50 protein-coding genes and 6 pseudogenes (2 of these 56 cut by a window edge) are annotated in these 57,671 nt (G+C 40.1%); 24 read left to right on the top strand and 32 right to left on the bottom strand.

The features are described from left to right. The 6 genes and pseudogenes from V7K48_RS31335 to V7K48_RS31310 form a co-directional block, all read right to left on the bottom strand. Window positions 1-504, bottom strand: partial view of a histidine phosphatase family protein gene (locus V7K48_RS31335; protein ID WP_335078675.1) — the 5' portion only. 135 nt of this gene lie to the left of the window's left edge; 504 of the gene's 639 nt are visible here — the first part of the coding sequence; the start codon lies at window positions 502-504; the stop codon falls past the left edge of the window. A 60-nt stretch (window positions 505-564) separates the two neighbouring features. Beyond that, complete coding sequence (locus V7K48_RS31330) at window positions 565-747, bottom strand: hypothetical protein (protein ID WP_335078673.1); 183 nt, start codon at window positions 745-747, stop codon at window positions 565-567. 20 nt (window positions 748-767) lie between these two features. After that, window positions 768-1,293: pseudogene (locus V7K48_RS31325) on the bottom strand (hypothetical protein). Window positions 1,294-1,406: 113 nt separating this feature from the next. Beyond that, a pseudogene (locus tag V7K48_RS31320) lies at window positions 1,407-1,847 on the bottom strand (hypothetical protein). A 313-nt stretch (window positions 1,848-2,160) separates the two neighbouring features. Then, entirely contained in the window at window positions 2,161-2,343 is a 183-nt protein-coding gene (locus V7K48_RS31315; protein WP_334871846.1) for a CsbD family protein, read from the bottom strand. 327 nt (window positions 2,344-2,670) lie between these two features. Beyond that, on the bottom strand, window positions 2,671-3,138 hold the full coding sequence (locus V7K48_RS31310) for a hypothetical protein (RefSeq protein WP_335078671.1): 468 nt from the start codon (window positions 3,136-3,138) through the stop codon (window positions 2,671-2,673). Window positions 3,139-3,396: 258 nt separating this feature from the next. On the opposite strand from V7K48_RS31310, the gene uvrB reads away from it, so the two are divergent. Then, window positions 3,397-5,394, top strand: a complete 1,998-nt coding sequence (uvrB, locus tag V7K48_RS31305; protein WP_335078669.1) for an excinuclease ABC subunit UvrB — start codon at window positions 3,397-3,399, stop codon at window positions 5,392-5,394. A gap of 680 nt (window positions 5,395-6,074) precedes the next feature. Here the strand turns inward: uvrB and V7K48_RS31300 are convergent. Both V7K48_RS31300 and V7K48_RS31295 read right to left on the bottom strand, forming a co-directional pair. Then, on the bottom strand, window positions 6,075-6,356 hold the full coding sequence (locus V7K48_RS31300) for a hypothetical protein (RefSeq protein ID WP_335078667.1): 282 nt from the start codon (window positions 6,354-6,356) through the stop codon (window positions 6,075-6,077). Then, window positions 6,337-6,582 (bottom strand): hypothetical protein, encoded by a 246-nt coding sequence (locus V7K48_RS31295; protein WP_335078665.1) that lies wholly within the window; start codon window positions 6,580-6,582, stop codon window positions 6,337-6,339. Before V7K48_RS31295 ends, V7K48_RS31300 begins: the two co-directional genes overlap by 20 nt. Before the next feature lie 164 nt (window positions 6,583-6,746). On the opposite strand from V7K48_RS31295, the gene V7K48_RS31290 reads away from it, so the two are divergent. The 3 genes from V7K48_RS31290 (at window position 6,747) to V7K48_RS31280 (ending at window position 8,583) form a co-directional block, all read left to right on the top strand. Next, window positions 6,747-6,875 (top strand): hypothetical protein, encoded by a 129-nt coding sequence (locus V7K48_RS31290; RefSeq protein WP_335078663.1) that lies wholly within the window; start codon window positions 6,747-6,749, stop codon window positions 6,873-6,875. Window positions 6,876-7,394: 519 nt separating this feature from the next. Continuing rightward, a complete protein-coding gene (locus V7K48_RS31285; RefSeq protein ID WP_335078661.1) occupies window positions 7,395-7,886 on the top strand; it encodes a GNAT family N-acetyltransferase in 492 nt (163 codons plus the stop codon). A 181-nt stretch (window positions 7,887-8,067) separates the two neighbouring features. Beyond that, window positions 8,068-8,583, top strand: coding sequence for a GNAT family N-acetyltransferase (locus V7K48_RS31280; RefSeq protein ID WP_335078659.1), 516 nt, complete (start codon window positions 8,068-8,070; stop codon window positions 8,581-8,583). Between the two features lie 145 nt (window positions 8,584-8,728). Here V7K48_RS31280 and V7K48_RS31275 read toward each other — a convergent pair whose 3' ends face one another. Continuing rightward, a complete protein-coding gene (locus V7K48_RS31275) occupies window positions 8,729-9,517 on the bottom strand; it encodes a tryptophan-rich sensory protein (protein WP_335078657.1) in 789 nt (262 codons plus the stop codon). Between the two features lie 279 nt (window positions 9,518-9,796). Between V7K48_RS31275 and V7K48_RS31270 the strand changes: the two genes are divergently transcribed. Both V7K48_RS31270 and V7K48_RS31265 read left to right on the top strand, forming a co-directional pair. Then, window positions 9,797-10,852 (top strand): BMP family protein, encoded by a 1,056-nt coding sequence (locus V7K48_RS31270; RefSeq protein WP_335078655.1) that lies wholly within the window; start codon window positions 9,797-9,799, stop codon window positions 10,850-10,852. A gap of 241 nt (window positions 10,853-11,093) precedes the next feature. Continuing rightward, a complete protein-coding gene (locus V7K48_RS31265; protein WP_335078653.1) occupies window positions 11,094-12,611 on the top strand; it encodes an ABC transporter ATP-binding protein in 1,518 nt (505 codons plus the stop codon). Window positions 12,612-13,152: 541 nt separating this feature from the next. On the opposite strand, the gene V7K48_RS31260 is transcribed toward V7K48_RS31265, so the two are convergent. Beyond that, on the bottom strand, window positions 13,153-13,377 hold the full coding sequence (locus tag V7K48_RS31260) for a hypothetical protein (protein WP_335078651.1): 225 nt from the start codon (window positions 13,375-13,377) through the stop codon (window positions 13,153-13,155). Here V7K48_RS31260 and V7K48_RS31255 point away from each other — a divergent pair. Together V7K48_RS31255 and V7K48_RS31250 are read left to right on the top strand one after the other, a co-directional pair. After that, window positions 13,371-14,432 (top strand): ABC transporter permease, encoded by a 1,062-nt coding sequence (locus V7K48_RS31255; RefSeq protein WP_335078649.1) that lies wholly within the window; start codon window positions 13,371-13,373, stop codon window positions 14,430-14,432. The genes V7K48_RS31260 and V7K48_RS31255 overlap by 7 nt on opposite strands. A 75-nt stretch (window positions 14,433-14,507) precedes the next feature. Then, window positions 14,508-15,446: an ABC transporter permease gene (locus V7K48_RS31250; RefSeq protein WP_335078647.1), complete on the top strand. Its 939-nt coding sequence runs from the start codon at window positions 14,508-14,510 to the stop codon at window positions 15,444-15,446. A gap of 125 nt (window positions 15,447-15,571) precedes the next feature. On the opposite strand, the gene V7K48_RS31245 is transcribed toward V7K48_RS31250, so the two are convergent. From V7K48_RS31245 to V7K48_RS31225, 5 genes are all read right to left on the bottom strand, one after another. Then, window positions 15,572-17,017: a deoxyribodipyrimidine photo-lyase, 8-HDF type gene (locus V7K48_RS31245; protein WP_335078645.1), complete on the bottom strand. Its 1,446-nt coding sequence runs from the start codon at window positions 17,015-17,017 to the stop codon at window positions 15,572-15,574. A 475-nt stretch (window positions 17,018-17,492) separates the two neighbouring features. Continuing rightward, on the bottom strand, window positions 17,493-18,764 hold the full coding sequence (locus tag V7K48_RS31240; protein ID WP_335078643.1) for a carbamoylphosphate synthase large subunit: 1,272 nt from the start codon (window positions 18,762-18,764) through the stop codon (window positions 17,493-17,495). A 438-nt stretch (window positions 18,765-19,202) separates the two neighbouring features. Further along, window positions 19,203-19,700, bottom strand: a complete 498-nt coding sequence (locus V7K48_RS31235) for a hypothetical protein (RefSeq protein ID WP_335078641.1) — start codon at window positions 19,698-19,700, stop codon at window positions 19,203-19,205. Between the two features lie 95 nt (window positions 19,701-19,795). After that, the gene (locus tag V7K48_RS31230; protein WP_335078639.1) at window positions 19,796-20,335 is read right to left on the bottom strand and encodes a DOMON-like domain-containing protein; all 540 of its coding nucleotides are present in this window, start codon (window positions 20,333-20,335) and stop codon (window positions 19,796-19,798) included. After that, the gene (locus V7K48_RS31225) at window positions 20,332-21,471 is read right to left on the bottom strand and encodes a phosphotransferase enzyme family protein (RefSeq protein ID WP_335078637.1); all 1,140 of its coding nucleotides are present in this window, start codon (window positions 21,469-21,471) and stop codon (window positions 20,332-20,334) included. The genes V7K48_RS31230 and V7K48_RS31225 overlap by 4 nt, the downstream gene beginning before the upstream one ends. A gap of 198 nt (window positions 21,472-21,669) precedes the next feature. Here V7K48_RS31225 and V7K48_RS31220 point away from each other — a divergent pair, with 198 nt between their 5' ends. Continuing rightward, complete coding sequence (locus V7K48_RS31220; protein ID WP_335078635.1) at window positions 21,670-22,668, top strand: aldo/keto reductase; 999 nt, start codon at window positions 21,670-21,672, stop codon at window positions 22,666-22,668. Between the two features lie 59 nt (window positions 22,669-22,727). Further along, window positions 22,728-23,324, top strand: a complete 597-nt coding sequence (locus tag V7K48_RS31215) for a TetR family transcriptional regulator (RefSeq protein ID WP_335078633.1) — start codon at window positions 22,728-22,730, stop codon at window positions 23,322-23,324. A gap of 614 nt (window positions 23,325-23,938) precedes the next feature. Here the strand turns inward: V7K48_RS31215 and V7K48_RS31210 are convergent. Together V7K48_RS31210 and V7K48_RS31205 are read right to left on the bottom strand one after the other, a co-directional pair. After that, the gene (locus tag V7K48_RS31210; protein ID WP_335078631.1) at window positions 23,939-25,378 is read right to left on the bottom strand and encodes an MlaD family protein; all 1,440 of its coding nucleotides are present in this window, start codon (window positions 25,376-25,378) and stop codon (window positions 23,939-23,941) included. 127 nt (window positions 25,379-25,505) lie between these two features. Further along, on the bottom strand, window positions 25,506-26,288 hold the full coding sequence (locus V7K48_RS31205) for an ABC transporter ATP-binding protein (protein ID WP_335078629.1): 783 nt from the start codon (window positions 26,286-26,288) through the stop codon (window positions 25,506-25,508). Between the two features lie 1,076 nt (window positions 26,289-27,364). Between V7K48_RS31205 and V7K48_RS31200 the strand changes: the two genes are divergently transcribed. Continuing rightward, on the top strand, window positions 27,365-28,411 hold the full coding sequence (locus tag V7K48_RS31200; RefSeq protein ID WP_335078627.1) for a threonine aldolase family protein: 1,047 nt from the start codon (window positions 27,365-27,367) through the stop codon (window positions 28,409-28,411). A 380-nt stretch (window positions 28,412-28,791) separates the two neighbouring features. Here the strand turns inward: V7K48_RS31200 and V7K48_RS31195 are convergent, their stop codons facing one another. Together V7K48_RS31195 and V7K48_RS31190 are read right to left on the bottom strand one after the other, a co-directional pair. Beyond that, a complete protein-coding gene (locus V7K48_RS31195; protein ID WP_335078625.1) occupies window positions 28,792-30,060 on the bottom strand; it encodes an ATP-binding protein in 1,269 nt (422 codons plus the stop codon). A gap of 804 nt (window positions 30,061-30,864) precedes the next feature. Continuing rightward, complete coding sequence (locus V7K48_RS31190; RefSeq protein ID WP_335078623.1) at window positions 30,865-31,155, bottom strand: hypothetical protein; 291 nt, start codon at window positions 31,153-31,155, stop codon at window positions 30,865-30,867. A gap of 357 nt (window positions 31,156-31,512) precedes the next feature. Here V7K48_RS31190 and V7K48_RS31185 point away from each other — a divergent pair, with 357 nt between their 5' ends. Then, window positions 31,513-33,522 (top strand): amylo-alpha-1,6-glucosidase, encoded by a 2,010-nt coding sequence (locus V7K48_RS31185; RefSeq protein ID WP_335078621.1) that lies wholly within the window; start codon window positions 31,513-31,515, stop codon window positions 33,520-33,522. 142 nt (window positions 33,523-33,664) lie between these two features. On the opposite strand, the gene V7K48_RS31180 is transcribed toward V7K48_RS31185, so the two are convergent. The 10 genes and pseudogenes from V7K48_RS31180 to V7K48_RS31140 all read right to left on the bottom strand — a co-directional run bounded on the left by V7K48_RS31180 (window position 33,665) and on the right by V7K48_RS31140 (window position 42,257). Next, the gene (locus V7K48_RS31180) at window positions 33,665-34,759 is read right to left on the bottom strand and encodes a restriction endonuclease (RefSeq protein WP_335078619.1); all 1,095 of its coding nucleotides are present in this window, start codon (window positions 34,757-34,759) and stop codon (window positions 33,665-33,667) included. 72 nt (window positions 34,760-34,831) lie between these two features. After that, entirely contained in the window at window positions 34,832-35,707 is an 876-nt protein-coding gene (locus V7K48_RS31175) for a class I SAM-dependent methyltransferase (RefSeq protein ID WP_335078617.1), read from the bottom strand. Then, window positions 35,707-36,780: a glycosyltransferase family 4 protein gene (locus V7K48_RS31170; protein ID WP_335078615.1), complete on the bottom strand. Its 1,074-nt coding sequence runs from the start codon at window positions 36,778-36,780 to the stop codon at window positions 35,707-35,709. The genes V7K48_RS31175 and V7K48_RS31170 overlap by 1 nt, the downstream gene beginning before the upstream one ends. Further along, a complete protein-coding gene (locus V7K48_RS31165) occupies window positions 36,764-37,141 on the bottom strand; it encodes a 6-pyruvoyl trahydropterin synthase family protein (RefSeq protein ID WP_335078613.1) in 378 nt (125 codons plus the stop codon). The genes V7K48_RS31170 and V7K48_RS31165 overlap by 17 nt, the downstream gene beginning before the upstream one ends. 439 nt (window positions 37,142-37,580) lie before the next feature. Next, window positions 37,581-38,444, bottom strand: coding sequence for a glycosyltransferase (locus V7K48_RS31160; RefSeq protein WP_335078611.1), 864 nt, complete (start codon window positions 38,442-38,444; stop codon window positions 37,581-37,583). A gap of 125 nt (window positions 38,445-38,569) precedes the next feature. Beyond that, the gene (locus V7K48_RS31155; protein ID WP_335078610.1) at window positions 38,570-38,947 is read right to left on the bottom strand and encodes a 6-pyruvoyl trahydropterin synthase family protein; all 378 of its coding nucleotides are present in this window, start codon (window positions 38,945-38,947) and stop codon (window positions 38,570-38,572) included. A 5-nt stretch (window positions 38,948-38,952) separates the two neighbouring features. Next, window positions 38,953-39,933: a zinc-dependent alcohol dehydrogenase gene (locus V7K48_RS31150; protein ID WP_335078608.1), complete on the bottom strand. Its 981-nt coding sequence runs from the start codon at window positions 39,931-39,933 to the stop codon at window positions 38,953-38,955. Between the two features lie 92 nt (window positions 39,934-40,025). Beyond that, the gene (locus V7K48_RS31145; RefSeq protein WP_442949499.1) at window positions 40,026-41,156 is read right to left on the bottom strand and encodes a RibD family protein; all 1,131 of its coding nucleotides are present in this window, start codon (window positions 41,154-41,156) and stop codon (window positions 40,026-40,028) included. Then, window positions 41,141-41,705 (bottom strand): annotated as a pseudogene (gene ribA / locus V7K48_RS35275) (GTP cyclohydrolase II); the annotation flags it as partial. The pseudogene ribA and the gene V7K48_RS31145, both read right to left, overlap by 16 nt. A 429-nt stretch (window positions 41,706-42,134) precedes the next feature. After that, complete coding sequence (locus V7K48_RS31140) at window positions 42,135-42,257, bottom strand: hypothetical protein (protein WP_335078604.1); 123 nt, start codon at window positions 42,255-42,257, stop codon at window positions 42,135-42,137. 285 nt (window positions 42,258-42,542) lie between these two features. On the opposite strand from V7K48_RS31140, the gene V7K48_RS31135 reads away from it, so the two are divergent. The 9 genes and pseudogenes from V7K48_RS31135 (at window position 42,543) to V7K48_RS31095 (ending at window position 51,706) form a co-directional block, all read left to right on the top strand. After that, a complete protein-coding gene (locus V7K48_RS31135; RefSeq protein WP_335078602.1) occupies window positions 42,543-44,381 on the top strand; it encodes a multicopper oxidase family protein in 1,839 nt (612 codons plus the stop codon). Between the two features lie 97 nt (window positions 44,382-44,478). Further along, on the top strand, window positions 44,479-45,255 hold the full coding sequence (locus tag V7K48_RS31130; RefSeq protein WP_335078601.1) for a PIG-L deacetylase family protein: 777 nt from the start codon (window positions 44,479-44,481) through the stop codon (window positions 45,253-45,255). 391 nt (window positions 45,256-45,646) lie between these two features. After that, a pseudogene (locus tag V7K48_RS31125) lies at window positions 45,647-46,276 on the top strand (class I SAM-dependent methyltransferase). Between the two features lie 52 nt (window positions 46,277-46,328). After that, window positions 46,329-47,168: a methyltransferase domain-containing protein gene (locus V7K48_RS31120; RefSeq protein WP_335078599.1), complete on the top strand. Its 840-nt coding sequence runs from the start codon at window positions 46,329-46,331 to the stop codon at window positions 47,166-47,168. A gap of 225 nt (window positions 47,169-47,393) precedes the next feature. Next, complete coding sequence (locus tag V7K48_RS31115) at window positions 47,394-48,098, top strand: hypothetical protein (RefSeq protein ID WP_335078597.1); 705 nt, start codon at window positions 47,394-47,396, stop codon at window positions 48,096-48,098. A 760-nt stretch (window positions 48,099-48,858) separates the two neighbouring features. Beyond that, a complete protein-coding gene (locus V7K48_RS31110; protein ID WP_335078595.1) occupies window positions 48,859-50,292 on the top strand; it encodes a sensor histidine kinase in 1,434 nt (477 codons plus the stop codon). Window positions 50,293-50,453: 161 nt separating this feature from the next. After that, window positions 50,454-50,765, top strand: a pseudogene (locus V7K48_RS31105) (sensor histidine kinase). Continuing rightward, a complete protein-coding gene (locus tag V7K48_RS31100) occupies window positions 50,762-51,445 on the top strand; it encodes a response regulator transcription factor (RefSeq protein ID WP_335078593.1) in 684 nt (227 codons plus the stop codon). The pseudogene V7K48_RS31105 and the gene V7K48_RS31100 overlap by 4 nt, the downstream one beginning before the upstream one ends. A gap of 48 nt (window positions 51,446-51,493) precedes the next feature. After that, the gene (locus V7K48_RS31095; RefSeq protein WP_335078591.1) at window positions 51,494-51,706 is read left to right on the top strand and encodes a CopG family transcriptional regulator; all 213 of its coding nucleotides are present in this window, start codon (window positions 51,494-51,496) and stop codon (window positions 51,704-51,706) included. Between the two features lie 832 nt (window positions 51,707-52,538). On the opposite strand, the gene V7K48_RS31090 is transcribed toward V7K48_RS31095, so the two are convergent. Beyond that, on the bottom strand, window positions 52,539-53,807 hold the full coding sequence (locus tag V7K48_RS31090; RefSeq protein WP_335078588.1) for a tetratricopeptide repeat protein: 1,269 nt from the start codon (window positions 53,805-53,807) through the stop codon (window positions 52,539-52,541). Window positions 53,808-54,361: 554 nt separating this feature from the next. Between V7K48_RS31090 and V7K48_RS31085 the strand changes: the two are divergent. Beyond that, window positions 54,362-54,496 (top strand): annotated as a pseudogene (locus V7K48_RS31085) (DUF711 family protein); the annotation flags it as partial. A 2-nt stretch (window positions 54,497-54,498) separates the two neighbouring features. Here the strand turns inward: V7K48_RS31085 and V7K48_RS31080 are convergent. Beyond that, window positions 54,499-55,167, bottom strand: coding sequence for a 2OG-Fe dioxygenase family protein (locus tag V7K48_RS31080; RefSeq protein WP_335078586.1), 669 nt, complete (start codon window positions 55,165-55,167; stop codon window positions 54,499-54,501). A gap of 263 nt (window positions 55,168-55,430) precedes the next feature. Between V7K48_RS31080 and sfsA the strand changes: the two genes are divergently transcribed. Further along, window positions 55,431-56,156: a DNA/RNA nuclease SfsA gene (sfsA, locus tag V7K48_RS31075; RefSeq protein ID WP_335078584.1), complete on the top strand. Its 726-nt coding sequence runs from the start codon at window positions 55,431-55,433 to the stop codon at window positions 56,154-56,156. A 196-nt stretch (window positions 56,157-56,352) separates the two neighbouring features. Here sfsA and V7K48_RS31070 read toward each other — a convergent pair whose 3' ends face one another. Next, entirely contained in the window at window positions 56,353-56,754 is a 402-nt protein-coding gene (locus V7K48_RS31070) for a fasciclin domain-containing protein (RefSeq protein WP_335078582.1), read from the bottom strand. 768 nt (window positions 56,755-57,522) lie between these two features. Between V7K48_RS31070 and modA the strand changes: the two genes are divergently transcribed. After that, window positions 57,523-57,671: the 5' portion of a molybdate ABC transporter substrate-binding protein gene (modA, locus tag V7K48_RS31065; RefSeq protein ID WP_335078580.1), read on the top strand. It continues 706 nt past the right edge of the window; 149 of the gene's 855 nt are visible here — the first part of the coding sequence; the start codon lies at window positions 57,523-57,525; the stop codon falls past the right edge of the window.

Here is a 57,671-nt window from a genome sequence, read left to right as displayed (position 1 = left end):
TCCGACATCAATCCCCAGTAAACTACACAGAATAATTCTGATAGTTGCCTTGTGGGAAACCACTAACACATTACCACTGGTGTAAAGACTCTTGATTTCTTCAATTACCTGCAAGGTGCGAGAAGCAATTGTAACTGCCATTTCTCCACCATTTGGCGCATACCAAGCTGGATCGGCTGACCAGCGAATATAATCATCGTGATATTCACGGCTAATTACTTCTGGGGTTTTTCCTTCCCATAAGCCATAGTTAATTTCCTTCAAACCATCTCTAAGTTGTGGTTCCATCTTTATTGCTGCACATAAAGGTTTTGCTGTCAATACAGTTCGCTGCATTGGACTACAAAATATTGCTGTCCAATCCATAGAACTATATGCGTCTGCAAAAGCCTTGCCCATCTCCAAGCCTTCTGGGGTAAGTTGTGAGTCTATGGAACCGCAAAAGGAATTATTGCGGCTGCATTCTGTCTGTCCGTGACGGAGGAAATAAATAGTTAGGCTCACGGTATATTTTTATGGATTGTGAATTTAAGAGCGCTAACAATCAGATGTAGCTGAAGATAGTTAATGCCTGTGGTATATTACTACAATTTTTTGAGATTTGGAATGATTTTCAGATTGAGCAAAGTTACCGCAGCTACGACCGTTGTAGACATCGCCATTGAGCGATCGCTTATTTGGGTACTTTACTCTCCTCTGATAGGCAAAAAATAAAGGTGGGTAATTCCCACCTAATTTGTTGCTCATAAAACTAAAAATTTACGAAGTTACTTGCGACTACCCAACCACTTAGCCGCCGCAATTCCGATAATGCCTGCCACTACAGGATTACTGAGAAACTTGATAATCCCTGGTTGCTCCGCCAACACTTGGTGGAAAATATCGGGGTGGTTATGATAGATAGGTGAAAGATGCTAGTTTGCTGACATCATCAGCAGTCATGCAGTTGGGGTTGTGTGTAGAAAGCCCCAACTGTTGCTCTAGATGCTTCTCGTCTAGTTTTCTTTCCTTCAAGTGTTTAAAAAAGGCCCTTGCTACATCATCCCGTTCATTGGGTTTTATTTGTGCGATCGCCTGTTGTAATTCTGGCTCCATTTGGCTGGTAGGAATCCGATCTGGATGTAAAGATCGACCAAACAACTGCTGACGTTGATCTGGTGTTGTCCGTTGAGCAAAATCATCGAAATTCTGATATTCCGCCGTTGATTCAGCTTTAGTATCATCCAGAGATTCAATATCCCCCTGAGCTAAATCTTTGATTATTTGACGTTTATACTCTTCGCTGCTTGCCACTTGACATTATCTTCTTTTTTCGCCAAATTCTTTTTATTGCTAGTATTTCCAAACCATAATTTCAAATTCCCATTCATCAAATTATTATCAAGTTTTCATTGCAAATTTAGCAATTAGGTATACTTAACTTGATTCGTCTGAGTGTCATATTCAGTAGTCAAAATTAATTTCTTATCAGACGCATAAATCAAAACCTTTAAGTCCTGATTGGGGAAGTTCTTATGAAAACCTTGAGCTAGGGATTTTGCTAATGTTCGCACTTCGTTAGGACGAACTTTAGGGGAAACAACAACACCTAGTTTATTGTTATCACGAACATAAGCGTCCTGAACTAATCCTTGAGATGTTTGCACAACCCAGTTACCAAAGGTTTGTCCTCCTAGGGTATTGCCTCGCTCTAACTCTGCATAAGTTACATCTCGCCCAATTGCTGGTGAGGTAGTTGTGCGGTCAACTTATGAGACTGTACCACCGCCACAGGCGGTAGTTATCATCAAGACTACAATTAAAACAAAAGTCGCCAATATTTTGCGACTTTGCTGAAGAATAATTATTTTTTTACTCTTGAAAAAACATTTTAAATAACAGATATAATAATTTGTATTTTTAAACTAATTGCTTGGATTCATTATCAACTTGGAATCTATAGATATTATTCCCCTGTATTAAGAAATCCATTTTTTATTTTAATGTAGAGACGTAATAAATTACGCCTCTACAAATCAAGCTAGCCCCTTATCTTTCAACGCTTGCTAAGAGTATAAGAAAGATATATGGCATTGAATCTTGAAAGCTTCATACCTTTTTGCAAAAAGGGAATCCATCCCATTCATATCCCTAGAGTTTCTGCAAAAAAATTCTGAATTGTTAGTCAATGTTTTTCTTTACGCCATCTTTCACGTCTTCAATTCCGTGACGAACTTCGCTTTCAGCTTGCTTTGCTTTACCTTTCGCTTTATCTTCTGGATCTCCAGTAACATTTCCTAATGCTTCTTGGGCTTTACCTTCAACATTTTTAGCAGCTGCTTTTGCGCGATCTTCGATGCTCATTTTGTACTCCTGATTTAATTAAAAAATTCTTTCAAAGCTATAAACTACTTTGAAATCCTTTTGTGATTACTTTTACACAATAGCTTAAAGTTTTTGCTAAAGCCTTCCACCACAAGGCATATTCAAGAGTTCGTAATTCAGAAAGTTAGTTGTAGTAAGCGTTATAGCTGTTAGTTGAATACAAAATAAAGTAATAACCGTTGAATTACCTATGCTAAAAGACATAGAACAGGTGCAAATATGGTAATCTCTACTTTTGAATCTTTAAGTAAAAAACCCAGTTCCGTACAGAAGCTGGGTTAATAAAGTTATGGGGATATTTTTTGTCTAATCTAGAAAACCCATCAGGCTTTCAGAATTATCAACCTCATTTGATGCTATCGGACGATTACCGAATGTTGAATAGCTTTCATCAATTACCAATAAACTTGAGCCAATTGGACGAATCCCAGAGAGATTGATACTTTCAACGACTTCAAATGTATTAGCGCCAATTGGACGAATACCCATTGCATTAAAAGTTTCAACTACTTCTAACGCACTGCTGCTAACGGGACGCACCCCAGCAATTGAAAGTGTTTCAGCAACTTCTAAGTCGCTAGCGCCTATGGGACGAACTCCAGAAATGGCGAGTGTCCCAGAAGCTCCTGACACCGGCTGTTCACTAACTGGCTCGAGTTTATCTCCAATCAAGCTCTGGTCTTGTTGATTTCCAACTTCCTCTGTAGTTTCCCCTGGAGACTTGGCATACTTTTGCCGAGAACTGGTTGTTTTGCCAGTGCTGCTAATAGTCATAATTGAACACCTTTGGTTTGTTAATTGAATTTTACAATAATTAAGGAAAGATGAAATTTTTTCCCATATATCTTAGAGTTTAACCTTAAAAAACCTCATATAGATATAAATATTTTTAAAACTGATACATAAGTATATTTAAAGTATTGATTTTTGTAAAAATTTAATACTATTTATTTTGGTCTTATAACCCCGCTACAATGGATACAGGGTGAAATCGTCACCATGAGTGAGATAGGGTATTTCCAGCAAAACTGTATGACAGAATTTTGTCTTCAAGCTCCCTTTAGTCCCACAGGTGATCAACCACAAGCGATCGCCCAACTGACCGCTAGTATCCAATCTGGTAATCGTTATCAAACTTTACTAGGAGCCACTGGAACTGGCAAGACATTTTCGGTAGCGGCAGTTATTGAGAAAATTGGCAAGCCTACTTTAGTTCTGGCGCATAACAAAACCCTTGCTGCACAGCTTTGTAACGAGTTGCGGGATTTCTTCCCCAACAATGCAGTCGAGTACTTTGTCAGCTACTACGATTACTATCAGCCAGAAGCGTATATTCCTGTTACCGATACTTATATTGAAAAAACCGCAGCGATTAATGATGAAATTGATATGTTGCGGCATTCAGCGACGCGATCGCTTTTTGAACGCCGTGATGTCATTGTCGTTGCTTCCATCAGTTGCATCTACGGTTTGGGAATGCCAGCAGAATATCTCAAAGCTGCCATTCCCCTTCAGATAGGTATGGAAGTAAATCAACGCCAAATTTTACGGGATTTGGCAAATGTTCAATATAGCCGCAACGACATAGAAATGGGTCGAGGAAAATTTCGCGTCCGAGGCGATGTCTTAGAAATTGGCCCAGCTTATGAAGACCGAATTATTCGTGTCGAATTTTTTGGTGATGAAATTGACGCAATTCGCTACATTGACCCGGTAACAGGTGAAATTCTCAAGAGTTTAGAAGCGGTGAATATCTACCCCGCACGTCACTTTGTCACCCCAGAAGAACGGTTAGAAGTAGCTTGTCATGACATTGCAGCCGAGTTAAAACAGCAAAAACTAGACTTAGAACAGGCTGGGAAATTATTAGAAGCGCAACGCATAGATCAACGTACACGCTATGACCTAGAAATGCTACGGGAAGTAGGTTACTGCAACGGTGTCGAAAACTATTCCCGTCACTTAGCAGGAAGACAAGCTGGAGAAGCACCAGAATGTTTAATTGATTATTTTCCCAAAGATTGGCTACTAGTTATAGATGAATCTCACGTTACTGTGCCACAAATTCGCGGCATGTATAACGGTGACCAAGCTAGAAAAAAAGTTTTAATTGAACATGGATTTCGTCTTCCTAGTGCTGCTGATAATCGTCCTTTAAAAGCTGAAGAATTTTGGCAAAAGGTGAATCAGTGTATCTTTGTTTCAGCAACTCCAGGAAATTGGGAATTAGAAACTTCTGAAGAGCATGTAATTGAACAAGTGATTCGACCAACTGGGGTGGTTGATCCAGAAATTTCTGTGCGTCCCACAGAAGGACAAATTGATGATTTGTTAGGAGAAATTAAAGATAGAGCCGATCGCCATGAACGAGTGTTAATTACCACATTAACTAAGCGGATGGCGGAAGATTTAACCGAATATTTGCAAGACCACAGTATTCGGGTACGGTATCTACATTCGGAGATTAATTCTATTGAGCGCATTGAGATTTTGCAGAACTTGCGCGAAGGTATATTTGATGTATTGGTTGGAGTGAACTTGCTGCGGGAAGGCTTAGATTTACCCGAAGTTTCATTAGTAGCAATTATGGATGCAGATAAAGAAGGGTTTTTGCGAACCGAGCGTTCCTTAATTCAAACTATTGGTAGAGCCGCGCGTCACATCCAGGGACAAGCAATCATGTATGCTGATAATTTGACAGGCAGCATGATTAAAGCCATTGATGAAACAGACAGACGGCGTGGTATTCAAACGGCACACAATCGGCTGCATGGGATTACACCGCAACCGATTGTGAAAAAATCAAGTAATGCGATTTTGTCTTTTTTAGATGTATCTCGGCGGTTGAATGCAACTGACTTGAAAGTAGTAGATGAACATATAGATGAACTGCCATTAGAACAGATTCCACAATTGATTACTCTGTTAGAAGCGCAGATGAAAGAGGCGGCGAAGAAATTAGAATTTGAAGAAGCGGCAAAATTGCGCGATCGCATTAAACATTTGCGAGATAAAATGCTGGGACGTTAACGTGAACCTTATGCTCACCAATATTCGCCTAATTGGTGTTCAAAAATATCACAAAATGGCGGAAACGGGAATTTTTTATCCTGAAGAACGCTTAGAATTAATTTCGTCTTTCTATTCAATTGTTAATTCTCCATTTCTTGGTTTCTTGATTGGAGTGTCAATTAAATCTTCTCCCTGATCTGCCTGAGATAGACCAATTAACCTCTGTGTTTCTTGAGGATTCTCTTCATATAATTCAGCATTTCACTCATGTTTTTGTGTTAAAAGACTTCTGATCGGGTTCTTTTCCCACAAAATAGTATATTTTGGAGATGTCTAATTAGGATGGGTTAGAACTTATGAAATTTTGCTAGAAACTAGCACTACTAAATTGACGATTTCGGAACGGACAAATATGTGTAGAGACGTTGCAATGCAACGTCTCTACATCGGTCGTGCAAATTATCTTATCTAACCCTCTTTTGTCACTTTCCGGGAGGACGATTGCTAGAAGCCTTATGAGGCAATCAATACAAGCTATACTATTAGAAAAAAATGGGTCTTGTATTTGTTATTAGAAAAGAATCGCGCGATCGCTTGCTATACAAAAGCTCTAGAATTCAAAAATGGCAAATGTTTTCGGAGAGTGACAGAAGAGGGCTAAATCGCATTTGTTCAGGGTTAGCACGTCAAGAAGCACGTCAATTATTGTCAAACCTGGTAGAACACCTTAACACAAGTAATTTCTTTTGCTTACGCTTATTCTTATTCCTGAGAATAGTCAAATAATTCTCAACGTAGCGAAAAGCAGCTGCACAGTCGTAATCAGCAATGGCTATAGCTTGCAAAAAAACCTTTGAGGGAATTTCAAACCCTAAAAATTTTTCTGTTAAAATTAACAAATCTTCATCTGTGGCAGGAAAAATAGTTTCTTCTGTCCCTTCTGAATCATGAAATATATCTTCAATTAATGCTTTGTACACTTTGTACCTCCCCAAAAGCATAAGATGCAAAGCCTGTGATAAAGTTTAGCTGCTGATCACGAGTTTGTAAGTTAACTGGGAGTTCAGTATTAGGACATCCGATCTCCCGTAAAATCTCCAAACAATAAGTACTGAGTTGAGTGTATGGAGCAAGCTCCAATTCTTGAGCTACTTCTAGAGCCATCTCCAGATTGACTTGGATAACCGTCTTTACAGGGTTGGTCATAAACACGCCCTAATAAACTGGATGCTCTAAGTTTTGATCACAAGCACAAATAGCGTAACGGTGTTTTTGCGGAATTTATGAAGAAGTGAAATTAAAGTATCAGCGCATTTGCGGTAATATATCTGAAGTTGTACAACCTAGACTGAAAGCTTGGTAATTTCAATATGGGTGCGATCGTCGTTCGTGTAGCGGACGCACCAGAAGACGTTGGTGTACCTCTATGGGGAAGCAAGCTATGTGTAGGGTCTCGTAAAGAAGCGATCGCTCGCCTTAATACGTATAAATATTCATGAATATTAATATATGATACAAAATAATTATCAGTACATTCCCTATTTTGTACCCTCACAACTTGCTTGTTTAACGCGATAAAGGAGAACAATAATATGCCTATGCCGAAGACTATCGAGCAATTATGACATTTTCTAGAAACTCACGAAGATTTTGGAAAAATTAATCAGCAAGAGATAGTCACAGTTCGAGAGGACACAGTAGAACTGTCCAATATTTTTGTTCTCAAAGAAACTTACTATAAAGCCTTATTGAGAGGCACAGCGATGCTTTACTTTAAAAGGCTAAAATCTGAATAAGTTCATTTTGACCGACCTGCTTCAGCCAATTAAACCGCCTTTTAGAGCGCAACAACTTGCTGCCCCAGCCAGGTGATATGAGGTAATCGGAAGAGTTCAATTCTAAAAGCTTTGCTGGGACTAAGTTTTAGATGATTAATTTACTTTTTCCTGGTTTATATCGATTAATTCAACTTGGTACTATAGTTTTGAAAAATAAATTGTGATTAAAGGGGAATATGAATGGTGATCGCTATTCGACAAGCTCGTGACGACGAACTTGAAGCACTGATTCCGATACTACTGTTGGCAGAACAATCTGAGCGTGCACTGCGATGGGGACTTGCTAACCTCGTTGATGCTGTATATCGCATGGACGACAGCGAACACTTGGTTGGTGCAGCAACGATGAAATGGCGCAGCGACCCCTGCGAAATTATGGAACTTGGTATAGTCCCTGAGTTTCAAAGGCAGGGTTTAGGTAAGGAGTTCGTTGCTTGGTTGATTCAAGAGGCGAGGCAATACGGCAAGAAGCAGATGCTCGTCGGCACGTCTAATTCAAGTATCGCCAACATTGCTTTTTATCAAAAGTGCGGATTTCGGATGGATCATGTGCGCCAGGACTACTTTTGGTATTTACCTAAGCCAAGTTACGAAAACAGCATTCAGATTCAGGACTTGCTCGTATTTCGTTTCGATTTAGTGCCATGCTCAACTAAGAAAAAAACAAACTGAAAGAGGAAAAGCAAATTAGGTATGAAAGCTAGGGTAGAATTAGTTCTTCGGGATGAACAGGGAGAATGGCAGCAATGATGATTCCCACTTAGTCTGCCTGCTCACCAAAAAATATTACAGATTAATTGAGATAGTAGCCTAGATATAGGTATGACTACTTTAAACTTGAGTTACTAGTGCTATGTACATTGAATCATTATCGATAGCAACCTTGGAGCAAGCAATTCACTTAAGAGATGAAGTTTTCCCAGGCGTAAGTAATAGTAGTCATGGGCAATCACTGGTGGCAAGTTTATATCTAGATAAATATGCTCAATGGCTTTCAAACAGTGGAATTACCCAACTCAATTACTGGGTTGCTATCGATGAGAAATCTTTCCAAGTAATTGGGCTAACTGGGTTATACTGCAATAGCGAAGACGAACAAGAAGCTGACTGGTTAGGCTGGTTTTGTGTAGCATCACGATTTCGAGGAAAAGGAATTGGAAAAGAGCTATTAGACTTTACCATCGACTTAGCACAAGCAAAAGCAAAAAGGTACTTACGGTTGTATGCTTGGGAACATCCTTCTTCTTATGTAGCCCGGATGCTTTATCTCAAACGCGGTTTTTACCAAATTGGTGAATCTCCAAACAACAGCGGATTTAAAACTATCTATCTTGAACTCCAACTCGATAGCATTATTCATAGTGGATGAAGAAATTCATCTGGTTACGATATTGCAAGGTTTTTTGTACATTCGATTATTTCAAGTGCCTGAAACGACGATTTTTTGTTCAAACTAGATCAAAAAGCGATCGCAAAACTTTTCGGTCTACTGACTTTGACCAACGCCATAGCATTTAAATACGTTCTTGTTGGGTTCTCCTAATGTTAATCGTAGCGGTCAAAACCAGGACAATTGCCAAAACCAACATGGCATTTCTGAGCATTGGGTTATGGGAGTGTTTGAGTGCGATCGCTATTAATGCCCAGAGTATTACTCCTGTATAAGCGATGTCTCGATGCTGGATAACAATAACTGCTGCAACTGCTGTTGCGATCAATAACATGATCAGAGTCCATATTACAGGAGAAATCCCCCAACCGTTCCACCCCTGAAAATACAAGGTACACGCTACGTTGACAATGGTTGCCACGCTAATCCAGCCTAGATAAATGCTGATCGGAAAGTGAATACACCATTTCTTGAGCCGAGGTACACGCCTGTTGCCAATTTCTAACTGTACATAAACACCAATCAGGGGCAACAGAATCAAGAGCATTGCAATTACAGAAAGAGCAAAAAGCCTAGACAAAAACAGATACACCCAGATACTTTGAGCAACACAGGCAATCACCAACAGATAACCTGTCTTACGTAAATCAGGCTCATGTCGTTGAGAAGGTAGAGCTTGGTATATTCCAAAAGCAAACAATCCCAGGTAAATCAGTCCCCAGATAGCAAAGGCGTAATTGGCAGGGATAATCAGCACATTTTTAAACAAAGTATTGGAAATTTCCCCTATGCTGAGTCCATTAAGCGGAAAAACGTTCGATACTACGTTGACAATGAAAGCACCAAAGATTGCAACCAAAGTAGCAAGTTGCCGCCAAAAATCCTGGTAATTGCCTCTTGTGGACTGCTGCATAGGATGTTAACTCATATCTTTTATGAATTTAGGCACTTTTAGATCCCCCCTAACCCCCCTTAAAAAGGGGGGAACCAGAATCAAAGTCCCCCTTTTTAAGGGGGATTTAGAGGGATCTAAAACTTTTGATACCGACAAGAGGACTTTTCAAACATCCTCTAAGAAGAGAAGAGACGTTTATTGTACCTTGATTGAGAAATCCGGGAGAAATTGTTTCCAAAATACCACCTACAACTTTAGAGTGTTGAAATAACTAAAATAGCTATCTAAAGGCGAGGTATGACAACAAACTTTAGTCGGCGTCAATTTATCTTGTTTGGTTCAGCGGCGTTTGGCAGCAGCTTACTGGTGCAAGCTTGCAGTAGTAAGCCGACGACACCAACAGCGACAACAACGGGTGGTGCTGAAGGGTTTAAAATAGCGATCGCTCTCCCTGGAATGATTACCGACAAAGCCTGGAATCAATCTGGTTATGAAGGAATAAATCTAGCAAAACAAAAGCTAGGTGCAGAAACCGCCTATGTAGAAAAAGTAGCACAAGCAGATCAAACAGAAGTATTAACAGATTTTGCTCGTAAAAACTACAATCTTATCTTCGCGCATGGCGGACAATTTGATGCTGCAATTGAACAAGTCGCCTCACAGTTCCCTAACACATTTTTTGTTGGAGTAAATGGTAATCTCAAAGGTGAGAATATTGCTTCTTTACGAATAGATCACCTACAAGCTAGTTATTTGTGTGGCATTATTGGTGCTTCTGTGACTAAATCTAATAAATTAGCTTATATTGCTGGAGAGAAGTTTCCCGCTACCGAGGGAGAACTGCGGGGATTTGAATTAGGGGCAAAGTCTGTTAAACCAAATATCCAAATTATTTCTACTTTTACGGGTGATTGGAATGATGTTGCCAAAGCCAAGGAAGCAACTCTCGCTTTAATTTCTTCCGGTGCTGATGTCATCTATCAATGGTTAGATAATGCTTCAGCCGCAGTCTTACAAACAGCAGGTGAAAAAGGGGTATATGCTTTTGGTAACACAAATGATCAATTAGACGTTGCACCAAAAGCTGTCTTAACCAGTGCTGTCAAACGCTTAGATTTAGCCATAGCTTATATAGCCGAATTAGCTAAACAAAAACAAATCAAAGGACAAATATATACAATTGGACTAGAAAGACCAGATATATTATTTTTAGGAAAATTCGGGACAATCATCCCAGAGGCAGTTAAGCAAAAGGTATTGAATGTAAAGCAAGAGATTGTTAATAAAAAAATCGTTTTTGAAGACTGCAAAGAGACTGGTAAAGATACACGCTGCGTGAAGAAAACAACATAGGTTTAGCATCCAGATACGCTATGTGCGACTTATTGTTAAAACCCCGCTTCCATTCCTCTCCCCGAAACGGAGAGAGGCTTTGATTCTTTCTCCCCTTCCCTACAAGGGAAGGGGTTGGGGGTTAGGTTTGAGAGTAAAGTTGCACACGGTATTACAGATATTTTAAAAAACTTTCGTAGTCAAGACTATAGTCCTAATATCTGGGCTGAAGCACTGACTCCGAGCTATCAGTTTTGTGAACATGAACTATTTACGCTTAAAAAATATTACCAAACGCTTTGGTTCTTTCATCGCTAACAACAATATCAATCTCTCTGTTGCATCTGGAACTATTCATGCAATACTAGGCGAAAATGGTGCAGGCAAGAGTACTTTAATGAATATTATTAGTGGACTCTATCAACCTGATGCTGGTCAGATTTACCTTCAAGAACAACCAATAAAAATTACTTCGGCAAATGAGGCAATTAAACTTGGGATTGGTATGATTCACCAACACTTCATGCTTGTACCTCAATTGACTGTCACAGAAAATATTATTTTAGGAACCCAGAAAACTTGGCAGCTAAATCTACAATATAAACAGCAAGAAATCGCTGCATTATCTCAAGCTTATGGATTAGAAACTGATCCCACTGCCAAAGTTGAAAATTTATCTGTTGGGGCACAACAACGGGTAGAAATTCTTAAAGTTCTCTACCGTCGAGCAAAATTGTTGATTCTTGATGAACCTACAGCCGTTTTGACACCGCCAGAAGTAGAATCATTAATTGCTATTTTGCGCCAATTGGCAGCCGCAGGCAACACAATTATTTTTATCAGTCATAAATTAGAAGAGGTAATGAATCTCTGTGATTCAGTAACAGTTTTGCGCCAGGGAAAGGTAGTAGCAACAACATCAACTTCAGCGGTGACACTTCAGCAGTTAGCAACATTGATGGTAGGACAAGAAGTAGCTTTCCAGTTAAATAAAAGTCATACATTACCAGGAGAAATCATCCTGTCGGTGCAAAATTTACAAGTTGTTGATGAAAGAAATATTCTTGCTGTAAATAATGTATCTTTTGAACTGCGGGCGGGAGAAATTTTAGGAATTGCTGGTGTCGATGGAAATGGACAGCGAGAACTAGCTGATGCGTTGGCAAAGCCCGTCGCAGACATCGCTCTTTTGCGGACTATTAAGCAGGGTAAAATTGAGTTTACGCACAAGCATTCCTTAGTGGGCTACATCCCAGAAGATAGACAGACAATGGGATTGGTGTTGCAATTTAGCATCGCCCAAAACTTGATTTTAAAAGCTTTTAAATATTTGCCATTTTGTCGCCGTTTTTTGTTACAACAAGAAGCGATCGCCAATCATGCTCAAGCTGCAATGCAAGAGTTTGACATTCGGGCGAATGGGATTGATATCAAGGTAAGTCAGCTTTCGGGAGGAAATCAACAAAAAGTGGTGTTAGCGCGAGAACTAGCGGGGATACCAGCTTTAATAATCGCCATGCAACCCACAAGGGGGTTAGATGTAGGAGCAACAGCAGCCGTCCATTCTCGAATATTAACAGAACGCGATCGCGGTGCTGCAATTTTGTATATTTCTACCGACTTAGAAGAAGTGATGACAATGAGCGATCGCATTGCCGTAATCTACAGAGGTGAGTTTGTCGCTATTTTGGATGCACAGACGGCGACAGTGGAAGAAATTGGTTTGTTGATGGCTGGAGGACAAATAGGGAATAAAATACCAAATCTTTTTGGAGTCTAATTACAGAGGTAATAAATTCAGTATTTTCAACGCTATCATAACTTAGGCTTCTAAATCGTTTCAATCCCCTTGCGGGGTAATTGGCTTTGGAAACAATGCTCTTAGGAGTAATGCTTTCAGCTTTTTATAGTTTCAATCCCCTTGCGGGGTAATTGGCTTTGGAAACTGGTGAAGCTACAGGTAGCGCCTTAAGAACTGCATAGTTTCAATCCCCTTGCGGGGTAATTGGCTTTGGAAACCCCTCCGTACTGAAACCTAACGAGAGCAGGCTTTCTGGGAATGGTTTTGGCAGATCGAAAATTTTGGTCATTTTCAGCCACCCTTATTGCAATTAATTAGCAACTTCCCAACTTATTAAAACGCTGTAATTATTTACTTGTCAAGGTTCTGGCGATTTTGGCGAGTCTCCAGGGTTTTTGCCCCCGCTTCGACTTGACAAACATCAAGCTGATTAGATAATCATAAAATGTCTATCTAATATTGTCGAGTAGTTTCTTGATTTATCTGTAATCCGATATATTTTCTCTATAAAACTCAAAATTTATTCTTCAAACTTAGTCAAATACGGGCGTTTCAATTCTCCTAAGTGCTTTGACACAGCATAGGCAGCTTCTTCAAAGTTGCCGTTGTCCCGTAGCCTGTTAATGCGATCACTGATTAACTGCATCTGCTCACATTGCGCTCTTTGCGGTTCGTTCCTCATATAGTTTGGTGCATCTTCATACAGAATTGGTATAACCCAAGCGTATTGAGATATAAATGACACTAATTAATCGGATTCATCCTAGATTGCTGTCCATACTATCACCGTTAATTGCGATCGCCTCCGCCCTGATCGTCGGTGCTATCCTGATGCTAATTGCTGGGGCAAATCCGATCACTGCATACAGCATCCTATTTCAAGAATCTCTCTCTACCTACTTTGGATTTGGTAACACCCTCACCAAAATGACACCGCTATTGTTCACCAGTTTAGGCGTGTTAGTGGCGTTGCGAGCTGGGCAATTTAATATCGGTGGGGAAGGACAAATTTATCTGGGTGCGTTGGGAAGTACTTTAATTGGGTTATATGTGCAAGGATTACCCGCGGTGATTCATATCCCCTTAGCACTTTTGGCAGGATTTTTCTTTGGTGCTGTTTGGGGCTGGATTCCTGGTTATCTCAAAGCAATGCGCGGAGTGAATGAGGTAATTACTACGTTGTTGCTCAACTATATCGCCGTGAATTTAGTTAGCTACCTCGTCCAAAATTCATTAATGGCAGCAGGTGCGCCTAGTCCTTATTCGCCATTAATTGCCAAAACATCCCGCTTGCCGATTATATTACCACAAAGCCTCGCCCATGCAGGTATTTTATTAGCTTTAATTGCCGCAGGTATTTTATGGGTATTGTTAGTGCGATCGCCTCTAGGTTATCAAATTACGGCAGTGGGATTTAACCCGATTGCCGCCCGTTATGCCCACATATCTGTTGAACGTACCATTATGCTGGTGATGGCTGCTGCGGGTGGTTTAGCTGGGTTGGCTGGGAGTTGTGAGGTGATGGGGTTGAAATATCGGCTATTTGAACAAGTTTCACCAGGTTATGGATTTGATGCCATTGCGATCGCTTTTTTAAGTCGTGGTAGTGTTATCGGTGTAGTATTGACTTCTTTGTTTTTTGCAGCGCTTCGCAGTGGTGCGAATGTGATGCAGCGTAGTGCAGGTGTGCCGGTAACTGTGGTTTATGCGATTCAGGGTTTTATGGTGTTGTTTATTGCTATCAGTTTCGCAATCGAAAGAGAGATCAGAGTAAAAACCCAGACAAGCGCAAATGTTTAACGCAGAATAACACAGACAAAACTCTGCGAAACTTGGCGCTTCCCTCTGCAAACCTCTGCGTTTAAAAAAAGCTCTATGAATAATCTCAACTTCTTCTCTGATTACTTGGTAGCTACTTTGCGTCTAGCTGTCCCCTTGGGATTTGCTGCCCTTGGAGGATTATACTCAGAACGGTCGGGGGTGTTAAATATCGCCTTGGAAGGGATGTTGCTTACTGGCGCTTTTACTAGTGCTGCTGCCACTTTCTCCACTGGAAATCCCTGGCTTGGTATCCTCGCTTCCTTAATTGCTGGGGGATTAGTCGGACTACTCCATGCTATTTTATGTGTGACTTTGCGTGTTGACCAATTGGTATCTGGACTAGCAATTAATCTTGTTGCATCTGGGTTAACATCATTTTTGTCCCGGTTAGTCTTTAATGGCAGTAGTACACAGCAGTTACCTGGAATCGGGGCAATTACTATTCCTGGTTTAGCCAATATTCCCCTGATTGGGCCGCTACTATTTCAGTCAGATATTTTAGTCTATTTATTATTTATATTAGTTATTTTAACTACATACATTTTATTTAAAACTAGCTTTGGACTGACATTACGAGCAGTGGGAGAATCTCCTCAAGCTGCTGACACGGCTGGAATTTCGGTACAAACTGTCCGTTATATCGCTGTGGTGATTAGTGGCACTCTTGCGAGTTTAGGAGGTGCTTATTTAACTCTGGTACAGGTAAGATTTTTTGCCGAAGGGATGAGTGCTGGTAAGGGATTTATTGCGATCGCAGCATTAATTTTTGGCAGATGGCATCCTTTTGGTAGTGCTTTAGCTTGTTTGCTGTTTGGGGCTACAGAAGCTTTACAACTGCGAATTCAGGCATTAGGGGCAAATATACCTTACCAATTTTTAGTAATGCTACCTTATGCGATCGCTTTATTGGCATTAGTGGGTAAGTTGGGAAAATCTACACCCCCTAAAGCTTTAGGTACTCCCTACTTTGGAGAAAATCACCACTCAGACTAAAAAACGTTCCTTCGACGAATATTTTTGACTTTTGACTTTTGACTTTTGACTTCCCCCAAGGGGCTGACTACTGATCTAACGGCAAGCAAGTAACATCACCTTTCAACCATCTGTCAAAAGTTATCTCAATCACTTCTACTAACAGTTTTTTGCTGTTGATAACGCAGTTTAAACTGGTGTTGTTGTATTTTATGATCCACGATTGGTTCAGGATAGCCAACAGCATGACGTTCTAAAGGTGGAATTTTACCAGTAACTAAATATTCTGGATCTACAGACCGCAATTCTGATACCCATTGCCGAATATATTCCCCCTCTGGATCAAATTTTTGTGTTTGACTGGCTGGGTTGAAAATCCGCACAGGTTTCGGATCCATCCCACTAGAAGCACTCCATTGCCAACCGCCATTGTTGGCAGATAAATCACCATCAATCAGCTTCTGCATAAAGTATTTTTCTCCCAATTGGGGATTAATTAGCAAGTCTTTAGTGAGGAAACTGGCAACAATCATCCGACAGCGGTTGTGCATCCAGCCACTTTCGTTTAACTGGCGCATTGCTGCATCCACAATCGGGTAGCCTGTTCTCCCCTCGCACCAGGCTTGGAAATGTTCTTCGTTAGTTTGCCAAGGAAAGTTTTTGAAGGTGTCGCGGAAAGCACCGTCAGCTAATTCGGGGAAGTTATACATTGCATGTTGATAAAACTCTCGCCAAGCTAATTCCTGTTGCCATGTGCGAATATTAACTGCTGTTTCCTCACTGCGGCTATTTTCTTGTGCTTCTATGGTGGCTTGCCAAACAGTGCGAATGCCAATTACGCCAAATTTCAAAGCTGCACTCAGTTGCGATGTTCCATGAACTGCGGGAAAATTGCGCTGTTCTTGGTATTCAGTAATAGCTTTAGCAGTAAATTCCTCTAACCGTTCTTGCGCCGCCGCCTCTCCAGGTGAAATAATCAATTCTCCATCCCAGATAAATCCTAAATCTTTCGCTGAAGGTAATGCGATCGCTCCTGCAAGTTTGGCGATTTCCTGTTCAGCTTCTGTTAATCCCTCAACATTTTGCAGTGTTTCTACTGGTTGAGCCTTTGGTTTGCTAATCCAATTTTTCCAGAAGGGGGTGTAAACCGTGTAAGGACTGTTACCACCGGTGCGTAACTCATCTGGGGAGTTGAGGATTTGATCCCAGTTTTGGTTAAGAAACTCAATGCCTTTTTCTTTGAGGGCATTTATGACGGTGCGATCGCGTTCTTGCGAATAAGGTTCTACATCCCAATTCCAAAAAACAGCTTTGGCTGTTAAAGCCTCTGCTAAAGCTGGTATCGCTTGTACAGGATTAGCGTGGAGTATTAATAACTGGCTACCATTTTTAGCATATCGCTCTTGAAGTTTCTGCAAACAGCCAATCATATAAGTTACTCTGGCAGGAGCAACATCATCCCGTTCCAGAATATGCGGATCGAGGCAAAACACCCCCACCACTTTCGGACTCTGCTGTTTTGCCGCAGCCAGTCCCGTATTGTCAGAAATGCGTAAATCGCGCCGATGCCAAAACAGAATTAAGTCAGACATTCCATACTGGATATAGTTCACCCGTACTAGCTTAGATGCTAGTGGTACCAATGAACATCATTCTGGCGATAAATTTCTTCTTTAACCAGAAAGAAAAAGGTACAAGCCCCTAAATTTATTTTGGTGGTTCTTAATCTTAATTTTGACTTTTGACTTTTGACTTTTGACTTCCCCGTTCGCGTAGCGTCTCGCAGAGAAGGGGCTGACATCCTCCCACGGCTAAAGCCGATAACGCCACGCAAAGCGAGTCCACGAAGCTATACCAGTTGTTAATTGAGTGCTGTAGAACCGCTCTACATGATTGATTCAGTATTCAACCCAGTTCAGTTCCCGCTCTCCGACTGGCTAGAAATGAACAAAACCAAATAGAACCTCAAAAGCTAAAAGATGTAGATAGGGCTGGCTGATTAAAGCTGAAACCCTTGTATAAATTGGGCTTGGGGACTAAAACAATTCTTTCCAACAGTGGTGCTGTTTAAGGGAGCCATTGTAATCCTTTATTCTGTAATTTCTGCTCGATATGCTGCATTTCTTCGATAGTTTCTCCAGTAATGATCGCATAAATTTCGGTGTAGATTTTTCCGTATTTGACCTTCTCTAAAGCCGACAGAATAATCAAGTCCTTGCGATCTAGTTCTGGTTTTAAGGTCACTAAAATTGAATCCAACGTTCCTTCCATGCGGTAGTCACTGGAATATTTAGCTACTTCCTTTCCCAGTCCCAGTAAGGTATGGCGCTGCAAGCACAACGGAGTTGATCCATTGACTCGGAAATTGGCATCGATCGCATAAAATTGTCCGTCTTGATCTTCCAGCACATCGAAGCCAATCACGCCGAAATAACCCTGTTTGTGAGCATACTGACCAATGGCAGCAATCATTTCAAAGAACTTGCTCATGTCACTGTTGCGGTAGTCAATCAGTCCCCCTAAATAGTTGCCTTCTGGAGTGACAAGTTGCCTGGTAGTGCCGATCAGGGTTATCTCTGCCGCCTTGTTGACATAGAACTGTACGCAATAATTCTGCACCTCATTCTTAACGAACTCCGAGACAATAATCTTATCGAGCAACTTAATATTAAGATATTTCCTGATTTCTTCAAGGCAGTAGTTCAAATCGCTGAGGCTTTTGATGATATAAGTGCCTTCTCCTGAGAGTCCGTGGGACGTTTTAATTAAGTAGGGAAATTGTGGTAACTCAATGTCTTCCAGACTACAGGTATGCAGATTGTAGCTCTCGTATTTTGGACATTGCACCCCCAATTCGGCTAATGTTACTTTGCTAAGTAAGCGGTAATGGGTGTCTGAATCAATAGCATGTTTTCCTGTTTTGAGGTGATCAAAGGGAAACAGAGTGATCAGTTTGTCAAAGCGTTCGCTGTGGCTGAGATCATCCAAATAAGTCAAGCGATCCATCATCTCAATATTGGAGTAGCTGAAGCCGAAATGCTCTTGCCAGTATTCAAGCAGCAACTTTGGCGGTGGAATAATCACAATTGGTGGAATGCGATCGCCTAATACAGCCAGAATTTTCCAAGGTTCCTTTTGGCAAATCTTGTCAAAGGAAGTTTTAGTGGCTTCACTACTACCATCTTGAATAAAATATTTTTTCAGGTTGGGATAAGCAGCCCAACTGGCAGTTGCAGGATAATTTAGGATAAACCCATAAGATGCATCTGTGATGTCTTGAGTAAACAGATCAGAAAGAGAACTCTCTTGAAAGTATTGAAAGTTATATTTTGAGTTCATTAAGTCCTCCGAGAAACCGCATCTAAAAGGGGATGCAGTTGTTGATAGTAAACAAGTTTCCTGATTTTTAATTTGCTTTTTAGCTATCTATTTTATATTTTGCTCTGTTAATTTTTAATTAACTCTATCAAACGAAATAAAATTAGTTTATTTATTGTTATAAAATAACCTTACTCCTAAATTATTGTTCATATTAGAAGTGATGAAGCTACAAGCATGAACGTGTAGATGTGTAAATATCGCTGTGGTTGAGATATTTAACCTAATTTTTTCTACCTGCTAGTGCGATCGCACTTTTAAAATATTCAAGCGGCGATTTGAAACAAGTATAATTCTTAAAATTGCGATCGCAATTTACTTTCAAAACTGTCGAATCCAGGCAATGGCAATCTAGACCAATAATTGCTTATGTACATGCCATTACCTCATATATTCGTTTTAATTGTACGTGACAAAGAGCGGTATAGAATCTTTTCCCTCTTTTGCTAATTGAGTGACTTCTTTTTCAAATCCCTGAAACCGTTCGGGTGTCAATACAATACATCCCATTGAGTCAGGAACATTAGCATCTTTATGAATACCAAAATCGTCTCTTACATCTCCTGTATCAGTCTTGACTTCAGATGGAAGAATTTGGTAAAAATTGCCTTCTACACCTTTTTTCTCTTTCATTGAGATAGGTTTAGTATTAACAGTCCAAAATTTTAGTTCTAGTACTCTGTACTCAGGTGGTATCATACTTCCTTTCTGATGAAAGCTCTCTGGAAATTGCTTTCTGGCGGTAGCTGATGTAGCTACCCAAACTTGTAACGTACCCTTTTCAAGATGACGTAAACACAAGCGACCCTCTTCTAAGCCTGCGTCTCTATCGAAGTTCAACGAAAAAGTTAAGAAGTGCATTTTTAGTAGGTTTACTTGAAATATACATAGATTCATCGGGTGTGAGTTGAAAATTTATGCAAGCTCATATAAAGTTTAGATTTATTAACTACATGTTGTCGAAATACACGGTTTGCTGTAAAAACGTGTTCTCACAACTCAATGATGAAAGTATCCCGCAAATGAAAGTCAGCCTCTGCACCTCGATGAGTTAACGCCCAGTAAGTCACCTCACCATCTCTATGTTTAATAACTGTAGTAATGGCAACTTCAATTTCTTGTTCTGCCGAGACAATTTTATTCAAATCTACCTCCAACACAAGTGCTAAACCGTCGGCTTGATTCTGAACACTAAACGGAAGTATTGTAAAGGCTGTTTCTTCTTGCATTTCTTGACGGTAGGCATCAAAGCGATAGACATTCCAGTATCCGGCGGGAGAGAGGTTGAATTCCCAATACCGTAGAGAATCTTTGATGCTAACGAAGAACTCAAAGCAAGTGTCTTTCCACAATTCATGCTTACGTGAGCGTGTATTTGATAGTGGAGCTATTGCAATTTCTTTTAAATCGCCTTTAAGCAGATAGCGGATGGCAAGTTTATTACCATTTCGGGCGATATTGCCTGCAATTTTCAACTTAGGCAGGGATTTTGTAGAAGGAAAGGGTTGCAGGGAAAATGTCTGATCGTTCATTTCATGTCTTTGATAATATTACGAATCTGCGTTTCTTGAGATTCAATACTTTCGGTAAGCTTAAACTGGACGATCGCTCTTGCCAAGTTATGTTCTGAGTGCTTAACTTTGAAGTAGACATTCCCTGCTAAATAATCAGCAAAAAATCTCAGTCCTAGTTCAAAAGCGATGAGACGAATTGCATCGTAAACATAGGCATAATCATTCTCAGAAAGAAATGCCTTTGCTACCGAGAGATAACCTTTGAGGATTCCCTGACACAGATCAGTATCGAAATAAATACTTTCCCAATTCTCGGTTTCTTCTCCAGTCGGATTGCAACCCGATCGCAGGCAATCGCCAATATCGTAATGTACCAGACCAGGTTTAACAGTGTCGAGGTCGATGATGCTGACGGCTTGCTGCGTAGCAGTGTCAAACATGACATTGTTGATTTTTGGATCTCCATGCATCAAACGCAGAGGTAGCTTGCCTTCAGCTTTGGCATTTTCTAAGATATGTGCAAAAGTTTGGCGATCGCTAACAAACTGTAAGCAATAATTAACTTCAGCAGATTTACGCACACTACTTTTCGCCAACACTTTTTCGTAATGCTGGAGATAAAGCGGTGTAATATGGAACCCTTGAAGGGTGTCAGCAAGTTTTTCTGGTGGCAAGTCGCTGATCAGATTGTGGAACATCCCCAAGGCATAACCGACTTCTTTCGCGTGAGAGCGATCGCGCATAGTATCGAAAGACTGGGAGCCTTCAATAAAGCTGATTGCCCGCCAAAAGGAGCCGTCTGCATCCCTCCAGTGGTCTTGAACATCCTTGGTCAACAGTACGCGTGGCACTTCCCAGCGACGATTAAGGGGTATATGCTGTAACCGTTTATGAACATGTTCCGTGAAGGTACGCATATTCTGCATAATCAGTTGGGGCTGACGAAACACCTGTGTGTTGATGCGTTGTAAGATAAAATGCTGTTCTGCTGAGGAATCCAGGGTTACTAAAAATGTGTCATTTATATTACCACTTCCAAATGCTTTAACGCCTGTAATCTTCCCCCATTGGGCGAATTGATCAGCGATGGCTGCGCCCGCCGAAGGCATCGCAACCAGATTCTCTGTACGCTGTGTATTAAATTCTTCTGTCATGTTCGTGTTTAACCTGTATTACTCCTCACCTATGAAGATTTTAGGCTGATAAGTAGATCCGACAAATAGTCAAATTGCAGGCTTGCTTCAACAGATGCTTACAGTGTTGGATGGTTTAAACAAGTATTGAGTGACAGATATTGATTTTTGTCATTTGTTTAATTATCATAGTTTTATCACCACAGTGGAGAGGTTACTATGTTGTCGCGTCAACTTGGAAAAAACGGTTCAACGATATCGGCACTTGGGCTTGGCTGTATGGGCATGTCTGATGCTTATGGCCCAGCCGATCGCGAGGAAAGTATTGCAACAATTCATGCAGCCCTTGATGCAGGCGTTACCTTACTGGATACAGGCGACTTTTACGGCATGGGGCACAATGAACTGCTGCTACACGAAGCCCTAGCAGGACGGCGGCGGGAAGATGTCTACATTGCTGTTAAATTCGGTGCGCTGCGGTCTCCTGACGGCAAGTTTCTTGGCTTCGATGGTCGTCCTGAAGCCGTGAAGACTTCACTCGCCTATACATTGAAACGACTGGGAACCGATTATATTGACCTCTACCAGCCAGCCCGGCTCGATCCGACGGTGCCCATTGAAGACACCGTTGGGGCGATTAGCGAAATGGTGAAAGCTGGATATATTCGCCAGATTGGTTTATCTGAAGTGGGTGCAGATACAATTCGGCGTGCTCATGCAATTCATCCCATCACCTGGCTTCAGATCGAATATTCGCTCCTGAGTCGTGGTATTGAAAATGACATCCTCCCGACTGTGCGGGAATTGGGCATTGCTGTCACCGCTTATGGAGTCCTCTCACGGGGGTTGTTGAGCGGTCACTGGTCGAAAAAACGCTCTGAGCAAGCGCAAGACCCTCGCGGACATCTGCCCCGCTTCTCTGGAGAGAATCTGGATCGCAATTTGTTGCTAGTCGAAGCCCTTCGCCTGATTGCCCAAGAACACAGTGCCACGGTTGCTCAAGTGGCAATTGCTTGGGTGCTGTCGCGGGGAAACGATATTGTGCCGCTGATTGGGGCACGGAGTCGCGATCGCTTGAATGAAGCGTTGGGGGCGCTGGATCTGCACTTGGGCGAGGATGATCTCACCCAGATTGAGGCAGCAGTGCCACTGGATGCCGTAGCTGGCGATCGCTATGCTCCAGAACAAATGGCGATGCTGGATAGTGAAAAGAGATAAAATATCCTTAGCATGAATGATTCATGCTGGATAGTGAAAAGAGATAAAATATCCCTAGCATGAATGATTCAGCTTTGACACCGGAGCGGATTCTCGACGCGGCGGAAGAGGTTTTGCGTCGTTACGGTCTGGCAAAGGCAACAGTCGTGGATGTGGCTCGCTTTTTAGAAGTGAGCCACGGCACGATTTATCGGCATTTTCCCAGCAAAGCTGCCCTGCGCGATGCGGTAGCAGAACGGTGGCTGCATCGGGTTTCCACACCGCTAGCAGCGATCGCCCAAGAGCAGGGTTGCGCCGTTGAACGGTTGCACCGATGGTTTGAGCTACTCATAACTCTGAAACGTCAAAAAGTCCTGGACGAGCCAGAATTGTTTGCAACCTATTCTGCGATCGCCCAAGAGGCGCGAGGGGTGGTTCAAGCTCACATTGATGAACTGGTAAAGCAAGTTGCTGCGATCGTCGAGAGCGGTATTTCCAATCACGAGTTTAAGGTCACTGATCCGCAGGTAGTAGCGAAGGCAATCTTTCAAGCGATGGTTCGATTTCACCATCCGGCTCATGCGTCCGAATGGAGTGATCCAGCCATCGACACAGATTTTGCCCAAGTATGGCGTTTGGTACTTGCTGGTCTTGTGGTGGGTGAGTTAATCGTTTAGGTGCTTGTCAGCATTGGGTGAAAGCAGGCGCACGCCACCGGGGATGGAAACATCCCCATTAGGGGAAGTAGGTTAAAAGTTTGACGTCATAAAAGGGTTTGAGCTACAGTTTCCATCCCCGTTAGGGGAAGTGGTTATGTAAAGTGTTGAGGTAAATTATGATTTGTCCCTACACGAACGTTTCCATCCCCGTTAGGGGAAGTGGTTATGTAAAGCGTATTTTGGTTTTTCAGATTGTTTAGACATGTGTTAGTTTCCATCCCCGTTAGGGGAAGTGGTTATGTAAAGATTAAATTTTGAGTAAACTCATGAGAGTAGCTTTAATGTTTCCATCCCCGTTAGGGGAAGTGGTTATGTAAAGAGTTACCTTCTGGAAACCTTACTAGGAGCGGGTTTAAAACCCCCTAATCGACACACCTTCTTTAATTATCAATAAATTGGTGCTTATTGAGAAAAAAATGGGAATTTTTTCGTCTGAAACCCTTGCTACAAGAGCAATCGACACACCTCAACGGAATTATACGGTTTTCAAGGTTTGGACGAAGTGTGTCGATGAGCTTCAACACACTTACCTGACAGTAAAATATCTTACTTAAAATTGTCAAGTGTATTGCCTATTTTCCCGTCTCCAGTTGCTCCCGTTGCTTGCCATACTCCCGCAGCTGCTTCAAGAGGTCTTCTTGGGATGAGTTAGGGATAGACTGACTGGGGGTTGATTGAGGATTGGTGTCGGTACTGACAAAATCAGCAGGTGAGGGATTAATTACGTAGACAGGTAGAGACTTGTCATTAGACATCGCCTGTTGGGTTGGTGCTGGGGTAGGAATTAGATTCTTTGGTTTACTCACAGCAGCTTTTACCGAATCTAGAGTCGTAGCAACTTGCACTTGTTGCTGCATCTGTTGTGTAGAAGATACTAAACCACTTAGACCATTCACCAATTGCCGCAAATTTTTTCGGAAACTAGGATCACCTGTCAATTCATCCAAATCAGATGTAATTTTCTGGCTATTTTCAAACGTTACTCGCGCTGAATCTAAAGTTTGTTGCAGCAGCACCACATTTTTTGGATCATTTAAGGTTTTAGAAGCATCGCGTAAATTAGCTGAGGCTTGTGCTGCATTTGCTGAAAGAGTTTCTAAATTTTTGAGTAATTGTCCTTGAGTCAATCGATTCACAGCTGGTGATAAGCTACTGACTGTAACACGCAGTTGGTTGCTGGTTTCGGTGATATTGTTCAAAGCGCCAACTAGCGAAGAACGATTTGTTGTCAACAGGTTATCTAGGTTGTTCAGCAAACGACTTGCTTGAGTTGCAGTTGCATCAAATTTATTTAGTGTTTGATTCGCGGATGCATTAAGTTGGTTTGTCGCTCGTTGCACTGAATTAGCAGTGGCTGAAAATGTATTTAGTTGTTGTCGCAAGTTTTTGGTCAAACCTTGTAAATCCTGACTTAGCTCAGTAAAACTGGATGCTGCGCCTATGGTAGTTTCTAGAACCCTATTGACATTTCTATAAAATTTTGGGTTATTGTATGCAGCAGCTAGGTCAGTTGAACTGCGAATTAGGTCATCAACACTGATCCCAACCTGACCTTTTAACCGAGAGCCATTACAGACGATGAGGCTGTTATCACAATTTTTATCTAGGGGTTTAGCAAGCACAACCCCAGCAGGTAACGTTGCTTTTGGTGTGATGTCGATAATACTTTCGCTAATTAATCCGCTTTGATTAGCTTCCACCACTACATTCCGGGGGATAATTAGGTCAGTTTGGGCAATTTCAATCTCTACATCAATGGCATTTGGCCCTGGTCGAACCTGGGAAATAGTTCCTACCTTAAAGCCACGATAGCGAACTGGTGATCCCTTTTGCATTCCACCAGCGTTAACAAATTCCACAATGGCTTTGTATGACCGGCCAGTAGAAGTAAATCTATTTAACCACAAAAGCATTAATCCAAATACCCCTATTCCTAGCAGGAGTAACAACCCCACAGAGCCTTCTCTAAATGTTCGCCCAGACGCGAAGCGGATTGTCATAAGACCTCGCATTTTTTTGCCTCCACCAACAACCAATTAGGAGTTAGAAGTTAGGAGTGAAGAGTTATAAGTTGAATTTAACTCATAACTCCTGTACAGACGCGATTAATCGCGTCTCTAACTCTTCACTTTTAAGTTTCTAGCCGACGACTTGAATCGGTCCTTGTACACTTCCACTGATAAATTGTCTGATCAACGGATTTTCTGTGTTGTATATCTCACTAACTGTACCCTGCCACTGCACTTTACCTTCGTAGAGAAATATAAGTCTATCAGCTGTATGGCGGATAGTGCTGTCTTGGTGGGTAACAACCGCATAGGTGCTACAAACTCCATGTAAACATTGCAAATAGCGGATTAAATCTTCGATTACTGTTGAGGCAATGGGATCAAGTCCGGCTGTTGGTTCGTCGTATAGTAGAACTTCTGGGCCTTCAGTGGGAGTATCGGGGTTAGACATAATCGCACGGGCAAAACTCACCCGTTTTCGCATTCCCCCGGAAAGTTCGGCTGGGTAGAGATTGCCTATTTCTGGCAAACCTACCATCTCCAATTTTTCTTTTACCAAATCTCGAATGCGCGATCGCGGTAGCTTTGAATTTTGATAAAGTAAAAATCCCACATTCTCCTCCACCGTCAGCGAATCAAATAGCGCCGCCTGCTGAAACAACATGCCAATGCCAACCTGCTGGCCACCATCCTCAATCAAACCGTCTCGCCGCACTCCTTGCACATAAATTTCTCCTTCATCCGGAGTAATTAATCCTGCGATTACCCGTAAAATTGTTGATTTACCAGTCCCTGATGGCCCAATAATCCCCAGTGCTTCTCCCCGGCAAATGGTCAAGTCTACATTATCTAGAACTTTATGGCTACCAAAGGACTTAGAAACACCTTTCAGTTCAATCAATGGTTCAGTCATTAGTTATTAGTCATTAGTCATTGGTGAGCCAGTGCCTTGGATGGGTTCCCTAATTTGTACCCCTACAAGGAAGCAAGCTAGCAAGAGCGTCTCCACTTCTCCCAAAAGGAGAGGCTAGGGCCAAGGGAGAAGCAACTGGCATGGTTTCCGCGATGAACAACTGGTGAGTCCAGTTCTGTACTGCTTCCCTACGGGACGCTTCGCGAACGCAGAACCTGCTGGGTAGGCGGGTTTCACGCCGTAGGGAACTGGCTTTTCCGTTGGGCGTTAGCGACGTACTTCTACAATACAAGCAAACTACGCCTAGCAAAGGCACTAGAAGGAGGGTCATCCAGAGGGTCAATTAGTCAGTAGAAAATAAACAAATAATTACTGACAACTAACAAAGGACAAATATACCCAATAGTGATGTCATAGTTCTTGGTAGGGCATTGTATGATACATTATAAGTATATGACTAGCATTCTGATTAGCAAACTTTATTTTTTTAGCATAATATTTAGTTACTTGCGATGTTTAAGTCCTAGAATCCCCTTAACGCAAAGCTGACGTAGACACCGTAGTAATTTAACGTCTCAGTAACGGGAAACTAAGACTCCAGTTTTCTGTAGACATCAGCAAAATCATCTAATAGTATATTTATACTAATCGATGCTAGAACTACTCAGAGAAAAGCTACGATAACAAAAACAAATTAACACGTTGATGCCAGATATAGAGCAATCCTATTTGATTTGTGAAAATCGAGAGGCTTAGATACCCAACAACTTTTATGAAGTCGGGGATCTTGTTGTTCACGCATGATTTAGGACTGCTATAGTAATTCTGTTTAATTTGTAAAAATCAAAAAGTTTAGATTCCCGACATTTTATATAAGTCGGAAATTTTGTTGTACACGAATGATTAAGTAGGGCTATAGAAACATTTAGTTTACTACCATCCAAAGTTTTTGTAATTAGCAGAGTTATGAGATAATTTGAGAGGTTAATAGCATACCCATCAATCTTAGAGTTGGCAGGTACAAAAATTTTTCACTAATATTGTAATAATTACTGAGAAAAATAAAAGTAGAGATTATGAGTAGCAACTTAGAGCAGTTTGCAAGTGATAATTCCTCTGGTATTTGTCCAGAAGCGCTGGAATATATGATTAGGGCAAATCAAGGTAGTGTTCCAGCCTATGGAAATGATGAATGGACTCAAAAAGCCACAGATTATTTTCGGGAACTCTTTGAAATTGATTGCGAAGTATTTTTTACCTTTAATGGTACAGCTGCAAATTCTTTATCTTTAGCTGCCCTTTGTCAGTCATATCACAGCGTCATTTGTCATGAAACATCTCACATAGAAACAGATGAATGTGGCGCACCGGAATTTGCATCTAATGGTTCTAAACTGTTACTTGCTCAAGGTAAAAATGGCAAGTTAACATCAGAATCGATAGAGGCTATTGTTACTAAACGTACTGACATTCATTATCCTAAACCTAAAGTTATTAGTATCACACAATCAACTGAATTAGGAACTTTATATTCTATTGAGGAGCTTTTGAAAATTAAAGAAGTTGCGAAAAAGTATAACTTAAAGATTCATATGGATGGTGCTCGTTTTGCAAATGCAGTTGCTGCGATGAATAAAAGCCCTGCTGAAATTACTTGGAAAACTGGAGTGGATGTATTGTGCTTTTGTGGTACAAAGAATGGAATGGCATTAGGTGAAGCCATTCTTTTCTTCAACAAAGAGCTAGCAGAGGATTTTGATTATCGATGCAAGCAAGCAGGTCAGCTAGCCTCAAAAATGCGGTTTATCTCTGCTCCCTGGTTGGGTTTATTAGAAACTGGTGCTTGGCTAAAAAATGCCAGACATGCCAATCAATGTGCTGATTACTTAGAAAATCAACTATTAAATATAGAAGGAGTTGACTTAATGTTTCCTAGAGAAGCCAACGCCGTATTTGTTAAACTACCTGAACAAGTCATTCATGCTTTAAAAGTAAAGAACTGGCAGTTTTATACATTTATTGGTGTGGGAGGAGTACGTTTTATGTGTTGTTGGAATACAACTAAATCAAGGATTGATGAATTGATTAGTGATATTAAAAATGCAAATTTTGATAAAAATTAAATATAAAAAATCTCAAATACTTAAATAAGTACAGCAATCATAAAACTGCCCTAACTTAGGCGAACACAATTAAGCTAATCGTCATTGATTTTTCCAGGCTGATTGGCTTGTATTAAGCGGATCTATCCCTGGTTTTATGCAACTTAAATGCTCATTAGCTTAGTCATCACTGAGAATGCAAGTGCTTACTTTGCATGGAACTTAAACTTCACTTTGCTTAGGTTGCTAGTGTGATTTAACTCACAAGTTATAAGTAAAAGTAATAGATATCGCCTGTAGTGGTAAAATATATTTGCAAAGGGAATGCGATCGCCTGTACAGTAATCCTAAATTGTTTGTAAATACCATGCCAAAATCTGGCATTGATATCAATCAAAACTTCATTGAAGAACTACAGGTAATTGAACACTCACGGTAGTACCTGTCAAGAGGTCAGAAGAAATTAACAGTTCTCCACTATGAGCATTGACGATGCGTTTGGTAATAGCAAGTCCTAGCCCAGTGCCACAAGGTTTTGTGGAGAAGAATGGCACAGAAAGCTTGGCGATAACTTCTAATGGAATTGGTTCACCACTATTGTGGACATTAATGCAGACTTTATTTGGATGCAAACAATCTACTTTCCACTTCACAACATCTCCTGGTACAACTGCCTCACAAGCATTGCGGACAATGTTTATAAATACTTGTTTAAGTTTGTCCTTATCCCCCAAAATTTTTACCGTAGGCAACACCGGAATAAATTCAATTTGTCGTTCCAGAGCTTCTGGCATTTCACGAATGCATACCAGCAACTGATGAATGAATTCATTCACATCTAATTCACAAAGCTGCAACACTTGGGGCTTGGCATAGAGCAAAATTTCACTAAGCAGACGTTCCAGACGACTAGCTTCGCTCAGTGCCAATGCTAATCGCTCTTGAGCAGATTCAGTCAGAATAGTTTTTCGGAAATACTTTAATCCCATAATCATTGTAGTCAAGGGATTACGAATTTCATGCACAATAATGGCAGCAAATTCACCAATAGCTGCCAATCGTTCTTGTTCTAAAAGCTTGGCTTGGGCTGCTTGTAATTCTGCGGTACGTTTTTCAACTTCAGCTTCCAAAAGATGATTAAATTGACACTGTTGTTGATAAAGATGATAGTTATCAATTGCTGTTGCAGCTCGTTCAGCAAACAATTCTACAATTTGAATGTCTTCTTTTTTAAAATCACGTGGTTGGTGATTAAATGAACATATAGTACCAATCACTTTACTTTCAGCAGTCCGTAATGGTATCCCTAAATATGCACAATAACCTTCTGGAGCCTGTCCATATTCTGGGTGTTTTTGAGCATCTTCTACTGCTAATGAGTGACCCATTTGGATAACAGTGCCAGTTAGTAAACCATGTAGTGAATAAACATGTTCCCCCTCGCCCATTTCAAGACTACTCGCCAGAACAGTTTCAAATCCCTCTTGGCAAAAGGTAACAACTGTCCAATCAACTCCAATCAGTTCGCTGACTCCGCAGGCAATATTATGCAAATAGCTACTCAGTTCGCCAGTTCGATAGTTCAAAGAAGACAAACGTGCTATGATTTGCCGCTCACGCTGCCGAGTTTGGTTGTGCAACAATATTTCGTCATTACTGGTTTTGCTCATAGATGCCTATTGCATGGGTTATAAAAATAATTTCAAAAATCAACTGGATAGTTATTTGGGCTACGCTGCACTAGTTTGATAGAAAGATTTTACTAGAGACAGATGCTATTGCATACAACAAACTGATGAATTTGTACTTAATTAAATGTAAGCAATTTTGCTTTACCCTAGCCCCCTGCAAAAGGTTACGGTACACACAAGTCTCTTGACCTGCAATGGCAATGCATCAACTGACAATGGCAATGCATCGACTGACTATGCCAAGAAAAAATTTTGGCAGATGCTCAAAGATACGGTGTAGAGATTATCCCGCCACCTGCTGAATCTTCGCAGGTATAGCCTAATATAACTTGTGTGCGATCGCACTTATACACCAAACGACAGTGCTGGAAAGTCTGAGAATAATCAAGAAACTCCTATTGCTAGAGTTATGGAATTTGCCAAAATATCCTCGCAGCTTTTCCCCAGGCTTTTCAGTATTAAATAATGTCTATAAGAAATGAGGTATGTCCAAATTATGAATCTGCAATAAATCAAAATCATTATACGTGGTGGACAAGTAGTTGCCGGATTTAGAGGAGCGATCGCTAACTAAACGAATCAACAAAATTAAATAAATTCGTAACTAAAATTCTTACTGGACGATCAGAAGTTCAACAAAATAAAAGTTTGTTTCATTGGCCGTGTGTAAGTCCTATAAAATTATCATTTACATTAGACAGCTTCGAGGTGAAAATGCTTAAATGCTCTAGCTGCTTCCGGAATTAGCTCAATGTACCAATACCCGTTTATATCATCTGCAAACTAACTAATTATTGCAAGTGCTGGTTGTCCAAATTCGTCATCTTTTACTCCAAAGAATTCGCAGAACTTTGCACCTAAATGACCAATTTGACCAGAAGAGTCACCATCATATCCCGCAGCTTCGGATAACTCCCAAGTACGTAATCTGCGATTGTCCTTCATAAAGTAACAATGCTGATACAACTTATTCAAGATGGTTTTGTGTCCCGGAGTCAATCCCTCATAAATTGAGTGGAATGCCTCCAGATATTTTTCTTCTGAAGGAATACAACGTTCAACATCTTTCAACACTCTATTCTTCCCCCTATGATTTGCCAGAATATAAAAATTTGGTGGCAATGAGTGAGTATCATCGTTTGCCCACCTCACGCAGAGGATAAAGTTGCATATATAACCTTTGATGTCAAACGAGAATTTAATCTACATAATTAAGTAATTAATAAATGTCTTAAAGAATCGTTTCAAGGCATATTAGCTTCTATTTACATAAATGTCTGAGGAAAGTACTAGTATTTAATATTACTTAAAATAATAAGTTTTAGCTTTGATTAGCAGTTAAGATTTTAGTGAGGATTAACCGATCTCAGCACAGTAGAGGATTCATAATCGATAATCCAGATATTGATTCCAAGGAAAAGTGTTAATTTTATGTGTATAGAATTTGGGCGGGAAATCTGCGGCAATCTCGACACCGCAGAATCGCGGGAGTGGTTAGTTACTAACGGCATTGGTGGTTACGCTTCTGCAACTGTGGCAGGTTTATTGACCCGCCGCTATCACGGACTACTGGTAGCAGCATTGAAACCACCTCTGGGTCGCACTTTGCTGCTGGCAAAACTAGATGAAACTGTCCTGTATGACACTCGCTCTTATTCTCTACACACCAATCGTTGGGCAGATGGGATTGTCAGTCCCCACGGTTATCAACATATTGAACGTTTTTCTCTGGAAAACACAATACCCGTATGGCGTTTTGCTGTTGCTGATGCCTTATTAGAAAAACGGGTATGGATGCAACAAGGCGCTAACACAACCTATGTCCAATATACTCTGCGTCGTGCCACCCAACCGCTGAAGTTGACGCTCAAAGCAATGGTCAACTACCGCGATTATCACGGCGACACTCAAAGCAACGGCTGGCAGATGTCTGTTGAGCAGGTGGAACAAGGAATTTGTGTAACTGCTTATTCGGGCGCTGTACCACTGTATCTGTTGAGCGATTCGCCTAAAGGCGATAGCTACGCTTCACGCGGTAGTGCATTTGTTGCCCACAATTGGTATTATGGCTTTGACTTGGCAGTTGAACGCTATCGGGGATTGAGAGATAAAGAAGACCATCTCCACGCCGCCACCTTTGAAGTTACACTAAATCCTGGGGAAGCGATCGCGTTTGTAGCCAGCACAGAAAAACAACCAGATTTGCATGTCGAAGCTGCCCTTAAGTTGCGTCGCGCTCAAGAGCAGAAGCTAACAGGACTTTGGAATAGTAACAGACCCCTCAACACTAAGGAATCACCTAGCTGGATCAACCATCTAGTACTAGCTGCTGACCAGTTTATTGTTAACCGTCCAGTACCAGAAGACTCCAACGGTAAAACCATCATCGCTGGTTATCACTGGTTTGGCGACTGGGGACGCGACACAATGATTAGTCTCCCTGGTTTGACAATTTCGACTGGTCGCCCAGAGGTAGCACGCTCAATTCTTCGCACCTTTGCTAGATACGTAGACCAAGGAATGTTGCCGAATCGCTTTCCCGATGCAGGTGAGCAACCAGAATATAATACTGTCGATGCCACTCTTTGGTACTTTGAAGCAGTCCGTGCCTACTACAGCGCTACAGACGATGATAATTTGCTTAGTGAACTCTTTCCAATACTTGCAGACATGATTAATTGGCACTGTCGCGGTACACGCTATAACATCCACCTCGATGCAGCCGATGGCTTACTTTATGCAGGCGTTACAGGTGTACAACTGACCTGGATGGATGCCAAAGTTGACGATTGGGTAGTTACGCCACGAATTGGCAAACCGATTGAAGTTAATGCCCTGTGGTATAATGCTCTACGAACAATGGCAAAGTTTGCCCGTCAGCTTGGTAAACCACATCAAGAATATGAGGCAATGGCAGACCGTGCTCAGTATAGATTTTCTCGCTTCTGGAATGAGGAGACAGGTTATTGCTATGACGTTCTAGACAGTCCTGATGGTGATGATTCGGCGTTGCGTCCTAACCAAATCTTTGCTGTTTCATTACCAGAAAGTCCGCTAACACCTGCCCAGCAAAGGAGTGTGGTGGAAGCTTGCGGACGAGTCTTGCTGACCTCTCATGGATTGCGATCGCTTGCCCCTGATCATCCTCAATATCATGGTAAATACGGTGGCAATCAGTATCAACGTGATGGAGCTTATCACCAAGGGACAGTTTGGGGTTGGTTGTTGGGGCCGTTTATTCTAGCACACCTGCGCGTCTACAAAAATCCTGAGCAGGCTCGTCAATTTTTGGAACCAATGGCTAATCATCTCACTGCACACGGTCTTGGTAGTCTCAGCGAGATTTTTGATGGAGATGCCCCGATGACTCCACGGGGATGTATTGCCCAAGCGTGGACAGTGGCAGAGGTTTTACGTGCTTGGTTGGCGACAGAGATTTGATACGGGGAATAACTCAGGACTTAACGATCGGCCAATCAAAATCGTTTGTGTTAGCTAACCCGGAATAGACAGCCGAGACTTGAACTATTCGCAAGCTGCACCGCGTTGTTAGTCTGTACAATTGCTCATAATTATTATTCTGTTATGGTTTGACCTTCAAGTTCTCACCTGGTAGCACTTTGGGCTGGATTTTTGCTTCAAGATCAAAGGAAATAAGGTATTGAATCGCAAGTATACGTGCCCTTATCACCTCCAAAAAGTAGTCCTTTAAGATATATTTTGCATATGCTTTCTGCCTCACCCCTCTAGAGTCCGTTTCCTGCACAGATGAAGAACTACTGGTAAAGTCTATCATGGTTTTAGAAACATCTTTTATCCTGTCTAATTCTAAAATTAATTCTGGGCTACCAGAACCACCATACTTTGTTAGTAAGCTCTCACACTCTATATATATTCTTTCAAAAGCTGTAATAAGGAATTCTTGCCAAGATAGCTCACCTTTGTTAGATGGCTGCATTAAATCGTTCTTTTCAAAAATGCTAATAATGACTTCTAGCGCATTTGGATCATAGCTTTGCGAAACGGTACAAATAGTATTATTAACTACCTGTTCAGATTCTTCATACCCTAACTCATTTGCAAGAAAGTAATTGAGGAAAACTCCCAAATAATCAACGCATTCACAGAACTTCTTGGCTAATAATATATTTAAAGGGTATTGAGTAGATATATTCTGCTTTTCTTGAATTATTGGCTGGGTTGTAAAAATTTTTTCCCACTCTGAGTAGTATTTCTTGAGTAGGTCATGATTGCTTATATCTGCCAAATAATTACATATATCTTCCCAAAAAATCAGATGAATAGAGAATAAGTTCTCTGATTTACGTTTTTCGTTCAGAAGCCTAACATAGTCTTGAATTTTGGTATCTCTTGATACTGTAGTTGCAATAATATACTTGCTAATTGGAGATGAGAAAGTCTCTGCTTTTTTGACCTCTGCCAAAATCGTTCGCTTGTTCAGTTTTTTGTCTTGATAGCGTTTACACTGAACAGCTACATAGCTACCAGAGCCGTTTTGCTGACCATAGATATCAATACCGTTTTGAGCCTGTCCATTTCTACCATATCTCTGTGCATAGGGGTCTTGCCACTGACGTGTGTAAATTTCCCAAACAATATCCTCAAATTCATCCCAAAATTTAGGTATTGGTAAATCACTTGTGGAGGGTGTAGGCATAGTTGAGCTTAAAATATTATAAATACTACTATGATAATACAAGTGCCTTACCCTGCGACTAAACTGGTCTAACTACTCCCAGTAACCCCAAAAATCTTGATGCGCGACGCTACAACTAAGCTTTTTTTGAGCAATCATCTGTTCTTTTTCAAGCAACCAGGTATTTAACTCATCCTGCAAAGTTGCTTCTTCAATAATTTCTGGAATCGATTCTTCCATAAACCCTAAGATGAACTCAAGAAAGACAGGATCGCTATTACTGATTTCCCACGGACTTTCTCCTTGTAATACCTTCATCCCAATACCCTTCATTGCTTCCCACATAAAGGAACCGCACTCAGGGCCCATCCCCCTGCCAAATTCTTGATGGCGCTGCATATGGTGATGGTAGTATTTAATAAAGTCCGAATCGTTCTCGGTTTGAGGAATAAAATTCATGCCAGTATAGTTAATAGTAGCTAGCATCGGCAATCGGTACTTTTTTAAACATTCGAGTAGTGTCTGAAACTGTTTTTCGCTAAACAAATCGAACACTGCATTGGCGACAGCTAAATCGAAAGTATTTAAGTCTATGAGATTTTCCAGATCCAAAATAGAGCCGACAATTCTATGGATGGTAATTTTATGAACTTGATTTGTCAAGACCAATCTTGAGTTCTGTAATTGTGACTCATATCCATTTTCCTGCGCCCAGATGATTAGCTTATCAAGGGCGATTTCCAAAAGTTCTTGATTTTGTTCGACTAGAAACCACTCCTGCTCCTGGGAAATTTTGCTAAAGTAGTAGCGGCAGTTAGCTCCCGTACCTGCACCAAAATCAACAATTTTGAGCTTTTTGTCCCTTTTGAGATATTCTTGGCAGCTTGTTTCCACATTTAAGTTACGCGCTTTAGCATCATAGGAAATACGATGTTCTAGCCATTGAGCTAATTTTTGGTTTTTATTCATCAGTCCTTATTAAATGCTTGTAAAAAATCCCGATAAGTTTTATCCCAAGAATTAAAGGATAGGTTAGCGATGTGAGCCAAAGCATTTGTCTGTAACTGAGTGAGTTCATTAGGCACTGTAAGCAGCCTTGTGAGTGCTTTGAAAAACTGCTCCTGCTTACCTGGCTCAATTAGTATGCCATTGCTACCATCCTCAATCCAGTCAACAATTGCTCCCGTTGCATAGGCTAATACGGGTAGCCCGTGAACAACTGCTTCAGCGGTAGCCATAGAGTAACTCTCATAGGTAGATGGGGAGAGATAAAGATCGCATTGGGAGAACAAGTCAAACATAGCCTGTTGCGGAAGGTAGCCATGTAAAATGATCCAATCTTGAAGACGCGATCGCTCTATTATCCCAAAAATCTCCTCTGTGTAACTGGCGTTCTGTTCGTAATCACCAATTAAATGCAGGCGAAAATTTTTCACCTGCATCTGGGCTAACATTTTTACTAAATCGAGTTGTCCTTTGCCTTGAGAAAATGTTCCTACTGTAATCAGATTTATCGGCTCTTTTTCAAAAAGCTTCTTGGGATGAGACAAACGGGATACTTGAACCTTTTCTATCCCTGGAAATGCTACTGTGATCTTATCTTTTTCTATGCCCTGACTTGAAAGATAATCTTGCATTTGCAAGCTGGGAACAATAATCTCATTCACAGCTTTTAGCCATAGTTTCTCGCTAATCCACAGGGCTTCCTTTTCCTGATTTGAGTAGTAGATATTCCTCGACTCAAGATAGTGAAGCATCAGGTAAATCTGCTGGAAATAGGGACTAAATTTATTAACAGAAGCTTTGAATTCAGGAATTGTAAAGTAGAGTCCATCAAGCACAAAGGTGCAGCTAGCAGGCAAAGCATTGAAACGCTCAATCAGCTCGGTAATAGGGCTATTTAAGGTGTGAAAAAATCCCTTCCCTCTGGCTGACTGCTCTAGGCGTTTGACAATTTCTGAATTGTAAATCGAGCCTCCTGATACATGACTCAATTGAGGTTGAATAAAATGAATTGTGCTCGCTTCATACCTGAGCTTCATAGCTTCCCCAAGCGATATGACTTTCCTCCAGAATAATTTTGAGAGAGCCTTTGAAAAAAGAACTGACCTGTTTGCTAATTTGCTGGTGAATATAATAACCCATGTATTCTGTCGTTGTATTTATCCCCTTAAATTGTTCAAGAGTATCCAAGTTTTGGTAATTTAATGGTTCTAGAACTTCTTTGAGAATTGCGATCGCCTGACCGATATCAATTACTAAGCCATCTTTATCCAACTGAGCGACTTTGAATTCAGCTGTGATTATATAGGTTGCTCCATGCAGCTTTTGAGCGGGGCCAAAAATTTCCCCTTGGAAGCTGTGGGCAATCATGATGTGGTCTTTTACTGCAACAGAAAACATGATTTTTAATACTCAATTAGCGGCGAAACTGGATGCACTTGACGCTGAGATAATAGTGACATAAGTAAACTTCCACCCCTTGACCTACGTTTTCAATTATCCTCAGTGCTGTCTATACTCCTGTAATCTTTTCGACGCAAACTGCAAAACTTGGTCGGCGCGATTATCCCAGGTAAAATTTTGTACCTCCTGAAAAGCACGTTCAGCAATGTTACTCGTTAAAAGGGGATTTTTAAATAAATTGACTATAGCTATTTGCCCAGTGTCAGCCCACAGAGAAGGCAAGTTGCCAGGGGATATATAAATAATTGATTTTAAGGTAACCATTTCAGTAGAGAAGCAAATAGGTTGCTCGGGGTGTTGCGGTCTTTGCAAGATGAATCATGTAGGCAGTTAAGGCAGTTGACAGCAGGATAAGCTGACAACTGAATGCTTACGGTCAATACACGTCAAACTCATGTTTACTTGAAGATTGTAAACATCTTACGGCTTTTTCGGTTGCATCAGGCATTAATCTTCTAGCAACTTTATTAAAAACCTGCTCCTCTAATGTGTATGAATTATAAAAATGAATCATCTTAATATCATTCAGTTCAGGAAGGTCAGGAACTCTCTGCTCCATCTGCTCTATCGGGTATATCTTGGCGAACCAAGAACCCGGGTAATTATAAGCATATGGTAGATGTACAATTTGATTTTTCGTTTCCTGAATTGTTCGGGACAAAGCTAATTGATCCTGCTGCTTAAATCTCCTCCATTCTTTTTGCCAAGTTTCAAATAGAGTATAAGCATCGGGTGTATTTTTCCAAAGTATCAGACCGCTATTAAATTGAACCAAATCAGCAGCACAAGTTTTTAACGTGTAGTCTTTTTCTTCAGAAGAAACATAGTTGTCGCAATTAGCGCAATCAACCATTTTAGGGACTGGGTCAGGTACCATGGCAATATTTCCATGGTTGAAAAAGCCCCAGATTTCATCAATTGGTTTTATCGGCAAAATATCAGCATCTAAGTATAAAGTTTCATCAAACACTGTAAAAGTATGCAAGCTGGTTTTAATGACCCTTGAAACCATTACATTGTTTAGCCTCTCTTTTTCAGGAATCACAATTGGTTTGAGGGCAATATTAAATTCTGATAACTGCTCTTGAAGCTCTGTACATTTTATATTTGAAAAGATGATGATTGGTAGCTGAGGGCATACCTGACGGAGAGCAAAAGCACTGATCACAGCAGATTCTAGATATGGCCATGCGTCTACAGCAAAATATATTACGCCTTGAGTTGGTTGTTTTGGTTTCATGAATGGGAAGTCAGTATCGTTAGACAGAAATCTTTGAGCAAAGGTGATAGAAGAATAACTATTTCGGCGTAGGATATTAATATCTCTGCCTCAATTGAAGCTGAATAAAATAAATCGCGCTCGGATCATACCTGTGCTTCATAGCTTCCCCAAGCAATATGACTTTCCTCCAGAATGACTTTGAGAGAGCCTTTGAAAAAAGAGCTTACCTGCTTGCTAATTTGTTGGTGAATATAATAAGCCATGTGTTCCGTCGTTGTATTTATCCCCTTAAATTGTTCAAGAGTATCCAGATTTTGGTAATTTAGCGGTTCTAGAACTTCTTTGAGAATTGCGATCGCCTGACCGATATCAATTACTAAGCCATCTTCATCCAACTGAGCGACTTTGAATTCAGCTGTGATTATATAGGTTGCTCCATGCAGCTTTTGAGCGGGGCCAAAAATTTCCCCTTGGAAGCTGTGGGCAATCATGATGTGGTCTTTTACTGCAACAGAAAACATGATTTTTAATACTCAATTAACGGCGAAACTGGATGCACTTGACGCTGATATAACAGTGACATAAATTCAGGCAAGTCTCTAAAAGAAATCACAGGTTCAAGAAGAATATCTACGGCTGCATCTGCGAGCAAGCTCAAAACCCGTTCTTTGCGCTGACGATAGTCAATCAGCTTTCGCATAGGTCTAGCGATCGCAGAAACTTGAGAAGCGATAATTTGTTTGCGTTGGTAATGAAAGGAACCCCCTAATTGCAAGGAAACTGATTGTGTTCCGTACCAACTCAGTTCGATACAGCGACCTTCAAAAGCCAGAGCATTAATCGCACTTTGAAATCCAGAAGAGGATGCGCTGGTATGGAAAACAATATTATAATTGCCTTCTTTATAGTCGGTTGTTAAACGGGAATTTTGCAGCCAAGGTAGTTGTTCTAAGTATTGAATTCGCTGCTGATCTTGTTCTAAAAAATCTGCCCCAATACCATACTCTTTGCTGAGGACAAAGCTAATGAGAATACCAATAATACCTGCACCAACAATTAGAATGCGATCGCCCTGACTAACTTCGGCATCCCAAACTGCATTCAGGGCTGTTTCCGTGTTGGGAATTAAAGTCGCCCGTTTGCTAGGTAGCCAATCTGGCAACTCTAAAGCATCAGAACTCTCGACGACGACTCTCGATTGGTGGGGATGCATGACAAAAAATCGTTTCCCCTGATTGTCACCTTCATCAGCTTGACCAACAAGACTGTAACCGTACTTTAAAGGCAAGGCAAAACTGCCTTCCATATACCAACAGCGCATCGTTTCCCAGCACTCTTGGGGGACTTTTGCTAGACCTACCAGCCGCTCTGTACCCGGACTAATGCTACTGTAGAGCGTGTCCAAAAACAGAGGATCTTTAAGGGACGGCGTGACTGAGGTTTCTCTAATTTCACCAAGGCTAGGAGAGACTAACCAATAGGCATAAGCTGGAGAATTTGTAGGCATTTTTAAAGCTGTTGTACATTTTAATTGCGTAGTTTTAAGCAAGAGCACAAACAATTCATCTCTCTGACTCCCGATCAGCCTCAACGAGCAAATTAAATGCGTGACTGCTTATCTTGGAGCAATTCCACCAGAATTTCTCCATCAAGATCAAAGTGTTTCATTTTAAAGCGGAGTCCTTCGTCGATCGAGTTTATAACTGGAAGGGTGAAACTCGACCGTCCAGAACCCAAAATCAAAGGAGAAAAATGGAGATGTAGTAGCTCTATACAATTAGCTTGCAAGAAATAGGATACAGTTTGTCCTCCACCTTCCAAAAAAATAGTTGAAATGCCATTTTCGTATAAAACCTTTAAAATTTCTGAGGGAACTAAAACGGGTCTTTCTTGAGAATCTTTTGTTGAAGAGATCGGAAGCTCCAAAATTTTTTCTTTAGCTGCTTGTGGTAGTATTCGATCCTGCTTTCCTTGAGGACATAACACAATCACTCTTTCATGAAGCGCCATCATGTGCAAATCATCAAGCCTCAAATCGTTTTGACCTTCTATAATCACAGGAGTTGGATGCTTGCCAGGGACTAAACGAACCGTTAACTTAGGGTTGTCAAGTGTTGCCGTTACTGCTCCTACCATGACGGCATCATGAAGGGCACGCAGACGATGGGCATGTTTCAAGTTAGCCTCGTTACTGAGCCACTGAGAGTTTCCATTGACTGCTGCAATTTTGCCGTCAAGAGATTGTGCCAAGTGAGCCATCAGAAAAGGACGCTTTTCTAGGTAAGCTTCTCTTTGAGCAACTAAGAGCCTTATATATAAGGAAAAAGTTTGCCATCCATTGCTGCTCCACATTCCTTTAAAACATTGGGCATCTTGCACGATATCGCTTTTAAAAGGGGAGTCGCTTTTGAATACGATGGCAGATTGTACTTGAGAAAATAGTTGATTTGCGAAATTCAAGTTTTGACAAAAATCATTTTGAAAATCGATAATAATTAAGAAATCACTTTCTGGAATATGGGGTATCTTTTCGTTAGAAAGTTTTTGGAAACTCCACGGACTTTTTGCATTACCAAAAAAAGCCCAATATTCATTAAGTTGGGGAGGTTCACTTTTCATGACCTCTTTGCATTCTAGTAATGCTGACCAAATATCTTCTAAATGTTCATCAATTTTCAATGCATTTATTGCTTGAGGTTGTCGGTGTTTTACTTTTAGAAGATGCCCCAGCTTCTTTGCCTTAGTCGTCAAATAATTTAAATTGTAGTCATTGGGTTCAATTGCTAAAGGAATACGTTCGACTACCTCAATACCGTAGTTTTGTAAACGAGCAATTTTGCGAGGATTATTAGTAATCAAGCGAATTTGATTCACCCCTAAATCCTTAAGTATTTGCGCCGCCATGCTGTAGTCCCGGAGGTCAGCAGAGAATCCCAAACGTTCATTTGCTTCGACTGTATCCAATCCCAAATCTTGCAAAGAATAGGCTTTCACCTTATTTAACAGACCAATACCTCTTCCCTCTTGCGCCAAATAAATTATCACCCCTTGACCTGCTTTATCAATCATCCTCAGTGCTATTTGCAACTGCATTCCACAATCACAGCGCAGAGAACCCAAGGCATCCCCTGTTAAGCATTCTGAATGTATTCTTACCATTACCGAGTTATCGAACTTTGTCGGTTCACCCTTGACGATCGCTACGTTTTCTGAGTTGTCCAGAGTATTACGGTAGCCATAAATTTTAAACTGACCAAATTCGCTGGGTAATTTGGCGATCGCTACAGTTTCTGCAAATGCACTTTCGGTAATTGGTTTTAGGTCGCTCATAATTTATGACAATATTTTGGTGTTTAGATTAACTAGCTGGAGCGCTACATTGTCTAGAGCAGCGCATCAACTTCTTAATTTACCATTCCGCTCATTTCTGATAACACAACCCTCTCTTTTGCATCCTCACTACTGGCAATATTGTTGGCAATTACTAGATTAAAATACATAATTTAAGTCCCTGCTGAGAATAGCAGAATATAACCTGAATACCAAATTAGAAGTATTACGGATAAGAGGATGTTTTAAAAGGGTCTTTTGCTCTCATAGTTAGTACAGCATAGTATCTCAGCATATGGCTAAAACCTTGATTTTTCGTCGTACTTAACCTAGTCAGAACATAAAATTTATACATTCTTGGACTTTTAAAACATCCTCTCAAGACAGAACATTAGCTAGCCATAATTTCTGACAAGCCATTCGCCTAGCTTGGTCTATTTTCTTTGCCCCAAAAGCTTCGGCTACCAGAGATACTTCTGCTGTGAGAATACCATATTCCATAGATAAGCAAAAAGATTAACGAGATTTTTTTTAATGACTAAAATTTGCATATTATCTCATATTTTTTGTATAAATCATTAAATCTCATCTGTCATATTTGTTCATGTGACAGGTTGTCATATGTGCATAATATGGGGATATTATGTCACTTGTTAGATAAATCAGAGAGACACAGCAGGGTATCTAACCCTAACTTAATAATATTTGAATGAACTTAGAATATCCCCACGGATGAATCTAGGGCTTGTAATTTCACTTTTGTAAAGATTTAACTCAGTCATGGTTATGAAACGTTTATCTCAATTTCTGTATAAGCTGCTGCTTACAGCTTTAGTAGGCATCTTCATCTCTATAAGCACGTTTCCAGGGGAAGTAATAGCGCTTAACCTGAGTAAGATTGCTCCGCAATTTAGAGAGCAAGCGCGACAGCAAGAAGCACAAAAAGCGCGACCTCAAGTACCAAGGCCAGGTGGCGCAGCGCCTGGTGCGCCAGTGCTAGAAGAGGGTGTACCCCCTCCGGACCCTGACTTAAATGGTTGTCCCCCACCTAGTTACAACATATTCGGAACTCCGCCCACCATAAGCAGTACCAACGGTGTATTGGAAGTAACCTTAACCGCTAGTGATTCAAGTTCTTTCAAGGTTGCAAACGCAACGTTCACAACCGACCAGAATAAGCAGCAGGCGGTTACTCTCTACAAGACTGATCAAAACGAACTAGACCAATACATGTACATGCCACCAATCTTACAGGTATCGCCTGGTGATACTATCAAGCTGAAGCTGGACAATGAATTGACCAATACAGCTGTCTTAAATGATATTGATACTAATTTGCATTATCACGGTTTCAATGTATCGCCAAGCGAAGGTGCTGACAATGTACTTGAACACGTTAAGCCTAAAACCGCTTACCAAATGAACTTCAAGATACCAGACAATCATCAGCCAGGGCTGTTTTGGTATCACCCGCATGTCCACACGGATAGCGACACACAGGTTTTTGGTGGCATGTCAGGTGGGATTATTGTTAACGGCATTGAAAAATATTACCCCATTCTTAATGGAATTCCCCTGCAGACAGGTGAGCCTAGCCATCTCACTGAGAGAGTGATTTTGTTTAAGGATTTGGGGCTTCTAAGCACGGATAACAATTGCTATAAATGCTATACTCTCAACTCCGTAGTAAACCCCAATCTTACTATTCGCCCGGGAGAGGTTCAGTTCTGGCGCATTGGCAATATTGGTTCAGACACTTACATGAATCTGTCGCTAGAAGACGCGACGACCAAAACACGTCAGCCTTTCTACATCTTGGCACGCGACGGCAACGTTGTTAGTCAACCGCTTGAACAATATCAGATTCTGCTACCACCTGCTAATCGAGTTGAGGTACTAGTGATTGGAGGTCTACCATCGTCGCCAAAGACATCGCCCCTCTACAATCTAGTTTCAGACGCCGTCCCTAACACAGACCCAAACAATAGTCCGTCAAGCTTCGATGGGAACCAGCGAATAGTAGCAACAGTTTCCTTGCAGGATGACCCAGTAAACTACAATACTGGAACAATACCTTTAGTAGACTACATAAAAAACCAAGAACCATCAATACTAGATTCTGATCTACCAAGTCCCACTGAACTAGCCCAGTGGCATATCCCCAACAAGAACAAACGTCAATTCGAGTTCTCGCAGAATACAAGCAATAACATTTATCGGATAAACAACAAACAGTACGATTTTGATAGAATTGATACAATAGTACACCTAAATGATATTGAAGAATGGACTCTTGTAAATGCAACACCAGTTCATCATGTCTTCCATATCCACCAACTCGATTTTATCGTTACTAATATCAATGGTATAGACCAACCTCTACAGGGGTATGAGGATTCGATCGATCTCCCACCTTGTAGTATAGGACTTGATAATGATACTTGTCAGCCGGGAACAGAAAGCAAAACAGTGGTGCGTATTCCCTTTACCAACCCGCTCATTGCTGCCAAATACGACGTCAATGGCAGACCCGTCGGTGGCGAATTCGTCTATCACTGTCATCTCCTATTTCATGAAGATAATGGAATGATGCAAAATATTCAAGTTTTACCTGCTTCGTCTTAACTAAAGTCTTGTGGGGTGGGCATAGAAAGCCCGCCCTAAATTTACTACAAAAGAGAAAGTTTTTGCTTATCTCTTGGGAATTTGTGAAACCATTTTTATGTCTAACCAAAATTTTTATTATAAAATCCGAGAAAACCTATTGAAAAGTTGGGAAATAGTTAAAGCTAAAATGCTTTTTTGGTGGATTTTAAATATTAAAACTCAAACATTAACTGTTAGTCATAAACCAGCAATAGTATTTGCTCCCCATCAAGATGACGAAACTCTTGGCTGTGGTGGTTTGATTGCTCTCAAACATGAACTAGGAACACCAATTAAAGTTGTTTTCCTAACTGATGGACAGAAATCTCACTTACATATAAAACCAGAGGAGCTTATTCAAATTCGCAAGCAAGAAGCTGTGAATGCGCTAAAAATTTTGGGAATTGCATCATCAGACATTTATTTTCTTGACTACATGGATGGGAGTCTGATGCAACTGTCTAAGGAGGAACGTTATCAGATCATCAATCAGTTAGTACAACTACTACAGTCCTTTCAACCATCTGAAGTTTATCTACCTCATCGAAAAGATAAGCATAACGATCATCAGGCTACTTACGACTTGGTTCAAGCTGCGCTCATCGAATCTAAAGTTAAAGTTGAAGTTTTTGAATATCCAATCTGGTTATTTTGGAATGATGATACACAGCTATTTGAGTTTAACTTACAAGAAATGGGTGATTCTTACAATCTATGTATTAAATCTGTATATAACAAAAAACAAAGAGCAATTAAAGCATATCACTCACAATGTCAAATATTCCCGTCAAGCTTCCTAAAGCAGTTTTTCATACCTCGTGAAATCTTTTTTAAAAGACCAATTCAAAACTGATTCATAGATTCAGTTTATATCTTACATCATTTTCAAGTAGACTAATGTAATAATACGGTTCAAATCAGATAGTTTGCAGGCACAATGACCTATGTAGAGACGTAGCTACGTTTCTACACGTATGGAAATAACCCTTAAATGAAGGGTATTGACCAGTGTAATAATAGATTTATGTAAAAATTAGTACAAAACCCTTTATTACTTGGATTTGAGTTTAATTTTTGCCCAAATGTAATCAATGAAAGGCTATAAGTATGACATTGCCATAACCCAGGGACGAGTATAACTATAAATCGCAGATTGCCGATACAGTTTACGAAAAAAAATCCGTCAAAGTTTCGCTTATTACTCAGATAAATGGGATAATTAAAATTTAAGTTATCACTATAAAATTAAAAGACAGTGGTTATTAACTACTATCCAAGAATTTTATCAAAAGATACAAGAAAATAATTTTCATCTAAAAATCTTAGATGCAGGATGCGGCAATGGTCTGTATATAATAGATATTGTAGAAGCTTTGCAAAATATCTATAGTGTAGATGGTGTAGGTGTTGATATAACACAAGAAATGATTGAGACATCTCGAAAAAGAGCGCTACATTCAAGGGGAAAATATGAATGGATTTAAATAGATTTAGAGAATGATGATTGGAAATAAAAACTCGGAGAACAGCAATTTGATATTATTGTGATGAATGGAGTCGTATGTTATTTTAAAAATATACCCCAAGTGCTTAACTCTCTAAAAAACCTTTTAAAACCAGATGGAAAATTGATTATTATCCATTATAATCCCAATAATTTGACTAATCTTGTTCTGAGAATTAAAAGTCTATTAGAATCTGAATTTCTCTGGGTTAAAAATCCTTCAAAAAAAGAAATTACAACTTACGCTGAAACCGAAGGTTATTTGTTAAATAAATCTCAACTTTTACCTTGTGGAGGTATGTCGTATTTATTATATAGTCTAGGTAAGATATTTTGGGATGGTTACGGTTTAGTCTTTACCCTAAAATAGGATTGTTTAATTAATCTTGATATTTTTTAGAACATCACTCAATCTCACCTATATGAACATTGAAGTAGAAACATACTACGATCGCAACACAAGCCGCTTTCTAAACTATGATCCTCATTATGGAACTTACGGTATACATCGTGAGGTATGGGGAAATGGAGTTGCAACGCCCGAAGATGCCTTTAATTTTATCAACAGTTTAATCTTGAATATTATCACAACACATAAATTAGAATCTATCCTTGATTTAGGATGTGGAGTAGGAGGCAGTCTTTTTTATCTAGCCCAGGCTTATTCAAAGCCCTGTTATTATGGAATAACTATTAGCTCTGCACAAGTTCAAATATCTAGGGAGATTTCAAAAAAGTTAAATTTTGAAAATCAATGCATGATTTGCAAAGGGGATTTTCAAAAATTGCCTGATGATCTTCCTTTGATGGATTTAGCTTTTTCCATTGAAGCATTCGTTCATGCTACTGATAACGATGCTTTTTTTAGCGAAATAAGTACCAAGATGAAGAGAAATGGCTTATTAATTGTCTGTGATGATTTTATTTCGGAGAAAGCCGCAAGTTTACCTACTAATTCCTCAGAAAAAAAGTTAATTGAACTTTTTTGTAGAGGGTGGGTTTTAGGTTCCTTAATCAGTGTAAAGGAAATCCAAACTATTGCTGAGAAATCTGGTTATAAATTGATTGAAAATATTGATTTGACAGACAATTTAAGATTGAGAAGAAATCGGGATATTTTAATTAGTTTATATATTATTTTCTTGAAGCCTTTGATGCAAGTTTCTTCATACTTTAAGGCTTTGGTAGGTGGCGATGCTCTGCAAAAGTGTTTAATTAAAAAACTAGTTGAATATCGGTTTCTAGTGTTTCAAAAAGTTTAAATAGTGTGGAATCACTATTTGATTTTGTGGTGATTGATGTTTAACCTTCCCTCCAAGGTGAGTAGACATCGGCCATCAACTACTGATAATTGCAAGCTTTGATGATACCATCCTCAAATTGGTAGTATCTGAAATTGGTTGTGTTGCAAAAACCGGGGCGGCAGATGGTAAAATATAACACTGCGTCTGTTGACTCTTGTTTGAATTTCTAATAGGAATTAGGCGATGGTTATAGAAAGAATTAGAAGGTTTTGTTGGCTAAGTACTAGAAATTACAAAACTTTGCAAATATTTTTATATTTTGTTAAGTTTTTACGACCAGCTTTACCACAGCAGTTAGGGACAGAGTACTACCGAAAAAACTCATCATGGAACTTAGAGCCAAATATATGTCCATGTGATATTGAGTTACTTGAGTATTTGAAGAAAAATAGTATTGAGAATAAGATCATTTTTCATTTCGGTACAGGTTCTCATCACATCGTTGGTCTTGAAAATCAAAAGCTAAGTAAACCAAACGAGGTGATTGGAATTACGGCTTCCGTCTCTGAACACCAAGCATACGTTAATTTCTCTTTAAAAGAGCCTGGACTGATGAAATATTACAAAGTGATTTTTGGAGATATTTACACGTTGACTGATAGGTGTCTGCCCCTGCTAGATATGGTTACACTTTTTCACCTGTGCGAATTTTACCTGCCTGAAGAAGCTTCCTTTGTCCATCATGATGATGAATCCCTTCTGGAACTTTTCTTAGAAAAACTAAATTTCGGCGGTAAAATATTTTTTTTCACCAAATCGTTTGCCTGGGAAAAAGCTTTATCTATTGTCCAATCATTTGAAAAAAAAGGAAGAATTGAAAAAGTTGAAGAGTACAAAAGTTTACTTGTTTACACCAAAAAACCAGACTCTAAAATAACTGGAGTTTAGACTAGTCAGGAGTGCAAAACTCCAAACCTTTACGGCGATTTGATGTATATCAAATATAAGCGCACCCACCCAAAACTTGAGCAGGAAATATATAGTACATTTGAACTAAAAACTCCCCAGGGCAATCAAGGATGCGATCACCTATGCTGGGCGGAACGCCATCGCCAGAAAAAATAAATTGATGAGCGCAATTTTCTCTTCTTCAAGCCTCTTGGGATAAAAAGGATGACTGAATCTTCAAGAAAGATGAATTTTTGTCAATTATTTTTGAGCCAATTTTAATAGTTAATCGTTCTTAAGTATGTTTTTGAGTAGTACAGGGTTTTAGGCTCAATTGATATCCGATGTCAGGATATTGAATTAAAGGAAACGAATAAATTGAGTACTGCTATTATGCTCTAAAATATCCTATCTCTATTAAAGAGCAAGATTTACTTTCAGCCCCTACGTTCAAACAGGAGTATAAAGGTAAAGCAGACAGTAGTAGAAATTTTCAGGTAATTCTCAGCAGAAATTAATTTAATTATTAGTAAATGGATTTAGATTATTATTATAGAAAGATTTGCAGAGTTGATAAAGCGATGAAATAAAAATATTTAGCAATCTTTTTGGAATGGCTGCCCTTTTCATTGTAGGTATTCAACAGAGGTAAGTTCACATCAGCTATAACTAAATATGTAGCGGTTCACAGTGACTTTACATTTAGCAGTCTAATTTTATTTATAAAGCCTTCTTCAACACCTAAAAAGCAACCATAACAGTGAAGCAAATTATAAAAGTTTGGATAAATATAGACCCATTTTCCTTACAATCACGCCTCACGGTTGGTATTGCAACATTTTCAGCTTTGGTATTAGGTAGCCTCGCTACATGGACTAGTTGGAAAATGCAGCAAATTTTAGTTGATAGTCATAAGTATAACGTAGAACAAATCGCCAAGCGCTTGCCGCGAGATGTACAACTTTATAGTGAAATGATGCAACCTGAAACTGGGTTGCAAAAGGCTATTAATAATTTGGCAAATACTAACACATTATTATGGCTAAAAAGTCCTGATAATAAAATTTTAGTAAAATCTGCCACTTTAAATTTATTATCTGATACTACGGTAGCTGAGTTAATGTCCCTAACTAAGATGCCGATTAAACCACAAATTTACAAAGTAAACCAAAGCTACTTTGTTTTATGCGGTAGTTCTGTGCAAGTGCAGGGTAAGTTGCTCGGTGAGTTATTTGTAGTAAAGGATATTACCCGCGAACAGAGAATGTTTATGGTAATGGTGCAGAGTTTAGGTATTACTAGTATTTTGGCAATTATTGTTTTAACTGCTGCGATCGCATTTTATATCAAGCGTTCTCTGCAACCCCTGCGCCAGCTAAATCAAATGGCTTCTGTGATTTCAGCTGAAGATTTAGGACAAGCGCAGCTATATTTTGATAATGCACCTAGCGAAGTCAAAGAATTAGCTCAAACCTTAACCATGCTGTTATCACGTCTTTCCCAATCTTGGGAGCAAGAGCGACAATTTGTGAGTAATGTTTCTCACGAGTTACGCACACCCTTAACGATTGTACATGGTTATTTGCAAAGCGTTTTGCGAAGACAAAATAACTTAACCCAAACCCAACAAGAAGCTTTAGAAACTGCCGCATCGGAAGCTGAACGCACTATCCGCCTGCTACAAGATTTACTTGATTTAGCACGAGCAGATAGCGGTTACTTATACTTTCAAATGAAATATTATGTGCTGAATGACTTGGTTGAAGAAGTTGTCATGATGGCAGAAAAATATAGCGATCGCATAATTACAATTGAGTCAAATTTTTATCCAATTGAGATCAAAGCAGACTACAGTCGCCTCAAACAAGTATTATTGAATTTGATTGATAATGCTATTAAGTATTCCGAAGCTGATACATCTGTAATTTTTAAGTTAAATCAGCTTCCAGACAAGGCAATTATTCAAGTTTGTGACAAAGGCTATGGCATTCCTTTACAACACCAAGCACGGATTTTTGAGAGATTTTATCGCGTAGATGAATCCCGCTCTCATACTACTGGAGGTTGTGGTTTGGGTTTATCGATTGTCAAGACACTTATAGAAGGTATGGGGGGTAGTGTAAGTGTGCAATCAAAGTTAGGGGAAGGGAGTACGTTTACAATCAGTTTACCTACATATAAGAGTTCCATCTGATATCAAGCAGACATGATATTACAGTATTTAGTGATTTGATTGCACACATAGTGCAGATGACAGAGAAATTTGAGCATCGGGCAATCAATTTGGAAGTCACTCCGTTTCCTGTGAGAATAAAGGCAGGCTGAAATCAACTCATGCAGGTATAAAATCATTTAATTGCTAATGCAGTTAAATACTCGGATGCGGGCGAGCTAGTTACCTTGCAACTCATTCAGGCTAATGGTTGGGCAGTGATTCAACTTAGAGACAAAGATCATGGTATTCCCATATCGGAGCAGTCTCGCATTTTTGAACCCTTTTACTGAGTTGATCCTTCCCGCACTCGTTTGACTGGCAAAGCAGGCTTGGGTTTATCTATTGTGAAACACCTAGCCAAAGGTATGGGAGGCAAAATTGCCGTCCTTTCACAGCCAGGTTATGGTAGCACTTTTATTCGGAAATTACCTGCTTTAGGAGCAAAAATATGACAGCACATATCCTTTTGGTGGAAGATGAAGTCAAACTAGCACGATTTGTCGAATTAGAACTTAGTAGCGAAGGATACCAAGTAAGTGTAGCCCATGATGGCATTGCTGGTCTAACCCTGGCGCGAGACTCATCGCCAGATTTAGCGATTCTGGATTGGATGCTACCTGGACTGACAGGTTTAGAAATTTGTCGCCGTTTGCGAGCAACAGGCAGTACAGTACCAGTGATTTTGTTGACCGCAAAAGATGAAGTGAGCGATCGCGTAGCAGGATTAGATGCAGGAGCGGATGATTATGTAGTTAAGCCCTTCAGTATTGAGGAACTACTAGCTAGAATTCGCGCCCATCTCCGCCGCACGCAAGAAACACAGGAGGATTTGTTGCAATTTGAAGATTTAAGTTTAAATCGCCGCACCCGTGAAGTATTTCGGGATAAACGAAGCATTGAGTTAACAGCAAAAGAGTTTGACTTATTAGAATATCTCCTTTCACATCCCCGTCAGGTGTTTACTAGAGACCAAATTCTAGAGAAAGTTTGGGGTTACGACTTCATGGGTGATTCTAATATTATTGAGGTTTATATTCGTTATTTGCGACTCAAGTTGGAAGACAAAAATGAAAAGCGTTTGATTCATACAGTCCGTGGTGTAGGCTATGCATTACGGCAGCAATCGTTATGACTTGGTGATTTTGATAAAAAGCAACATATTTAAAGACAAGAGAGGATCATGAATAAAAAATGGGCTGTTAAACGACTGACAATAAATCTCACAAACGAGGAAATGAAGAAACTTGAACGCTACTGTGCTTTCACAGGAAGGCCAACAACAGATGTAGTTCGAGGATTACTCCGAGCTCTTGAGGTTGACAATACTGAAAACTCTGAGATGGAGGCAGCAGACTCAACAAGAACAGTTGGCAGTTGGTCAAAATCACAGTAACTATCCACTCGAATATCCCACCAAATCTCAGAAATCTGCTACCCTGATTTACCGACAGATAGGACTAAAAGATGATCAAGCACCTCTGACTGTCTTATTGTTATATCGTTTATTCCGAAGAAGCAGTTCTTGAACAGGGGTAGCAAGGGGGCACAAGAGAGTTATTGTTCAATAATTCTCTTTCCCCCCTAGCCTAAGTGCGATTCGTTGTGGATGAATCACGGTATTCAGTCCGTAAATAACTCCACCAATCAAATTTAACAATAGACCTGACTTTTTAGGTTATGTGGAAAAACCGACAAAAGACCTAACGTCTGAGCAAGCTTCCCTACAAGGGTTGGGCGAAAATTCAAAGCCTCTCCTCTAGAAAGCTATCCATTAGTCACATCTTTCTTAACAATTTTGAAACCATTGTTTTATAAGGCTCTCAACGGCTTGGATTTTTTTGCTAACTTGACAAATTTGCCCTTATTGTTCTCGATAAAAGCTCACTTTTATTGAGAATAAATCACGTAGCTTTAAGGCTTCCGAATTTGTGAACGTAGATGCATTCGCGGAGCGTCTGTCTGCGACACGCTGCGCGAACGTAGAGAAGCGGCTTGTCCTCTGAAATCACTTGAGCAAATGTTAAGAAAGATTTGGGTAGCGGTTCGTTTAATAAATATTAAGTGTATCTTCACGGAGAATTAGTATAAGTAGATAGATCTAAATAAATATAAGATAGTTCGTCATTGCGTTGGCGCAGCCTTCCCTTAATATAACGAAGTATTCGCAATGACATTTTATATTTAATTTCGCCCAGCTACTTACCTACTTAGCGATGATTACTCTTCTATCTACTGCGATCGCGTTCTAAATCTTCAATCACTTTTTGCAAATACCACTCGTCTGACATCCCAGGATAGTAATCCTGCTTCTGCTGAATCAATCGTTCAGCAATTTCCCAATATCCCCCAACCATTCGCAAAAGTCGCTGACGTAGCAGGTTATATTTTTGCTTTTTTGACTCAGGACTAAATTTTTGGATTTTTTCTAGGCTACTTAAAACTTGTTGATAATTTCCCCAGTCTTCTTGTTCACAAAAGATACTCGCCGCCTGTTGATAATCTTCCAGAGCGTTTTGCATTTCTTCTAAGCAAGTATAGGCAATGCCGCGATTGTAGTAAGCTTGAGCATCATCGGGATTAATTTGTAGTGCTTGGGTGTAATCTTGAATTGCACCGAGATAATTGCCCGTTGTCCGATAGGCATTACCTCTGGCAATATAGACTAAGGCATCTTCGGGTTGCATCTGGAGTGCTTGGTTAAGATCCGCGATCGCTCCTTGATGATCTCCCAATATAGAACGGGCTTTGCCTCGGTTGCGATAGACAATGGCATCTTGAAAATTTAGTCGCAATGCTTGATTAAAATCTGCGATCGCTTCTCGATAATTCCCCATTTTATAACGCACAACCCCACGACAGCAGTAAGCTTGGGCATCTTGCGGATCGGCTTTTAATACCCAGTTTAAATCGGCGAGCGCCTCTTGCGTATCTCCCTTTTCCGCCTTTTCTAATAATTGCGTAAAATAATCATTCGTGGATAAAATTGGCGCATTGGTGGAACGCGATTGCTCAACGGCAGTTTTTTCTGGGGATTGTAGCTGTTTAATTCGTTCCAGACACAGACGACAATTTTCTTTGTCCTGTTGCTCTAGATATAATTGTGCAGCCTTTTTAAAGTTAGCGATCGCATCTTGAATATAACCCTGTTTGCGCCGCACCATCCCCCGCAGATTATAAGCACCAGCATAATTGAGATTGAGACGAATAGCGCGTTCAACGTCCTCCAGCGCCCCCGGCAAATTTTTCAGCGCCACCCTTGCTAATCCACGACAATAATATGCCTCTACACTCTCAGGATTAAGCTTCAGGGCTTCAGTATAATCTGAAACAGCATTATGGATTGCTCCTGAGTCATAATGTGCCAAACCCCGTTGCAAGTAAGCTTCGGGAAAGTAAGGTGTCAGTTGTAAAGCATGGTTAAATTCCTCAATTGCTCCAGCGTAGTCTTTCTGCCTAGCTTTTTCCAATCCTCTTTTGTAGAATTCGTCATTCATGGCATTTGTTTGGTTGATTCAGTTAGTTGAATTTCAGTAGGCTTGCTTCGTAGCCTAACCTATCCACTCACCCTTAATATTCTAAGTATTCAGCGTAGCTTTGCTTCATTTCATATTTTCAGTGAATTAAAATGAACACACCGCTCTAAGAGGATGTTTGAAAAGTCCTCTTGTCGGTATCAAAAGTTCTAAATTCCTCTAAATTCCCTGATAAAAAGGGGGACTTTGTTCTGGTTACCCCCTTTTAAGGGGGGTGTAGGGGGGATCTAAAAGTGCCTAAAGTCACAGCAAAACACTTTTCAAAAAATCTCTAAGTTGTTATAAATAGAATTCACCCAATGGAATATTGTACACGTCCAGATTTGGGAGTTAGATTTACTGAAAATCCTGGCTAAAACTTTGATTACTCCTAATCAATAATAAGTTATACCCATAAAAATTAGAACTATCACAACAGGTATACCAATTCAATCTCTATAAGCTCAGGAAAAAATTGAGCAAGCTGATGACTTTGATCAGTAAACGCAGATTGTGTTTAAAAAATAAGCATATAATTGGCGACTTTAGTCATTAAGTTAAATAAACCACTATCAGCCTGATTATTTCAAGTTCCAAATAAAAAAGCTGGGGAAATGACTACATTCAATTCCCCATATCTCGTAAGTTGTAAAATATTTACAGTTAACTAAAATTATTCTGAAAGTAAGCTAGGAGAAGTCAGTACAAAAACATCCCAACTTCCTTGAGCATCAGTTTGTGGTTTTATGGGATTGGCGAAGTGGAAAAAATCATGATCATTAACCAATAAGAGTTCTCCCGGATTTAGAACTTTGCTAAACACAGGTTTTTCTTTTTTAGCAGTATACAAATGTGTTTCTCCACCTTCAATATTATCTCTATCTACTGAGAAGATGGCAATAAAATCAGTACCATCTTGATGGATACCTTCAGGCGCTGGATTACCCAAATTATCCGGTGAACAAATAATTCTAATTTGATGAACTCCGATTTCAGCTTCCGGATGAAGTTTACAAGAATCACTAAATGCTAAAACAAGATTTCTGAAAATATCAAGTTCTATGAGTGCATCATCTAATTCTGCAAACTCTCTTTTTACATCACCCACTAGTCGATTATGCTTTTTACTTTGAAAGAAGTAGCCATGAGGTAATTTGATTAACTGATTTCCAGAGACTGTGAACCGAGACAATCTTCTGGAACGATAATTGCCTTTAATATAAGGGTCAATAGGCATATTACTAAAAAATGGCTTGAAACCTTCTAGATTGATCGAATTTACTTTTCTTAAAGTAAACAGAAAAGCATATTCTAATTCTGTTGTTGTTCCCACTTTTTGCATAGGATTTACCTCCTTGCACGTTGAAATTTTCCCATATTTTTCTTTATGGGAGGCTTATAACACTTAGTATATGCTACTTTTTATTAAGATGTTGTCAATTTAACTACAAAATTTGGCACTCTGTGATATGGAATTTACTCAAATTCTGTCACAGGGCGGAGTAATGCTCATCGGTATATAAGTAGCTGCTGAAAAGATTTGCTGATGGGGGTTCAGTGGGGAAGAAATCGACGTATATTTACTAGCAGCAACAAGGTTCCATAATGATAGATTGGCTTTACCGTTACCCACCTTTGTATCCAGGTATTCTGCTAAAACGCTACAAGCGGTTTTTTGCTGACGTTCAACTTACTTCTGGCGAAATAGTAACAGCACACTGTCCCAATACAGGGCCAATGACTGGAGTCTCAACTCCCCAAAGTACGGTACAGCTTTCCAAAAGCGATAATCTTAACCGCAAATTGGCTTACACTTTAGAACTAATTCAAGTAAATGATAACGAGCCGACTTGGGTAGGCATAAATACTTTTTTGCCCAATCGAGTCGTAAAGCTAGCTTTGGCGAAACACCTTTTTCCAGAATTGGGCGACTATAGTCAAATCAAAGGCGAGGTGGTTTATGGACTAGATAAAAAAAGTCGAGTAGATTTTTTCTTGACGGGAAGTGATGAGGAACGCCCGATTTATTTAGAAGTGAAAAATACAACTTTGTCTCTTGGGAGATTAGCCTTATTTCCTGACACAGAGACTACAAGAGGACAAAAGCACTTGCGAGAATTAATGGCACTGCTACCTCTAACTCGTGCGGTGATGCTTTACTTTATTAATCGCAGTGATTGTACTGAGTTTTCCCCTGGCGATCGCACAGATCCTCTATATGGTAAATTATTACGGGATGCGATCGCACTTGGTTTAGAAGTCTTACCTTGCCGTTTTGACATTTCCCCCGAAGGTATCCGTTATTTAGGTTTGGCAAAACTAAAAATTTGATTAGATGTAATCAAACATTAGAGACGTTGCAATGCAACGTCTCTAAACGCATGAAACAATAAATCCATCTAGATATTGTCTAGATGGACTTATTGGTAGTTGGTATTTATTAAAAAACATCCAACCAGACTGTAATCAACAAACGATTATAAGTAGTCGCCACCTCAAAAATAGCATTCGCTATTCTAAGGTTTGCTTATGCAGGAATCAAAACTGTGTCAATCACGTGGATGACACCGTTATCAGCAGCAACATCTGCTGTTGCAACTTTTGCATCATTGATCTTAACGCCATTAGAAGCGTCAATTTTTACGTCTGAACCTTCAACTGTTTTAGCTGTCTTCAGTTTAGCTACATCAGCAGCCAGTACCTTGCCTGAGACAACATGATAGGTCAAGATTTTCTTGAGCTTTGGAATATCTTTCAGTAGTGCATCTACTGTACCTGCTGGAAGCTTGTTAAACGCTTCATCAGTGGGTGCGAAGACGGTGAATGGACCCTCACCTTTCAGTGTATCTACTAGACCAGCTGCTTGGATTGCTGCAACTAGTGTCGTGAAAGAACCATTATTAGTGGCAGTGTCAATTATGTTGGCCATGTGCTTTACCTAAGTTCTGTGTAACTTGTTACAAATCTAAACTATTTATTTCATAAAATCTATCTATCGTTAGACGTATCTCAAATCAATTTTTTGATTGATATCATGGAAGATTGTATATATTTTTATACAAGTAAAAAATTATATCTAATTGCTCTGGGCGAATGAGTCACAAGCACTCCTGGATGCGTAGTTTACCGCCGCAGGCATCGCTCCTTTTTCTACACAGATGTAGGTAGGGGCGATCGCTGTTCACTAGTATCAACACAGCATTTTTTTACCAAAAAAGTTAGATGAAAAAATGGGTAAAGGCATTTTGATTGAAAAAAGTTGGTATAAGCTAGGGTTTTCGCTATTTAGGAGTTACATAAAATTTTTTAATATAACTCTTGCTAAATAGCCAATGTAGAGCTTCTTCAGTATTTATATTCCTTTGCCCTAGCCATTTGTCAGGAGTTTATCACCAAGAATATTGGTAAACAGCGTATTTAACTGATATTATTTCATCACCAGACAGATTTCACTCATTGTTTGTGTAGTCCTACTTGGAAATAATAAATTCCCATCACACTAATGTTTTTAGCAATTGTGATTGGCTATTTATTTCCAGAATTGATTATACGTAGGACTTACGCAAAAACCCTATGAAAGTCTCATCTTTCTGTTTCCTCTACCTTTTGTGTAGTTGGTTTTTCTGTTGGCCATGCGTAAGTCCTGTATGTAAATAATGAGACCTTTAGGTAATATTTTCCCCAAACTATAACTTTCATGAAAAGAAGAAGACTTATTGCTTGGATTGCTACGGCAGTTACTAGCATGATGCTGGTAATTGGCTTACAGTTTGTCAATTTTTCACCAGCAAGTTCCGCAACCACACTTAACGTGTATGCGGCTGTCAGCTTAACAAATGCGCTGAA

The sequence above is a fragment of the Nostoc sp. genome, from assembly GCF_036919615.1.
GTDB lineage: Bacteria > Cyanobacteriota > Cyanobacteriia > Cyanobacteriales > Nostocaceae > Nostoc.
The sequence above is the reverse complement of the archived record's forward strand: the minus strand, read 5'-3'. Positions and strand labels throughout refer to the sequence as shown.

Bases quoted from the DNA above. Each gene is read 5' to 3' on its own strand.
- V7K48_RS31215 (WP_335078633.1), top strand. From the start codon at position 22,728: ATGAATGATTCAGCTTTGACACCGGAGCGGATTCTCGACGCGGCGGAA.
- V7K48_RS31170 (WP_335078615.1), bottom strand. From the start codon at position 36,780: ATGAAGCTCAGGTATGAAGCGAGCACAATTCATTTTATTCAACCTCAA.
- V7K48_RS31220 (WP_335078635.1), top strand. From the start codon at position 21,670: ATGTTGTCGCGTCAACTTGGAAAAAACGGTTCAACGATATCGGCACTT.
- V7K48_RS31115 (WP_335078597.1), top strand. From the start codon at position 47,394: ATGGTTATAGAAAGAATTAGAAGGTTTTGTTGGCTAAGTACTAGAAAT.
- V7K48_RS31275 (WP_335078657.1), bottom strand. From the start codon at position 9,517: ATGCAGCAGTCCACAAGAGGCAATTACCAGGATTTTTGGCGGCAACTT.
- V7K48_RS31270 (WP_335078655.1), top strand. From the start codon at position 9,797: ATGACAACAAACTTTAGTCGGCGTCAATTTATCTTGTTTGGTTCAGCG.
- V7K48_RS31180 (WP_335078619.1), bottom strand. From the start codon at position 34,759: ATGCCTACACCCTCCACAAGTGATTTACCAATACCTAAATTTTGGGAT.
- V7K48_RS31230 (WP_335078639.1), bottom strand. From the start codon at position 20,335: ATGAACGATCAGACATTTTCCCTGCAACCCTTTCCTTCTACAAAATCC.
- V7K48_RS31165 (WP_335078613.1), bottom strand. From the start codon at position 37,141: ATGTTTTCTGTTGCAGTAAAAGACCACATCATGATTGCCCACAGCTTC.
- V7K48_RS31245 (WP_335078645.1), bottom strand. From the start codon at position 17,017: ATGTCTGACTTAATTCTGTTTTGGCATCGGCGCGATTTACGCATTTCT.
- V7K48_RS31310 (WP_335078671.1), bottom strand. From the start codon at position 3,138: ATGACTATTAGCAGCACTGGCAAAACAACCAGTTCTCGGCAAAAGTAT.
- V7K48_RS31225 (WP_335078637.1), bottom strand. From the start codon at position 21,471: ATGACAGAAGAATTTAATACACAGCGTACAGAGAATCTGGTTGCGATG.
- V7K48_RS31200 (WP_335078627.1), top strand. From the start codon at position 27,365: ATGAGTAGCAACTTAGAGCAGTTTGCAAGTGATAATTCCTCTGGTATT.
- V7K48_RS31255 (WP_335078649.1), top strand. From the start codon at position 13,371: ATGACACTAATTAATCGGATTCATCCTAGATTGCTGTCCATACTATCA.
- sfsA (WP_335078584.1), top strand. From the start codon at position 55,431: ATGATAGATTGGCTTTACCGTTACCCACCTTTGTATCCAGGTATTCTG.
- V7K48_RS31080 (WP_335078586.1), bottom strand. From the start codon at position 55,167: ATGCAAAAAGTGGGAACAACAACAGAATTAGAATATGCTTTTCTGTTT.
- V7K48_RS31235 (WP_335078641.1), bottom strand. From the start codon at position 19,700: ATGAATCTATGTATATTTCAAGTAAACCTACTAAAAATGCACTTCTTA.
- V7K48_RS31240 (WP_335078643.1), bottom strand. From the start codon at position 18,764: ATGAACTCAAAATATAACTTTCAATACTTTCAAGAGAGTTCTCTTTCT.
- V7K48_RS31280 (WP_335078659.1), top strand. From the start codon at position 8,068: ATGTACATTGAATCATTATCGATAGCAACCTTGGAGCAAGCAATTCAC.
- V7K48_RS31195 (WP_335078625.1), bottom strand. From the start codon at position 30,060: ATGAGCAAAACCAGTAATGACGAAATATTGTTGCACAACCAAACTCGG.
- V7K48_RS31130 (WP_335078601.1), top strand. From the start codon at position 44,479: ATGTCTAACCAAAATTTTTATTATAAAATCCGAGAAAACCTATTGAAA.
- V7K48_RS31250 (WP_335078647.1), top strand. From the start codon at position 14,508: ATGAATAATCTCAACTTCTTCTCTGATTACTTGGTAGCTACTTTGCGT.
- V7K48_RS31155 (WP_335078610.1), bottom strand. From the start codon at position 38,947: ATGTTTTCTGTTGCAGTAAAAGACCACATCATGATTGCCCACAGCTTC.
- V7K48_RS31090 (WP_335078588.1), bottom strand. From the start codon at position 53,807: ATGAATGACGAATTCTACAAAAGAGGATTGGAAAAAGCTAGGCAGAAA.
- V7K48_RS31295 (WP_335078665.1), bottom strand. From the start codon at position 6,582: ATGACCAACCCTGTAAAGACGGTTATCCAAGTCAATCTGGAGATGGCT.
- V7K48_RS31290 (WP_335078663.1), top strand. From the start codon at position 6,747: ATGGGTGCGATCGTCGTTCGTGTAGCGGACGCACCAGAAGACGTTGGT.
- V7K48_RS31285 (WP_335078661.1), top strand. From the start codon at position 7,395: ATGGTGATCGCTATTCGACAAGCTCGTGACGACGAACTTGAAGCACTG.
- V7K48_RS31185 (WP_335078621.1), top strand. From the start codon at position 31,513: ATGTGTATAGAATTTGGGCGGGAAATCTGCGGCAATCTCGACACCGCA.
- V7K48_RS31210 (WP_335078631.1), bottom strand. From the start codon at position 25,378: ATGCGAGGTCTTATGACAATCCGCTTCGCGTCTGGGCGAACATTTAGA.
- V7K48_RS31265 (WP_335078653.1), top strand. From the start codon at position 11,094: ATGAACTATTTACGCTTAAAAAATATTACCAAACGCTTTGGTTCTTTC.
- V7K48_RS31140 (WP_335078604.1), bottom strand. From the start codon at position 42,257: ATGGAATATGGTATTCTCACAGCAGAAGTATCTCTGGTAGCCGAAGCT.
- V7K48_RS31160 (WP_335078611.1), bottom strand. From the start codon at position 38,444: ATGAAACCAAAACAACCAACTCAAGGCGTAATATATTTTGCTGTAGAC.
- uvrB (WP_335078669.1), top strand. From the start codon at position 3,397: ATGACAGAATTTTGTCTTCAAGCTCCCTTTAGTCCCACAGGTGATCAA.
- V7K48_RS31330 (WP_335078673.1), bottom strand. From the start codon at position 747: ATGAGCAACAAATTAGGTGGGAATTACCCACCTTTATTTTTTGCCTAT.
- V7K48_RS31150 (WP_335078608.1), bottom strand. From the start codon at position 39,933: ATGCCTACAAATTCTCCAGCTTATGCCTATTGGTTAGTCTCTCCTAGC.
- V7K48_RS31095 (WP_335078591.1), top strand. From the start codon at position 51,494: ATGAATAAAAAATGGGCTGTTAAACGACTGACAATAAATCTCACAAAC.
- V7K48_RS31070 (WP_335078582.1), bottom strand. From the start codon at position 56,754: ATGGCCAACATAATTGACACTGCCACTAATAATGGTTCTTTCACGACA.
- V7K48_RS31315 (WP_334871846.1), bottom strand. From the start codon at position 2,343: ATGAGCATCGAAGATCGCGCAAAAGCAGCTGCTAAAAATGTTGAAGGT.
- V7K48_RS31100 (WP_335078593.1), top strand. From the start codon at position 50,762: ATGACAGCACATATCCTTTTGGTGGAAGATGAAGTCAAACTAGCACGA.
- V7K48_RS31205 (WP_335078629.1), bottom strand. From the start codon at position 26,288: ATGACTGAACCATTGATTGAACTGAAAGGTGTTTCTAAGTCCTTTGGT.
- V7K48_RS31120 (WP_335078599.1), top strand. From the start codon at position 46,329: ATGAACATTGAAGTAGAAACATACTACGATCGCAACACAAGCCGCTTT.
- V7K48_RS31135 (WP_335078602.1), top strand. From the start codon at position 42,543: ATGAAACGTTTATCTCAATTTCTGTATAAGCTGCTGCTTACAGCTTTA.
- V7K48_RS31175 (WP_335078617.1), bottom strand. From the start codon at position 35,707: ATGAATAAAAACCAAAAATTAGCTCAATGGCTAGAACATCGTATTTCC.